The organism is Phocaeicola plebeius (assembly GCF_003437535.1).
Classification (GTDB): Bacteria; Bacteroidota; Bacteroidia; order Bacteroidales; family Bacteroidaceae; genus Phocaeicola; species Phocaeicola plebeius_A.
The window spans coordinates 57672-115342 of sequence record NZ_QSQT01000003.1; the positions used below are offsets into that span (position 1 = coordinate 57672).

The 57671-nt window shown below is 42.8% G+C and carries 42 protein-coding genes and 2 tRNA genes (2 of these 44 cut by a window edge); 36 read left to right on the forward strand and 8 right to left on the reverse strand.

Annotation, left to right across the window (positions count from 1 at the left end; all coding sequences use genetic code 11):
* The 3 genes from dnaA to DXD04_RS02565 all read right to left on the reverse strand — a co-directional run.
* Positions 1-1086: the 5' portion of a chromosomal replication initiator protein DnaA gene (dnaA, locus tag DXD04_RS02555; protein WP_117670590.1), read on the reverse strand. Its footprint begins 330 nt before the window's first position; the window shows 1086 of its 1416 coding nt (coding positions 1-1086); the start codon lies at positions 1084-1086; its stop codon lies beyond the left edge, outside the window.
* A gap of 431 nt (positions 1087-1517) precedes the next feature.
* Positions 1518-2405 carry an MlaD family protein gene (locus tag DXD04_RS02560; protein WP_022053587.1) on the reverse strand — a complete coding sequence of 296 codons (888 nt, stop codon included), beginning with the start codon at positions 2403-2405 and terminating at the stop codon, positions 1518-1520.
* A 19-nt stretch (positions 2406-2424) separates the two neighbouring features.
* Positions 2425-3618, reverse strand: a complete 1194-nt coding sequence (locus DXD04_RS02565; RefSeq protein WP_117670592.1) for an N-acetylmuramoyl-L-alanine amidase family protein — start codon at positions 3616-3618, stop codon at positions 2425-2427.
* Between the two features lie 166 nt (positions 3619-3784).
* On the opposite strand from DXD04_RS02565, the gene folD reads away from it, so the two are divergent.
* The 3 genes from folD (at position 3785) to DXD04_RS02580 (ending at position 4931) form a co-directional block, all read left to right on the forward strand.
* Positions 3785-4663, forward strand: a complete 879-nt coding sequence (gene folD / locus DXD04_RS02570) for a bifunctional methylenetetrahydrofolate dehydrogenase/methenyltetrahydrofolate cyclohydrolase FolD (RefSeq protein ID WP_117670594.1) — start codon at positions 3785-3787, stop codon at positions 4661-4663.
* Between the two features lie 87 nt (positions 4664-4750).
* A tRNA-His gene (locus tag DXD04_RS02575) sits at positions 4751-4824 on the forward strand.
* Positions 4825-4857: 33 nt separating this feature from the next.
* Positions 4858-4931, forward strand: a tRNA-His gene (locus DXD04_RS02580).
* 231 nt (positions 4932-5162) lie between these two features.
* On the opposite strand, the gene gdhA is transcribed toward DXD04_RS02580, so the two are convergent.
* Positions 5163-6500, reverse strand: coding sequence for an NADP-specific glutamate dehydrogenase (gene gdhA / locus DXD04_RS02585; protein WP_117670596.1), 1338 nt, complete (start codon positions 6498-6500; stop codon positions 5163-5165).
* Positions 6501-6706: 206 nt separating this feature from the next.
* Here gdhA and DXD04_RS02590 point away from each other — a divergent pair, with 206 nt between their 5' ends.
* From DXD04_RS02590 to DXD04_RS02730, 29 genes are all read left to right on the forward strand, one after another.
* Positions 6707-9673: a PEP/pyruvate-binding domain-containing protein gene (locus DXD04_RS02590; protein WP_117670597.1), complete on the forward strand. Its 2967-nt coding sequence runs from the start codon at positions 6707-6709 to the stop codon at positions 9671-9673.
* Between the two features lie 85 nt (positions 9674-9758).
* Positions 9759-10973 carry a site-specific integrase gene (locus DXD04_RS02595; RefSeq protein WP_117670598.1) on the forward strand — a complete coding sequence of 405 codons (1215 nt, stop codon included), beginning with the start codon at positions 9759-9761 and terminating at the stop codon, positions 10971-10973.
* A 228-nt stretch (positions 10974-11201) separates the two neighbouring features.
* Positions 11202-11765, forward strand: coding sequence for a UpxY family transcription antiterminator (locus DXD04_RS02600; RefSeq protein ID WP_259299499.1), 564 nt, complete (start codon positions 11202-11204; stop codon positions 11763-11765).
* Positions 11766-11854: 89 nt separating this feature from the next.
* Positions 11855-13021, forward strand: a complete 1167-nt coding sequence (locus DXD04_RS02605) for an ATP-binding protein (RefSeq protein ID WP_117670599.1) — start codon at positions 11855-11857, stop codon at positions 13019-13021.
* A 13-nt stretch (positions 13022-13034) separates the two neighbouring features.
* On the forward strand, positions 13035-14591 hold the full coding sequence (locus tag DXD04_RS02610; RefSeq protein WP_117670601.1) for a lipopolysaccharide biosynthesis protein: 1557 nt from the start codon (positions 13035-13037) through the stop codon (positions 14589-14591).
* Between the two features lie 19 nt (positions 14592-14610).
* Positions 14611-15585 (forward strand): glycosyltransferase family 2 protein, encoded by a 975-nt coding sequence (locus DXD04_RS02615; protein WP_117670603.1) that lies wholly within the window; start codon positions 14611-14613, stop codon positions 15583-15585.
* A gap of 9 nt (positions 15586-15594) precedes the next feature.
* Positions 15595-16572 carry a polysaccharide pyruvyl transferase family protein gene (locus tag DXD04_RS02620; RefSeq protein ID WP_117670605.1) on the forward strand — a complete coding sequence of 326 codons (978 nt, stop codon included), beginning with the start codon at positions 15595-15597 and terminating at the stop codon, positions 16570-16572.
* A gap of 127 nt (positions 16573-16699) precedes the next feature.
* Positions 16700-17701, forward strand: a complete 1002-nt coding sequence (locus tag DXD04_RS02625; RefSeq protein ID WP_117670607.1) for a glycosyltransferase family 2 protein — start codon at positions 16700-16702, stop codon at positions 17699-17701.
* 1 nt (position 17702) lies between these two features.
* The gene (locus DXD04_RS02630) at positions 17703-18668 is read left to right on the forward strand and encodes a glycosyltransferase (protein ID WP_117670610.1); all 966 of its coding nucleotides are present in this window, start codon (positions 17703-17705) and stop codon (positions 18666-18668) included.
* Entirely contained in the window at positions 18665-19603 is a 939-nt protein-coding gene (locus DXD04_RS02635; RefSeq protein WP_117670612.1) for a glycosyltransferase family 8 protein, read from the forward strand. Before DXD04_RS02630 ends, DXD04_RS02635 begins: the two co-directional genes overlap by 4 nt.
* A 14-nt stretch (positions 19604-19617) precedes the next feature.
* A complete protein-coding gene (locus tag DXD04_RS02640) occupies positions 19618-20490 on the forward strand; it encodes an alpha-1,2-fucosyltransferase (RefSeq protein ID WP_117670614.1) in 873 nt (290 codons plus the stop codon).
* 6 nt (positions 20491-20496) lie between these two features.
* Entirely contained in the window at positions 20497-21477 is a 981-nt protein-coding gene (locus DXD04_RS02645; protein ID WP_117670615.1) for a glycosyltransferase family 2 protein, read from the forward strand.
* Positions 21478-21491: 14 nt separating this feature from the next.
* The gene (locus tag DXD04_RS02650) at positions 21492-22808 is read left to right on the forward strand and encodes a hypothetical protein (protein WP_117670617.1); all 1317 of its coding nucleotides are present in this window, start codon (positions 21492-21494) and stop codon (positions 22806-22808) included.
* The gene (locus tag DXD04_RS17040) at positions 22792-23400 is read left to right on the forward strand and encodes an acyltransferase (RefSeq protein WP_117670619.1); all 609 of its coding nucleotides are present in this window, start codon (positions 22792-22794) and stop codon (positions 23398-23400) included. Before DXD04_RS02650 ends, DXD04_RS17040 begins: the two co-directional genes overlap by 17 nt.
* Positions 23401-23416: 16 nt before the next feature.
* On the forward strand, positions 23417-24556 hold the full coding sequence (locus DXD04_RS02660; RefSeq protein WP_117670621.1) for a glycosyltransferase family 4 protein: 1140 nt from the start codon (positions 23417-23419) through the stop codon (positions 24554-24556).
* The gene (locus DXD04_RS02665; RefSeq protein WP_117670624.1) at positions 24553-25788 is read left to right on the forward strand and encodes a glycosyltransferase; all 1236 of its coding nucleotides are present in this window, start codon (positions 24553-24555) and stop codon (positions 25786-25788) included. The genes DXD04_RS02660 and DXD04_RS02665 overlap by 4 nt, the downstream gene beginning before the upstream one ends.
* A 199-nt stretch (positions 25789-25987) precedes the next feature.
* Positions 25988-27109 carry a glycosyltransferase family 4 protein gene (locus DXD04_RS02670; protein WP_117670626.1) on the forward strand — a complete coding sequence of 374 codons (1122 nt, stop codon included), beginning with the start codon at positions 25988-25990 and terminating at the stop codon, positions 27107-27109.
* A gap of 38 nt (positions 27110-27147) precedes the next feature.
* On the forward strand, positions 27148-27786 hold the full coding sequence (locus DXD04_RS02675) for a sugar transferase (protein WP_117670759.1): 639 nt from the start codon (positions 27148-27150) through the stop codon (positions 27784-27786).
* A gap of 10 nt (positions 27787-27796) precedes the next feature.
* Positions 27797-28072 carry a PqqD family protein gene (locus DXD04_RS02680; RefSeq protein ID WP_117670628.1) on the forward strand — a complete coding sequence of 92 codons (276 nt, stop codon included), beginning with the start codon at positions 27797-27799 and terminating at the stop codon, positions 28070-28072.
* A 24-nt stretch (positions 28073-28096) separates the two neighbouring features.
* A complete protein-coding gene (locus DXD04_RS02685; RefSeq protein ID WP_117670630.1) occupies positions 28097-29179 on the forward strand; it encodes a nucleotidyltransferase domain-containing protein in 1083 nt (360 codons plus the stop codon).
* Complete coding sequence (locus tag DXD04_RS02690) at positions 29176-30072, forward strand: phosphoenolpyruvate carboxykinase (RefSeq protein ID WP_117670632.1); 897 nt, start codon at positions 29176-29178, stop codon at positions 30070-30072. The genes DXD04_RS02685 and DXD04_RS02690 overlap by 4 nt, the downstream gene beginning before the upstream one ends.
* Positions 30073-30108: 36 nt before the next feature.
* Positions 30109-30903 (forward strand): polysaccharide biosynthesis/export family protein, encoded by a 795-nt coding sequence (locus tag DXD04_RS02695; protein WP_117670634.1) that lies wholly within the window; start codon positions 30109-30111, stop codon positions 30901-30903.
* A 31-nt stretch (positions 30904-30934) separates the two neighbouring features.
* Positions 30935-33286: a GumC family protein gene (locus DXD04_RS02700; protein ID WP_117670636.1), complete on the forward strand. Its 2352-nt coding sequence runs from the start codon at positions 30935-30937 to the stop codon at positions 33284-33286.
* A gap of 94 nt (positions 33287-33380) precedes the next feature.
* Positions 33381-33560, forward strand: a complete 180-nt coding sequence (locus DXD04_RS02705) for a hypothetical protein (RefSeq protein ID WP_117670638.1) — start codon at positions 33381-33383, stop codon at positions 33558-33560.
* A 25-nt stretch (positions 33561-33585) separates the two neighbouring features.
* Positions 33586-36075 carry a PI-PLC domain-containing protein gene (locus tag DXD04_RS02710; protein WP_117670640.1) on the forward strand — a complete coding sequence of 830 codons (2490 nt, stop codon included), beginning with the start codon at positions 33586-33588 and terminating at the stop codon, positions 36073-36075.
* Positions 36076-36087: 12 nt separating this feature from the next.
* Positions 36088-38724: a CotH kinase family protein gene (locus DXD04_RS02715; RefSeq protein WP_185149761.1), complete on the forward strand. Its 2637-nt coding sequence runs from the start codon at positions 36088-36090 to the stop codon at positions 38722-38724.
* Positions 38725-38753: 29 nt separating this feature from the next.
* The gene (locus tag DXD04_RS02720; RefSeq protein WP_117670644.1) at positions 38754-39947 is read left to right on the forward strand and encodes an OmpA family protein; all 1194 of its coding nucleotides are present in this window, start codon (positions 38754-38756) and stop codon (positions 39945-39947) included.
* Between the two features lie 126 nt (positions 39948-40073).
* The gene (locus DXD04_RS02725; RefSeq protein ID WP_259299503.1) at positions 40074-40490 is read left to right on the forward strand and encodes a S24/S26 family peptidase; all 417 of its coding nucleotides are present in this window, start codon (positions 40074-40076) and stop codon (positions 40488-40490) included.
* Positions 40491-40503: 13 nt separating this feature from the next.
* Positions 40504-42141: an ABC transporter ATP-binding protein gene (locus tag DXD04_RS02730; RefSeq protein ID WP_117670648.1), complete on the forward strand. Its 1638-nt coding sequence runs from the start codon at positions 40504-40506 to the stop codon at positions 42139-42141.
* Between the two features lie 102 nt (positions 42142-42243).
* Here the strand turns inward: DXD04_RS02730 and DXD04_RS02735 are convergent, their stop codons facing one another.
* The 4 genes from DXD04_RS02735 to DXD04_RS02750 all read right to left on the reverse strand — a co-directional run bounded on the left by DXD04_RS02735 (position 42244) and on the right by DXD04_RS02750 (position 51226).
* Complete coding sequence (locus DXD04_RS02735) at positions 42244-44718, reverse strand: glycoside hydrolase family 31 protein (protein ID WP_117670650.1); 2475 nt, start codon at positions 44716-44718, stop codon at positions 42244-42246.
* A gap of 137 nt (positions 44719-44855) precedes the next feature.
* Positions 44856-47699 (reverse strand): AraC family transcriptional regulator, encoded by a 2844-nt coding sequence (locus tag DXD04_RS02740; protein WP_117670652.1) that lies wholly within the window; start codon positions 47697-47699, stop codon positions 44856-44858.
* A gap of 205 nt (positions 47700-47904) precedes the next feature.
* Positions 47905-48750, reverse strand: coding sequence for a helix-turn-helix domain-containing protein (locus DXD04_RS02745; RefSeq protein ID WP_117670654.1), 846 nt, complete (start codon positions 48748-48750; stop codon positions 47905-47907).
* Positions 48751-48766: 16 nt separating this feature from the next.
* Positions 48767-51226, reverse strand: coding sequence for a TonB-dependent receptor (locus DXD04_RS02750; RefSeq protein WP_259299500.1), 2460 nt, complete (start codon positions 51224-51226; stop codon positions 48767-48769).
* Between the two features lie 443 nt (positions 51227-51669).
* On the opposite strand from DXD04_RS02750, the gene DXD04_RS02755 reads away from it, so the two are divergent.
* The 4 genes in view from DXD04_RS02755 to DXD04_RS02770 are tightly spaced (at most 16 nt apart) and all read left to right on the forward strand, a layout consistent with a single transcriptional unit that may run on beyond the window.
* Positions 51670-54093, forward strand: a complete 2424-nt coding sequence (locus DXD04_RS02755; RefSeq protein ID WP_181977444.1) for a DUF4493 domain-containing protein — start codon at positions 51670-51672, stop codon at positions 54091-54093.
* Positions 54094-54109: 16 nt separating this feature from the next.
* Complete coding sequence (locus tag DXD04_RS02760; protein WP_181977445.1) at positions 54110-55309, forward strand: DUF4493 domain-containing protein; 1200 nt, start codon at positions 54110-54112, stop codon at positions 55307-55309.
* A 16-nt stretch (positions 55310-55325) separates the two neighbouring features.
* The gene (locus DXD04_RS02765) at positions 55326-57542 is read left to right on the forward strand and encodes a DUF4493 domain-containing protein (protein WP_181977446.1); all 2217 of its coding nucleotides are present in this window, start codon (positions 55326-55328) and stop codon (positions 57540-57542) included.
* On the forward strand, positions 57543-57671 hold the beginning of the coding sequence (locus tag DXD04_RS02770; RefSeq protein ID WP_178270031.1) for a hypothetical protein. It continues 597 nt past the right edge of the window; the window shows 129 of its 726 coding nt (coding positions 1-129); it begins with the start codon at positions 57543-57545; its stop codon lies off the right edge, out of view.

A 57671-nucleotide genomic window follows, 5' to 3' on the forward strand; every position in this document is an offset into this window, starting at 1 on the left:
TTGAGCCAAATCCAAGTCGATTTCCCGTTTGAACAAAATAGACTGTGCCAATAATGAGTTGACGATACCTTCCAGTTCACGTACGCTTTCGTTCACGCTTTCTGCGATGTAGCCGATGACAGATTCCGGAATGGTCAGTCCGTCGCGTTTTATCTTATTACGCAAGATGTTTTTCCGCAATTCAATATCCGGTTTTTCCAATTCCGCTACCAGTCCCCATTTGAAACGGGTCAGCAATCGTTCCTCCATTCCTTGAAGCATCACAGGGGCACGGTCTGAAGTCAGAATCAGCTGTTTTCCGTTCTGGTGAAGATGGTTGAAAATATGGAAGAATGTATTCTGCGTTTTGGTTACTCCGGCAAACTCCTGAATATCATCAATGATGAGCACGTCGATAGTTTGGTAGAAGCTGATGAAATCATTGAAGTGGTTTGTACGTACTGAGTCTGTATACTGCACCTGGAAAAGGTGAGCAGATACATACAATACGCGTTTTTCCGGATATAATTCCTTGATACGGGTTCCGATGGCATTGATAAGATGAGTCTTACCCACACCTGATGGACCGTAGATGAATAACGGGTTGAAGGTACGTGCTGGATTCTGTGCTACAGTTTCCGCTACCGTTCTCGAAAATTCATTGCTATTTCCTTTGATGAAATTCTCAAAGTTATAGTTCGGGTTCAAATGCGGATCCAAATCCTGTGGAGCCGGAGCTTGCAGAGGATTGGGTGCTTTATTCCCATTGTAAACAGGAGCCTGTTCTGGCAATGCAGAAGAACGTTTGGTTCCTTCTATATTAACAGTGATATGGTTTGTCTTATCTGTCAGGATAGAATACATCAACTCCGTGCCTTCACCTATTTCTTTATAGATGGCGGCGCGCAGCAGTCCCACATATTTTTCTTCCAGATATTCATAGAAGAAAGGGCTGGGGACGCCGATTGTCAATGCCTTTTCCGTAGCTTCATATTTTAAAGGTACGATAGGCTCAAACCATGTTTTAAAAGCCGTAGCATTTACATTGTCTTTAATGAAAGAGAGGCAACGATTCCACAATGCAACGGCTTGGTTATGTTCAATCATACGTGCGTTGTTATTAATAAAGCGAAACTTCTACGCTTGCAAATTTCGTAATCAAATTTCAGAAAAACAAATGGCTTTTTCCTTGCTTTTTATTTTAATAAATTAAGGGGTTGATAAATAGGAGGTTACAAAGTTGTTAAATTATTGATAAAATGAATTTGACTTGCTTTTTAGTAATCTCTTATTTTTCAGTTATTTAACTTTGCCTATATGTAAGGCTACATACTACTCTATTTTGTCGTTTCCCTTTGAAAATCATAAGGTTGCATTCTTATAAGAAAATGTATCTTTAGAGCTTTGCTATTTAGAATATTTCTATATAGTAACCTGTTCGTAATATTTTATGCTTAGAAATGGTGCTCTGTTTAAGGAGACAAAAAAGAAGGCATAAACTGGATATGCCTTCTTTTATCTGTTTGATTTATATGTGTTTATTTATCTTTCTTTCCGAAGAGTGAGAAGTGTACATAACGTTTCGGATGCTCTTGCAGGTCTTTAAGAAGTGAGGCTGCATTGGCAGATGTAGCGTTAAGGTTCTTATACAGTGCATCATCATTCAACAGCAATCCGATAGAGTTATCCTTGCTGCCTAACTTTTCGGTCAGCAGGTGTACATTCTGAAGGGTGGAGTCTACTTTTTGGAAAGTAGCTGCATAGTCAATTCCTTTCAAGTTTTCACTGATACCTTTCAGGTTTTCAGTGATAGCGGTTACGTTGCTTGTCAGTTGAGGGATGTCTTTGCTCATCAGTCCATGAAGCTGTACGCTGGTCGCATTAAGTGATGCTGTCAGCTTTTCTGCGTTGTGTAGCGTTTGTTTTAATGACGGGTCAGCTAACAACTGGTTTAGTGAACTCAGGATAGAGTCCAGCTTCGGCATCATCTGTTCTACCTTCGGGAGCAAGTCTTTCTCTGCTTTTCCCAGGATACCGGTATTGGCAGTTCCTTCAATGGTATCTCCCGGGTTCAGGAAGGTGGTTGACTCATATTGCAGCATCATGTTCATCTTAACGGTTCCCAGCATTTCTGTCACCAATTCAGCTTTACTTCCTGTGGGGATACGCAAGTCCTGATCTACTTCAATGCCCACAATGACATGTCCGGGATGCTGATGGTCGTATTGCAAGTCGCGTACGATACCTATTTTATAACCATTGGCAAATACAGGGCTTGATTGAGCCAGTCCATTCACATCGGTAAAGTCTACGTAATAGTAACTTTCCGGTTTGAACATGCTGATTCCTTTCAGGTAGTTGATGCCGAAAAAAAGAATCAGTAATGCTCCGATTCCTGCTAATCCGATTTTTACTTCTTTCTTCATATATATTCTTTCTCTTTTGTTATCTGTTTTGTTTGAATTCTCGTATTGCTTGGTTGATGTTCATTTTTACCCCGTCTTTAAAGGCAATAATAAACGCATCCTTAAATTTACTGTCTACTTTACTTCTTTTCAAGCGGAGTATCTTGTTGTAGTTTGTATCTGAACCGTATGTGTATTTTATGATACCTTTTTCTTTATAACTGTCTACAGGAGAAAGTCCTTTGAACTGTTTGCTCTTGGGTGAAAGCTTACGGTCGGAAGTTAATATCTGTATTTTGAATACAGGCTTTCCCGCAGGGCTCACTTCATTGCTTCGCGAAGCAGCTTGTTTTGCGGGTGTGGTAGTCACTTCTGATGCTTCTACTTCTGGCGTATCTGGAGTTTCCATTGGAGGAGCAGCATTTTCAACAGCCATCAGTCGGGTGCTTCCCGCAACTTTTTCTCCTTTATAATTCAGAAATGCCCGATAGATACTTTGTGCCAGTGTAGAACTACCTTGCTCAGACAATAGGAATGATTCTTCTGTGGGATTAGTGATATATCCAAGTTCTATCAGCACACTGGGCATCGATGTGGCGCGTAGTACCAGAAATCCGGCCTGATGTACTCCTTTGTTGGTACGGTTGGCATTCCGGAAACACCGTTGCACTGCTGTTGCGAAATTGACACTTTGTGCCATGTTCTTGTCTTGCAGAAATTCGAATATGATGTAACTTTCTGCTGAGTTCGGGTTGAATCCGGCATAACGCTGTTTATAGTCATCTTCGATGAGAATTACCGCATTTTCTTTCTTGGCTACTTCCAGATTCTCTTCTGTTCGGTGAAGACCAAGGGTATAGGTTTCAGTACCGCTAACCTTGCTGCTTCTTGAAGCTATTGAATTGGTGTGGATAGAAATAAAGAGGTCAGCTTTGGCGTCATTCGCAATTTCAGCCCTTCTATGCAGCGGAATAAACACATCTTTTTCGCGTGTGTATACAACCTTTGTGTCCGGACAGTTTTGTTTGATGAGCCGTCCCAGTTTTAGAGCTACACTCAAGTTGATGTTTTTTTCCTTGCCTCTTCTGCCTACTGCTCCAGGGTCGTGTCCCCCGTGTCCGGCGTCAATTACGACGGTGAATTTTGTTTCCGCAGCGTATGTCTGTGGAAACAAGCTGAAGGTCAGTAACAAGCTTGTTGCAAAAAACAGTATGTGGAATATTCTCTTCTGCATAATTAAAATAACGGGGCAAAGTTAATATTTTTTTGTCGACTTGTTTTCTGTTGCTTCAAGAATTCTTCTATAGCTGTAATAATTGCTATAAAAACCGAAAAATAAGCAGGTCTTTGTTTTAAAATTTCTACATTTGTGTAATTCGTAAAACAGAAAGGAGTAATTTATGACATTAATTGATGGAAAAGCTGTTTCAGAACAGGTGAAACAGGAAATTGCTGCCGAAGTGGCTGAGATTGTAGCCAAGGGAGGGAAGCGTCCTCATTTAGCTGCCATTTTAGTCGGACATGACGGAGGTAGTGAAACTTACGTAGCTGCAAAGGTCAAGGCTTGTGAAGTATGCGGATTCAAATCAACTTTGATTCGCTACGAGTCAGATGTGACAGAAGAAGAACTTCTGGCAAAGGTACAGGAACTGAATGCTGATCCCGATGTGGACGGTTTTATCGTACAGCTTCCGTTGCCTGCTCATATCTCCGAGCAAAAAGTTATTGAAACGATAGACTATCGTAAAGACGTCGACGGTTTCCATCCTATCAATGTTGGACGTTTGTCGATTGGTCTTCCTTGTTATATCTCTGCAACGCCTAATGGTATTATGGAGCTGCTGCGTCGTTATCAGATTGAGACAAAAGGTAAGAAGTGCGTTATTTTAGGGCGAAGCAACATTGTTGGAAAACCAATGGCTATGCTGATGATGCAGAAAGCGTGTCCGGGGGATGCCACAGTAACCGTATGTCACAGCCGGAGCAAGGATTTGGTGAAGGAATGTCAGGAAGCCGATATTCTGATAGCTGCCATGGGACAACCTAACTTTGTGACAGCCGACATGGTGAAGGAAGGAGCTGTTGTGATTGATGTAGGTACCACACGTGTGCCCGATGCCACTAAAAAATCCGGTTTTAAATTGACGGGTGATGTGAAGTTTGACGAAGTAGCTCCGAAGTGCTCTTACATTACGCCGGTACCGGGTGGGGTAGGTCCTATGACCATTGTTTCATTGATGAAAAATACGCTGTTGGCTGGGAAAAAAGCAATATATTGAGAAAATAGAAGATTTTTTTGAAGAAAAGTTTGCAGATTCAGAAAAATCCTCTACCTTTGCATCGCTTTTGAGAAGGAAGCCAACATGGTGACTATAGTTCAGTTGGTTAGAGCGTCAGATTGTGGTTCTGAATGTCGTGGGTTCGAGTCCCACTAGTCACCCTTTCTTTAAAAGCGATTTTTCATACCAACATGGTGACTATAGTTCAGTTGGTTAGAGCGTCAGATTGTGGTTCTGAATGTCGTGGGTTCGAGTCCCACTAGTCACCCGTTTAAGAATTGAAAGTCCTGCAGTTTTGCGGGACTTTTTTATTTCTCTATGGTTTTGTTTGTATACAAAAAATGCGCTATCAGACCTTCACAGGCGGATAGCGCAAGCTACAATACAAAATACAAATACAACTAAACGAGATTTTGTGCTAAAAATTAAAGCATTCAAAGATATGAATAAAAATTATCTTTTGTTCATGTTTGCTTTAAATTTTAATTATCCTTAATATTCAGACTATTCCCTGAGCCATCATGGCGTGAGCCACTTTCATAAATCCGGCAATGTTTGCACCCTTCACATAATTGATGTATCCATCGCTTTCCTTACCGTATTTCACGCATTGTTCATGAATGTTGTGCATAATCAGATGAAGCTTTTCATCTACTTCCTGAGCAGTCCAGCTCAAATGCATGGCGTTCTGACTCATTTCAAGACCGGAAGTAGCTACACCACCTGCATTGACAGCCTTTCCAGGAGCATACATCATCTTATGTTCGATAAATGCGTCAATAGCCTCCGGTGTACATCCCATGTTGGAAATTTCTCCTACGCAGAGCACTTGGTTCTTGATCAGGTTCTGTGCATCCTCGCCGTTCAATTCGTTCTGGGTAGCACATGGCAGTGCGATGTCTACTTTTACTTCCCACGGACGACGTCCCGGTACGAAAGTAGAGCCAGGGAATTTTTCAGCGTATGGAGCCACGATATCGTTACCCGATGCACGCAGTTCGAGCATATAGTCAATCTTTTCTCCGCTGATACCTTCCGGGTCATAAATATAACCGTCCGGTCCGGAGATGGTAACTACCTTTGCTCCCAATTGAGTAGCTTTGGTGGCAGCTCCCCATGCCACATTACCGAATCCGGAGATGGCTACTGTCTTTCCTTTTATTTCGATGCCCTTTTCGTCGAGCATGTGTTTTACGAAATACAAGCCGCCGAAGCCCGTAGCTTCCGGACGAATCAGTGAACCTCCGAATTCAAGTCCCTTGCCGGTAAATGTACCTGTAAATTCGCGGGTCAGTTTCTTGTACATGCCGAACATGTAACCTACTTCACGTCCGCCTACACCAATATCACCAGCCGGAACATCCATATCCGGTCCTAAATGACGCCACAATTCCAGCATGAAAGCCTGGCAGAAGCGCATGATTTCTGCATTGCTCTTGCCGCGTGGAGAGAAATCAGAACCACCTTTACCGCCACCCATCGGCAGGGTAGTCAAAGCATTCTTGAATGTCTGTTCAAATCCTAGGAATTTCAAGATAGACAAGTTCACGGAAGCGTGGAAGCGGATACCTCCCTTGTACGGGCCAATGGCATTGTTGAACTGTACGCGGTAGCCTAAGTTTGTCTGCACTTCGCCTTTGTCGTCTACCCATGTCACACGGAATGTGAAAATACGGTCCGGATCTACCAGCCGTTCAATGATTTTTGCCTTTTCAAATTCGGGGTGTTGATTGTAAATATCTTCGATAGAAAGCAATACTTCCCTGACTGCCTGAAGGTACTCAGATTCACCTGGATGCTTGGCTTCCAGTGATGACATGATTTTGTTAATGTCCATAATCAAATAATTTAAGGTCTGACAAAATGAAATATTTTGTATATGCAAAGATAGGAAAATACCTGTATAGTCAAAGAGTTTTACCCGAAAATTTGAGCGTTGGATTGAATTTTGTTAGTTTTTTATCAACTCTCAAGAAAGATTTGCAAAAATCGTGTGAAATTCCGAATTTTGTTTCTGTAATATAAGCTTTAAAAGAAGATACCATGCTCACCAAACTAAGAATTAAACTCCGTCAGCTGTATTTCAAGGATACGCAGTTTGCCAATCTGATGACAAAGCGTATATTCAACGTATTGTTGGTGGCCAACCCTTACGATGCGTTCATGCTGGAAGATGACGGTCGCATTGACGAAAAGATTTTCAATGAATATATGAACCTGAGTTTGCGCTATCCTCCTCGTTTCACGCAGGTCTCTACGGCAGAAGAAACCTGGGAACAGTTGCGCAACACCATGTTCGACCTGGTTATCTGTATGCCGGGCTCTGACAATAGCGATACCTTCGACATTGCCCGCGATATTAAAAAGGAATATCCGCATCTTCCGCTGGTGGTATTGACACCTTTCTCGCATGGCATCAAGGAACGAATGGAGCATGAAGACCTGAGCATCTTCGAGTATGTGTTCTGCTGGCTGGGAAACACCGATTTGCTGGTGTCCATCATCAAGCTGATAGAAGACAAGATGAACCTGGAGCATGATATTAAGGAAGTCGGCGTACAGATGATCATGTTGGTGGAAGATTCCATCCGCTTCTATTCCTCCGTATTGCCCAACCTCTATAAGTTCGTTCTCCGCCAGAGCCAGGAGTTTGCTACGGAAGCTTTGAACGAGCACCAGCGTACCCTTCGTATGCGTGGACGCCCTAAAATCGTATTGGCCCGTTCCTATGAGGAAGCCACGGAACTATATAATAAGTATCAGAATAACGTGCTCGGTATTATTTCCGATGCTCGTTTCCCTCACGATGGTGTCAACGACCCGCAGGCTGGTGTAACCCTGCTGCGTGAAGTCCGCAAACGCGATCCTTTTATTCCTCTTATTCTTCAGTCGGCTGAGGAAAGCAATCGCTGCTATGCTCCGGAGCTGGATGCCGTATTCATTGATAAGAACTCCAAGAAGATGAATATCGACCTTCGTGAGGCGGTGTCAGACAACTTTGGCTTTGGTGACTTTATTTTCCGTGACCCTCATACCATGAAAGAAGTGGCCCGTATTCATAACCTGAAGGAGCTGCAGAATGTGATATTTGCCATCCCTGCCGAGTCTTTCCTTTATCATATCAGCCGCAATCATATTTCGCGCTGGCTGTATTCACGTGCCATCTTCCCGGTCGCTGAATTCTTGAAGCAGATTACGTGGGAATCTCTTCAGGATATTGATGCACACCGACAGATTATTTTCGAAGCCATCGTAAAATACCGCAAGATGAAGAATCAGGGAGTGGTAGCCGTGTTCCAGCGCGACCGCTTCGACCGTTATTCCAATTTTGCCCGTATCGGTGATGGTTCGTTGGGAGGAAAGGGACGCGGTCTGGCTTTCATTGACAACATGGTAAAACGCCATACAGAGTTCGATGAGTTTGATAATGCGTCGGTCATGATTCCGAAAACCGTAGTCCTCTGTACCGATATATTCGACGAGTTCATGGACTCCAACCAGTTGTACCAGATAGCCCTGAGCGATGCGGCCGACGACGTGATTCTTCGTGCCTTCCTTCGTGCCAAGTTGCCCGACCGGCTGGTAGAGGATTTCTTTGCTTTCTTCGATGCGGTGAAGGCACCGATTGCCATCCGTTCCTCCAGTCTGTTGGAAGACTCCCATTACCAACCCTTTGCCGGAATCTATTCCACTTACATGATTCCCTATCTGGACGATAAGTACGAAATGCTCCGTATGTTAGGCGATGCCATCAAGGGAGTGTATGCTTCCGTATATTATAAGGATAGTAAAGCCTACATGCAGGCTACCAGCAACGTGATTGACCAGGAGAAAATGGCCGTCATCCTGCAGGAAGTGGTCGGCACCCAGTATGGCGACCGCTATTATCCGGCCATTTCCGGAGTAGCCCGTTCCATTAACTATTATCCGATTAATGATGAACTGGCCGAAGAAGGAACTGTCAGTCTGGCTTTGGGATTAGGAAAATACATTGTAGACGGTGGATTGACTTTGCGCGTATGTCCGTACCATCCTACACAAGTACTTCAGACCAGCGAAATGGAAATTGCCTTGCGTGAAACACAGACCCGTTTCTATGCCCTCGACTTAAAGAACTTAGGACAGAACTTCTCGCTCGATGACGGGTTCAACCTGTTGAAACTCCATGTGAAAGACGCTGAAGCCGACGGAGCTTTGAACTTCATCGCTTCTACCTACGATCCGTACGACATGGTGATACGCGATGGTATTTATCCCGGCGGCCGCAAGCTGATAACCTTTGCCAACATCCTTCAGCACGATGTCTTCCCGCTGGCCCGCATCTTGCAGTTGGCACAGAAATACGGTCAGGGCGAAATGCGCCGTCCGGTAGAAATCGAGTTTGCCGTCAATTTTGATGCCCGTACAAAGAGTGGAATCTTCTATCTGTTGCAGATACGTCCGATGGTTGATGTAAAAGCCGGACTGGATGAAGACCTGAGCGTGATTCCCGATGAACGCTTGTTGCTCAAGAGTGAAAACTCATTGGGACATGGTGTGATGGACGATATACAGGATGTGATTTATGTCAAGACAGAAGGCTATTCTGCATCCAATAACCAGTTGATATCTTACGACATTGAGAAACTCAACCGTCGTTTCCTCGATGAAGGGAAGCATTACATATTGGTCGGCCCCGGACGCTGGGGAAGCAGTGATACGTGGTTGGGCATTCCGGTGAAATGGCCCAACATTTCGGCTGCCCGTATCATCGTGGAAGCCGGACTGACTAATTATCGGGTAGACCCCAGTCAGGGAACTCACTTCTTCCAAAATCTGACTTCTTTCGGGGTGGGATACTTTACCATCAATGCCTATATGAACGATGGTATCTACAACCAGGCCTTGCTCGACAGCATGCCGGCGGTAGAAGAAACCAAATACCTGCGCTGGGTACGGTTTGAGAAACCTTTATCCGTCAAGATGGACGGAAAGAAAAAGCTCGGTGTGGTAGAGCTGCCGGAAGACTGACCGGTTTTAATCGAGAACTTATTTATTCACAGGGGCAAGCCTTGACTTGGAAAAGTCGGGACTTGCCCTAATTATTTTTAGCAAAATGAAAAATGTTTCTATCAAATTGAAATTTAGGAGATCTGTGAATCCAGAAAAAGAAGGTTCATTGATTTACCAATTGATTTACGAACGTAAGGTTTGTAGAATCACAAGTAAGTATAAAATTTTCAATCATGAATGGGATGAAGCTACAGGGCAAATACTTTTCTCCTCTTTAGATTCATCTCGTGACAGTCAGTTGGGCATGATTCGGTTCAATGTAGACTGGGAGTTACATCAACTTTGTAAAATTGTAGATACACTGGCTCTTTCAGGTCAGGAATGGACATTTTCTGATTTGACATCACATTTTAATTCGTTTATTGATAAGGATTCCAGTGTGTTTCATTTTATTCAGATGCAGATACAGCGTAAAAAACAGTTGGGTAAAGTCCGTTCCAGTGAAACCTATCAGGCTACCCTCAATAGTTTCATGTCTTTCCGTTGCGGAGTTGATTTGACTTTCGACATGATTGACTCCGAATTGATGGAACTCTATGAAGCTGAATTGCAGAACCGTGGACTGACCCGTAATACCAGTTCGTTCTATTTGCGCATACTGCGCACCAACTACAAGCTGGCTGTAGAAAAAGGGTTGACCCAGGATTGTCATCCTTTTAAGCGAGTGTATTGTGGTATAGATAAGACGGTAAAGAGAAGTTTGTCTTTTGCGAAAATCAAGCAGATCAAAGAACTGGATTTATCTTTGACCCCATCCTTGGATTTTGCCCGCGACATGTTTCTTTTCAGTTTCTGTACCCGAGGCATGTCATTTGTAGACATGGCTTATCTCAAAAAGAAAGATTTAAAGAATGGTTATCTTACTTATAGGCGGAAAAAAACCGGTCAGTTGCTGACCGTTGAATGGACTCGGCAGATGCAGGATATTATAGATAAGTACCCGATAAATCCTACCCAATACCTGCTTCCTTTAATTCTGCGTGAAGATGGTAGTGAGCGGCGCCAGTATCAGAATCAGATGATGAAGATAAACAGGCATTTAAAAGATATAGCTTCTTTGATTAAATTACCTGTTTCTTTGTCTTTGTATTATAGCCGTCATAGCTGGGCAACTATTGCGCGTGGGAAAGATATTCCATTATCCGTCATCAGTGAGGCATTGGGGCATGATTCTGAAATCACTACCCAAATTTACCTGGATTCCATAAAATCGGTGGAAGTTGATAAAGCGAATCGAAAAATCTTGAAAGATTTGTAAGTCTTTAAGAAAAAGAATATCTCCTAAGATGAGATAAGTTGCGTTTAGGAATATCCAATTGTACTTATTAACAAAGTATTATATTGGAGAGATGTGAAGGGGAAATAGTAAAACTTTTGAGTATTAACTCTATAACTGCTTGCTTTTTAGTTACTTATGATGGCCGGCAGGATTAGAGAATATGCCTTTTGTCGAACTATGGACAGCTTGCATAATAATCACCCAAACATGCAGGAAACGATGCAATCTGTAAAAGAAACAACAGAATTGCGTCAATGGTTCGTGATGCGTGATTTGAAAAGGGGAAATGCTAAACAGCCTGCCTATAAATTGCTCGGTGAATTAAAAATCAGATTTTTTACTCCGATGGTGTGGAAATTGAGAATTCGTCAGGGCAAACGTGTTCGCCAGCAGGTTCCTTTTATGCCCGATTTGTTATTCGTTTATGATTCCCGTAAAGTGCTCGATCCTCTTGTAGAACAAATCGCTACGTTGCAGTACCGTTTTATAAAAGGTGGCAACCGCCAGCCTATGACTGTAAGAAATGCAGATATGGAGCGTTTCATTAGGGCTGTCGACGCGATGAATAATCCTTGTTTTTATACTCCAGAAGAAATAAATCCGGATATGTTAGGAAAAAAGGTACGTATCGTGGGAGGCCTTTTGGATGGTTATGAGGGATGCTTGCAAAAAATGCAAGGCTCACGCATAAAACGTTTGTTTGTGGAACTTCCCAACCTTTTGACAGCGGCAGTGGAGGTTCAGCCTGAATTTATCCAAGTGTTAAGATGAAAAATTTTGCTCAATGAGAGAGCAAAATTGAGTGTGAAATTGCTCTTTTATTGAGCAAAAACGTTATCTTTGTAGAAAAAGAGAACACTATGGACAGATTACAAGATAGATTCAGTAAGCTACTTCAGGAAGTAAGTACCGATTTTCATCGCTACATGTATCATCAGATTAATTGGAATAATCGCATGATAGGATTGACCGGTCCGAGAGGAGTAGGAAAGACCATGCTTATTCTTCAGTACTTAAAGGAGAATTTGCCGCGCGAAAATTCCCTGTATGTAACAGCCGAAGACTTTTATTTCGTTGAACATCGTTTGTTGGATTTGGCGGACCTTTTTGTAAAACAGGGAGGAAAGCATCTGTTTATTGATGAAATACACCGCTACAAAGATTGGTCGAAAGAACTGAAACTGATGTACGATTATCATCCGGAATTGCAGATAGTATTTACCGGTTCTTCAGTACTCGATATTCATAAAGGAGTAGCAGATTTAAGTCGTCGTGCTTCCATGTATCACATGCAAGGACTTTCTTTCCGTGAATACCTGAATATGTTTCATGGTTATGACTTTCCTGCTTACTCATTGGATGACATATTGCAACTGAAAGTAACGATACCGGCAGGCTTTCGTCCGTTTCAGTATTTCTCTGACTATTTAAAACAAGGATATTATCCGTTTCCTAAAAACGATTATGAAAACCTGTTATTGCAGATAGTCAATGTATCCATAGAATCAGATATACCTCAATATGCAGGGATGAACGTATCCACAGCCCGTAAGTTGAAGCAACTTTTAGCAGTTATCGCAAAGAGTGTACCGTTTAAGCCCAATATCAGTAGCTTGGCCTCTGTATTGAATGTGAGCCGGAACAGTGTAGCGGATTATTGTCTTTATATCGAAGAAGCAGGTATGATAGCACAACTTCGTGATGATACTGGTGGCATTCGTGGGTTGGGCAAAGTCAATAAAATTTATCTAGACAATACAAATTTGATTTATGCGCTTGGCAGAGAAGGGGTAGAAATCGGTAATGTACGCGAAACATTCTTTTTCAATCAATTGCGAGTAAATCAGGATGTCATTACTTCCTCGGTGTCCGACTTCAAGATAGACGGATATACTTTTGAAGTAGGCGGGCGAAAGAAGGGACAGAAGCAGATAGAAGGCATAGATAATGCTTTTGTCGTAAAAGATGATATAGAATATGGGCATGGTAATGTCATCCCTCTTTGGACTTTTGGGTTCAATTATTGATTCTTATTAGCTGATGGATTCTCAACAAGAAAATACAAAACGTATTGCCAAAAACACGCTGATGCTGTATGTGCGGATGCTGTTTGGTATGCTGGTATCATTGTATACTTCTCGTATAGTGTTGCAGGCTTTGGGCGTGGAAGATTACGGTATATACAATGTGGTAGGAGGTTTTGTGTCAATGTTTTCTATGGTTTCTTCTTCTTTGTCGTCAGCTGTAAGCCGTTTTTTGACTTTCGAGTTAGGGCGGAGTGATATGGAGCAGTTGAAGAAAGTGTTTTCTACTTCCCTTTGCATCCATTTGGTGTTGGCCGCTATTATATTATTGCTTGCCGAAAGTATAGGTGTTTGGTTTTTGAATACTCACATGACTATACCGGCAGAGCGTATTTATGCCGCTAACTGGGTATTTCAGGCTTCTTTGGTTGCTTTTATGTTCGGTCTGTTTAGTGTGCCTTACCATGCTTCCATCGTAGCTCATGAGCGGATGACTGCTTTTGCCTACATCGGTATATTGGATATTATTCTGCGTTTATGCATTGTATTGTTTATTGCATATGCACCTTTCCGATTTGATCGTCTTATTGTATATTCCTTATTGTTAGTAGCAGTAGGTATTTCTATGCAGGCTATCTATTGGAACTATTGCCGCCGTCATTTCGAGGAATGTTGTTTTAGATTGAATTTTTATAAAGATTGTTGGAAGGCCATGAGTTCATTCGCAGGATGGAATTTTATTGGTTGTACGGCAGGACTTTTGAAGGATCAAGGAGTGAATGTGTTGTTGAATTTGTTTATTGGGCCTATAGTGAACGCAGCGCGAGGAATTGCCAATACCGTAAATAATGTATTATTTTCTTTTGCCGGTAATTTTATGACTGCTTTGAAGCCGCAAATTACCAAATCGTATGCAGCCGGAAATTATGATTATATGTTTTCATTAGTAGAACGTGGTTCTCGTTACTCTTATTATATTTTGTTACTATTTACATTGCCTATGTTGTTTGAAACTGAGTTTATTCTTACTTTGTGGTTGAAAGACTATCCGGAACATACCGTTAATTTTGTTCGATTAGCATTGTTAATTACTATGTGTGATATACTTTCAAATACATTGATAAATCTACAATTAGCAACCGGAAAGATTCGTAACTATCAGCTGGCGGTAGGTGGTACGTTAATGATGAATTTTCCTCTTTCCTATATTTGCTTAAAAATGAATTTTCCTCCGGAATCAGTGTTGTTCGTAGCATTAGTAGTAGCGGTATGTTGTCTGTTATTACGCTTGTTGTTTCTTCGTAAGATGGTAGGGCTTTCTATGCGTCGCTATTTATATAATGTATGTGGCAATGTTGTAGTAGTTACAGTAGTAGCTTTACTTGTTCCCGCTGTTGTCTATATGCAAATGCCAAACAATGTGGCGCGTTTCTTTACTATATGTTTGCTTTCTGTGATATGTACAATGGTTTCCATTTATTTAATTGGATGTACTGCACATGAACGGAGTTTTATTCGGGAAAAGGCGATATCTGTCCACACAAAACTGTACAAAAAAATTGATATAAACTAAATTTCAACATCTACTTATTATGTGTAAAGTATCAGTAATAGTACCTATATATAATGTAGAAAAATATATAGAAAAGTGTGTTCGTTCTCTTTTTGAGCAAACATTTGATGATATAGAATATATTTTTGTAGATGACGCAACTCCGGATAATAGTATTGAAATTTTATCAGAATTGTTATCTGTTTACCCTAATAGAGCTATAAATTGTAAAATAATACATCATAAGGAGAATAAAGGTCTTACTGGAGCCAGAAATACAGGGATATCGGTAGCCAGTGGAATGTATATAATTCATTTTGACGGTGACGATTGGGCTGAAAAGACAATGATAGAGGATATGTATAGTATGGCAGAAAGTCAAGGTGCTGATATAGTTCTTTGTGATTTTCGTATGATATATACAGATAAGATTGTTAATTATTATACTGTAGATTGGTCTGATGATAAAGTTAGTTCACTTCAAAATTACATTTGTTATCCTTGGAATGTAATATGGAATATGCTTGTAAAACATGATATTTATATGCAACATAAATTAAAATCATTGGAAGCAAATGCTGCTTATTGTGAAGATTTTAATTTGGCTGTAAAATTATTGCTCCATGCTAATAAGATTATTCATTTGAGCAAAATATTATATAATTATAATAGATTAAATATATCATCTATTATGCATAATTTGAATGAAAAAACAATGAATGATGAACAAGTTATGTATTTGGATGTAATTGATTATTTTAAAAAAGAAGGAGTGTATCAATATTATAAGAAACAGCTGTGTTGGAGGATCTTAAAAAGTAAGCAGGAATGGGTATTAAGCACCTCTACATATAATAAGTTTCTTGATTTGTATCCTGAAAGCCATAATTATATTTTGTCGTGTCCATTTTTGAATATAAAATTGAAAATTATGATGTGGTGTTTAGTTCATCATGTAGGTGTTATTTCTAAGTTTATGTTGTTATTGAGATATTTAAAAAATAGAAATCTATAATTTAAATTTATGAATGCGACGCAAAAGAAAAAACAATTAATGGATACAATTACAAAAGTATTGACTCCTCTCATTGATAACGATTATGTATATTTAGATTTACCATATTATAATAATTTGGGAGATGTTTTAATATGGGAAGGAACTAAGTGTTTTTTGCAAACTTTACCATATAAATGTTTGTATGCAAGTGATATATATTTTTATATACCACGAAAATTACATAAAGATGTGATAATTTTGTTTCAGGGTGGAGGAAATTTAGGGGATTTGTATAGAGAGCATTCTTGTTTTAGGAGAAAAATAATAGAGTCTTATCCTGAAAATAAAGTGATTATTCTTCCTCAAAGTATATACTACGACGATAGTAGTTTGATGAAAGAGGATATTGCATTTTATGCAAAACATTTAAATGTCATAATATGTGCAAGGGACAAATATTCATATCAATTTTTGAAAGATCGCTTTCAAAATGAAATTAAGCTTGTTCCAGATATGGCATTTTTTATTGATTTAAAAAAATATAAAATACCTCAATCTGAAGATAGAGTGTTATATTTAAGAAGGAAAGATAAAGAATTAAGTAATAAAAATTGTTCTGAGATTTCTCCGGTTGCTGAATTACATGATTGGCCAACTATTGAATGCAAAGAGAAAAAATATGAATATATAGATAAGCTTTTTTATCCTATAAAATTTTTGTGTTGGTTATTTGGTATGAAATATAGGAAATTAGCAGAAGATTATAAAAGGGATAAGTTTTATAGGCCTTCTTATGTTCAGACAGGTATTAATTTTATCAGTAAATATTCTATAGTGTATACAACCCGACTTCATGCGTTGATTTTATCTGTGCTTTTAAATAAAAAAATATTTTTGATTGATAATTCAACGGGTAAGCTTTGTAACTTTTATGATACATGGTTGTCAGATTTTGATAATATCATTGTGAAAAATAGACAAAATTTGATAACCCCTTCAAGATGATGTATTACTAAACTCACAAAATACACTTGCTTATGCTGTGTTAAAATATTTAATGAATGGTGTGATGGAGAAATGAGATATATTAATGTCTAATGTATGTGATTAAATATTTCTTTACGGAAACTTTATGTCTTTTATTTCTATTATTATTCCGGTATATAATGTGGAAGCATATTTAGAAGAATGTGTGGAAAGTGTATTGGCACAAACTTTTAAAGATGTGGAGATATTGTTAATCGATGATGGAAGTACAGATACGTCAGGATATTTGTGTGAGGATATAGCTTTAACAGATAGTCGGATAAAAGTATTTCATAAGCTCAATGGAGGTTTATCTTCTGCCCGTAACTATGGTATGGATAGAGCTTCGGGTAAATATATCATATTCCTTGATTCGGATGATTATTGGGAGAAGAGTGATGCTCTATTTTTATTGGTTGAAAAAGTGGAGAAGGAAAATTTAGATGTAGTACGTGGAGAGTATGTAGATGTAGATGGGGTAGGAAATAGATTGAAGACTCCTGATTTATCGGCAGAAAAACTGAAAGATAAAGTATTTGGTTCGTATGAAATGGTGAAAGATGTGATTAATGGTAGATTTTTTTCTTGGTTGTTCCTATTTAGAAGATCAGCTATTGAAAACCTACGTTTTGATGAAAGCCGGAAGTTTCAAGAAGATATAGATTTTGCAATTAGAGTATTTAGCAAGAATCAGAGATGTGGTTATCTTCCTGTTCAGTTTTATGCCTATAGACAACGTGAAAATTCCATCATGTCTACTCCACGTATCAGTAATCTTGAAAATTCGTTTTCTCTTTGTGATGTATTCCATGAATATGCATATAAGGTAGAAGACAAAAGACTGACTCCTTATTATTTGTATAGAGGGATTATGATGTATTATTGGACGCTGGAAACAGTTGCAAGTGATTTGTATATTTCTCAATATAAAGTAATTGAAAAAGAGTTATCTTTAAAACAATTGAGATGTAAAGTCCATAAATGGATAGAGAAAGTTCCAGAGGCTCATTTTCCGATTCATTTATATGTTTCACCTCATATCGGAGTACTTTTGTTCAGATTGCGTTGGTGGGGAGGACGGGTTTTACGCACACTAAAAATGAAGTGAAATGAATTATACAGCTGTTATCCGTACATTAGGGAAAGCCGGAGAGAAATACCAGACTTTATTGGAGTCTTTGGATAGGCAGACTATTCAACCGTCGAAGATTTTAGTATATATAGCCGAAGGTTATGCTATTCCTAAAGAGACAATCGGAAAAGAACAATATATCTATGTAAGGAAAGGAATGGTAGCCCAGCGGGCTTTACCATATCAGGAAGTAGATACAGAATATATCTTATTCTTGGACGATGATGTGTATTTGCCGGAGACTGCTGTGGCACAATTGTATCAGTATTTGATAGACAATAAGGCAGATGTAATTTCCCCGGATGTATTTCCGAATGCGGAACGTTCTATATGGGGGAAATGGATGATGAGGCTTTCTGGGAGGATGATAGACAGAAAGGATGATGGAAAGTGGGGGTATAAAGTAATGCGTAATTCCGGTTATTCGTATAATGGAAATCCTAAGCACGGAGTATATTTATCACAGACCAATGCCGGACCTTGTTTCTTCTGCAAAAAGGAGGATTTCCTGAAGATTCATTTTGAGGAGGAACTTTGGATGGATCAGATGAAATATGCTTTGGGAGATGATCAGGTGATGTTTTATAAAATGTATTGTATGGGATTGAAGCAGTTGACCTGGTTTCATAGTGGAATAAAGCATTTGGATGCAGGAACAGCGATGGTGAGTGAAGAAAAAGAAAAAATGCTGATTTATTCTGATTTTCGCTTTAAGACTATTTTTTGGCATCGTTTTATCTATTTATCGGATGAGGAATGGTTAAGCCGTTCGTGGAGTATGTTGTGTATAGGTTATACTTTAGGATTTGCCTTATTCGTTTCCTTGGTAAAGGGGCGGCTTGATATATTCAAGTTGAAGCTGAAAGCGATGAAAGATGCAGTAAGTTTTATAAAAAGTGAGGAATATCATATTTTATCGTTGATTAAAAAGAATGTAAGATGAAAACAGTTCCTATAGCTTTTGCTTTTGACAATAATTTAGTCTTTCCTGCCTGTGTCTGTCTGTCCTCTTTACTGATGAATGCAAAAGATGATACTTTTTATGATATTTTTATTTTGCATTCTTCGAAGGTCGATTTGAATAAAGAACAATTGGCTGAGTTACTGAAACAATTCAGTCGTTGTCGGATTCAGTATCGTGTGGTAGATGATACATTCGATCAGTCGTTTGAAATAAGGGGAATCACAGCAGCTACTTATTACCGTTTACTGATACCAGAGTTGATACCAGAGTACGACAAGGTGATTTATGCGGATGTGGATATTATATTCCGAATGGATTTATCGGAATTGTACGAAACGGAGATAGGAAATAATTATATTGCTGCTACTCGTGAGTTGGGTATGAACTTGACGGAAGACGGACAGAAGTATATACATTCGATGCCGGAGTTGAATGTGGGCAGTTATATTCAGGCTGGCTTTATCGTAATGAATAATAAGGCTATCCTAAAAGATAATGTGCATGTACAGTTCAAAGAATGGAGTAATAAGAAACTGAAATTTCAAGATCAAGATATACTGAATGTGGTTTGTAGAGGCAGAATCTATTATTTATCATTGGAATATAATATGACAGATTATTCCTATATGTTTGCGATGAGAAAACGTTCTGTCATCAAGGAACTGTTTTCCGATGCAGAGATAGAGTATGCTTTGAAGCAGGGCAATATTCATTATAATGGACATAAGCCATGGAAGAAGTACAGTGTCAATTTCGACATTTGGTGGGAGTATTACCGGAAGTCTCCTTTCTTTGATCAGAAATTCTATTTTGAGTTCTTCTATACACGTTTGAATGAACTGGATCAGCTTTCGCTTTGGAAGCGGATAAAGATTCTGATTCGTTATTTTGTGTATGGAAAAAGAGAGATTTAAAGGTCGTTAATACAATGGAGATAATAGTTAATATGGCCTGTGGCCTTGCCAACCGGATGTTTCAGTACAGTTACTATCTGTTTCTGAAGAAGCAGGGATATGAGGTAGCTGTTGATTTTTATCGTTCGGCTAAGCTGGCACACGAAAAGGTGGAATGGAATGCGGTCTTTCCTCACGCTGAAATCAGGCAGGCTTCCCGTTTGAAAGTCTTTCTGTGGGGAGGAGGAGCCGATATTTGCTCTAAGGTACGTCGCAAGTATTTCCCCTCGTCTACGAAGGTAAGGACGACTACAGGGGCTTTTGATGCTTCCTTACCAGATAATACGGCTAAAAATCAATATATCATCGGAGTTTTTTTGAATGCAGCTGTAGTAGAGGCTGTAGGAGATGAAGTAAAAGCCTGTTTCTCTTTTCTGCCTTTTGCGGATGAAAAGAATCTTCGCATCGAAAAGGAAATAGAAGCATGCGAATCGGTGGCTATCCATGTGCGGAAAGGAAAAGATTACCAGAGCCGCATCTGGTATCAGCATACTTGTCCGATGGAATATTACCGGAAAGCCATTGCTCGGATGAAAGAGAAGGTGCGGCATCCTAAATTCTATGTCTTCACTGATAATGCGGAGTGGGTAAAGGAGAATTTTCAAGGAATAGAATATACGTTAGTAGAGGGTAATCCTGCCGATGGATATGGCAGTCATTTTGATATGCAACTGATGAGCTTGTGCAAGCATAATATTATCTCGAACAGTACGTATAGCTGGTGGAGTGCCTTTCTGAACTGCAATCCGGAGAAGGTGGTGATTGCTCCGGAAGTGTGGTTTAATCCGGATTCCTGCAATGAATTTAAGTCGGACAAAGCTCTGTGTAAGGGGTGGATTGCATTATAAAGAAAGATGAGCTATAAGGTTTCGGTCATTATCCCTATTTATGGGGTGGAGAAGTTTATCGGACGGTGTGCGAAAACACTGATGCAACAGACATTGAAGGAGGTGGAGTATATCTTTGTCAATGATGCGACTCCTGACTGTAGTATGAAAGTGCTTCAGGAGGTGCTCGCTCGTTATCCGGAGAGACAGAATAGTGTGGTAGTTGCAGTACATGAAACGAATAAAGGACTGCCGGCTGCCCGGAATACCGGATTACAGATGGCGCAGGGGGAGTATATTTTTCATTGCGACAGTGATGACTTTGTAGAACCTGATATGCTGGAAACCTTGTACACGGAAGCTGTTATGCATCGGGCTGATATTGTATGGTGCGACTGGTTTTTGTCTTTCGAAAAGAACGAACGTTATATGAAACAGCCTTCTTTTGATACTGCGCTGGAAGCGTTGAAAACCATGTTGAGCGGAGGAATGAAGTATAATGTATGGAATAAATTGGTAAGGCGTAGTCTTTATGCTGATTATCAGGTATCCTTTCCTGCCGGATATGGGATGGGAGAGGACATGACGATGCTGCTGCTGTTTGCCCATGCCGGACGAGTGGCTTATGTGCCCAAGGCTTTTTATCATTATGTCAAACTGAATACAGGGGCGATGAGTAATGTGTATTCTGACAGGCATAAGGAGGAACTGAAATACAATGTAAATAGAACGGCAGAGTGCTTGACTAAAATATATGGAAACACATTGGAAAAAGAGATTGCATTTCTGAAGTTGGAAGCTAAGTTTCCTTTTCTTCTGATGGGAGATACACGATTGTATCGTCTGTGGAAAGAATGGTATCCCGAAGCCAACCGGTATATTTTACAGAATCGTGGAATTTCGGCACGTAGCCGATGGTTGCAGTGGTGTGCCTGGAAGAATCTGTTTGGGTTGGTGTGGATATACAATCAGTTGTTTCATTGGGCATATAAGATATTGTATAGATAAAGAAGATAAAATATATGTATAAATATTTTATTCATATTATATCGGTTATTCTTACCTCTTTTTATTTTTTTCCGTTTGAGACGGTGGCTCTGCCGGGAGTGAATACAAAGATGGTGTTGGCTGGCGTGAGTCTGCTGATTTTAGGAAAGCGGTTGGCACAACGGAGGGATGCCGATATTAATAAGGATTTTTTCATGTTGTCGCTGTGGGCGATGGGGGTATCATTGGTCAGTCTGGTAACAATGACGGTCAATAATACGCGGGATGGTTCATTCTTGACTTATTTTATCTCGATGTGGGTATGGATGGGAGGTGCCTATACCGTGATACGATGGCTGCATGTGGCGTATGGATATGTCAATGTACGACTGGTATGTAATCTGTTGATAGCCGTCTGCGTAGTGCAATGTCTGATAGCGTGGACAAAGGATGTATATTCACCTTTACAGACATGGATAGATAGTTTTGTAGGAGGAGAGGCCTTTATGGGAAATACCAAAGATACCCGTTTGTCTGGTATCGGAGCTGCCTTGGATGTGGCAGGATTGCGTTTTTCGGCAGTAGCGGTCATGATTGGATTTATTTTGTCGAAAACAGAAGAATTGTCGCATAAACAGGTGGTAGGCTATCTTGTTTCTTTCTTGATTCTTGCGGTGATTGGGAATATGATTTCCCGTACTACTACAATGGGGATAGGACTTGCAATGGCTTACTGGGTGTATTCTACCGGACTTCTTACGCTAAAACTGAAGAGGGAAAACAAGAAACTGTGGCTTTGGTTAGGAGGAATTATGTGTGTAGTAATACCGGTATTTGTTTCTCTGTATTATACAAATGATACGTTTTATAAGAACATCCGTTTTGGTTTCGAAGGCTTTTTCAGTTTATGGGAAACAGGTAAATGGCAAACCAGTTCGAATGATATTTTGTTGGAGCACATGATTGTATTTCCGGACAATTGGAGGACTTGGCTGATTGGAGATGGATATGCAGCAAATCCATTAGATCCTGCATTTTTTGATCCTTATTATACTGGTCCTGTATATCATGGATATTATATGGGTACGGATATCGGATATTTACGTTATATTTTTTATTTTGGCTTGACCGGTACTGTGCTGTTTATGGCGTTTATGTGGAAAGCAGCATGGATTTGCGTCAGTCGATTTAAAGATTACAAGGTGTTGTTTCTACTGATTTTGTTGGTAAACTACCTCGGATGGTTTAAAGTATCGACTGATGTTTTTATGGTATTTGCCATCTTTCTTATGTTAAGTAAGGAAGACGACAAGCAGACTGATTCTATTCTTGAAAATGAGCAGAACTGTTAGACAAATAGTCCGTTTTATAAAAAGAGCAAGAAATCGTTTCAGTTCTTATTACAATCTGTTACGGATCAAGATGTATGGAGTGGAATGTGGACGGCATTGTGTAGTGCACGGTAAACTATATGTACATCTTTTTCCTTCGGCTAAAGTAAAGATAGGTGATAATCTTTATTTTTCTTCTGGATGGGGAATAAACGCATTATGTGCGAATAAAAGAGGAATGATTTATGCTACGCATGATGCTTGTATAAGCATTGGAGATAATGTAGGTATGAGCAGTACTGTATTATGGTCACATAAAAAAATAACAATAGGTAATCATGTGAAGATTGGGGGAAATTGTATTCTAATAGATACAGATGCTCATAATATGGATTTTCTTTTACGTCGTAGCCCATCTACAGATTGGGGAGTATCTGCACCTGTTACAATAGAGGATGATGTTTTTATTGGCATGAATTGTGTGATATTAAAAGGAGTTACGATTGGTGCACGCAGTATTATTGCTGCAGGTTCTGTCGTAACTAAAAGTATACCTGCTGATTGTGTGGCAGGAGGAAATCCTGCTAAGGTTATAAAGCGGCTTTCCAAATAACCTCTGATAAAAATCTATGAAAATCATCTATTGCACCCACTCCACATGTAATCCCGGAGGGATGGAACGAGTGCTCCTGAACAAGGTTACTTACCTTTCACAACTTCCTGGATGGAAGGTTGCTGTGGTAACAACCGACCAGCACCAGCGTCCTCCTTTTTATCCGTTTCCGGAGAAGGTACGCATGACAGATTTGGGAATCAATTACTCGGAGGATAATGGAAAAGGAGCATGGAAAAAGATAACCGGCTATCTCCGTAAAAGAAAGGAGCATAAACGAAAACTGACGGCATTGCTCCTGAAAGAGAAACCGAACATTGTGGTGTCGCTTTACCCTTCTGAATCTTCATTTATCCCGGATATAAAGGATGGAAGCAAGAAAGTGCTGGAGCTGCATTATTGCAAGTTTTTCCGCTTGCAGTATGGACGGAGAGGATTGTTAGGTTGGATTGATAAACTGCGTACACGGCAGGATGAACAGATCGTACGTCGTTTTGACAAGTTTGTGGTGTTGACTAATGAAGACAGGGGGTATTGGGGAAATTTGCCGAACATTGAAGTAATTCCCAATGCTGCTATGCATGTAAGTGATGCTTATTCGGATGTGATGAACAAGCGGGTGATTGCGGTGGGACGGCTGGATTACCAGAAAGGGTTTGACCGTCTGATTCAGGCCTGGCAGCTGGTACAGCATACTGGAAAGTTTACTGACTGGAAACTGGATATTTTTGGGCAGGGAGAATGGCAGGAGATGCTGCAGCAAATGATTGACAAGGCGGGGCTGCAAGATTCGCTCCAGATTCATCAGCCTACCAAACAGATAGGAGAAGAGTACGTGAAGAGTGATCTGCTGGTGATGAGTTCTAATTATGAGGGATTCCCGATGGTCATGATTGAGGCGATGGCCTGCGGACTTCCCGTGGTATCGTTTGACTATAAATGTGGTCCAAAAGATATCATTCAGCCCGGGATAAACGGTTTGTTGGTTCCGAATGGAGATATTCAGGCGTTGGCTGATGCGATGATGAAAGTGATGGAGGATGAAGCTTATCGGAAAATGTTGTCGCTGAATGCCCGAAAAGTGGTGGACACTTATTCTGAACAGGCGGTCATGGCACAATGGATTCGCTTGTTTACTTCAATAACTGCAAAATGAAAACATTGCTTCAGATAAATCCGGTGCTGCGTGTCTCTACTTCTACGGGGCGCATCATGCAGGAAATTGGAGAACTGGCTATGCAGAACGGCTGGCAGAGTTACATTGCTTACAGCCGTGGACGTGATGGCATAAAGCCTTGTAGTTCAAAGCTGGTGCCGGTAGGTAGCAAATGGAGTGTGGCATGGCATGGGCTGGAAACGCGCTTGTTTGACCGTCATGGACTGGCTTCTTCATTGGCTACCCGGCAATTTATCCGACAGATTGAACGGATTCAGCCGGATGTGATTCATATACACAATATTCATGGCTATTTCCTGAATTACCGGATTTTGTTTGAGTATTTGTCAAAATGCAATATTCCGGTAGTGTGGACCGTACACGACTGCTGGCTTTATACGGGACATTGTTATTATTATTCTTATGTGAACTGCAACCGTTGGCAGGATGGATGTGCACAGTGTCCTCAGCGCAGGGAGTTCCCGGCAAGCTTGTGGGTAGACCGTAGTCGGCAGAACTATCTTGATAAGAAGGAGGCTTTTACTTCCATGCCTCAAGACAAACTAGTGATTGTACCGGTATCCAACTGGATAAAGTCGGAGATGCAGAAGTCTTTTTTCTGCGGATATAATTTCCGGGTGATTCATAATGGTATCAATACGGAGGTGTTTCGTGTGTATGATGCACAGGAAGTAAGGGAGAAATATGGGCTGGGCGATAAGCATGTGTTGCTGGGGGTAGCCAGTATCTGGAGCCGGGAAAAAGGGCTGGATGATTTCATTCAGATGGCTGCTCTTCTGAAGAAAGAAGAACTGATTGTGCTGGTAGGTATTAAACCGGAGGAAAGAAAGAGACTGCCTGAAAATATTATTGGTATAGCCCGGACGGAAAATATACAGCAGTTGGCCGGACTGTACTCCATAGCCGACGCGTTTATTAACCCTACTTGGCAGGATAATTATCCTACGGTCAATATGGAGGCGATAGCTTGCGGTACTCCGGTAGTTACTTACCGGACAGGAGGAAGTGTAGAAGCTGTGACGGATGAGACTGGCTTCATTGTGGAGCAGGGTAATTATAAGGAGTTGCTGGAAGCAGCACGAATGATACGACAGCGGGGTAAGTCTTATTATCAAAGCCGGTGTCGGGAATATGCATTGATGCATTTTAAAAAAGAAGATCGTTATTCTGACTATATCCGTTTGTACGACGAACTTACGAAACGTGGTTAATCGCGTAAATTATTTGCTATGAATCTTTCTGAAGGCTTCGAGAGTGAGGCTGCTAAATATTGGGCTGTGCTGATTGAAGGCGCATATCTATTATTCTAAATTAACTCGAAAACATACTCGGATACCCTGAAATGGTGAAAGTGGATGCTGGCCTATAAATGTGTAGGTAGTAGCATTTTCTGGGAATAAATTGAAGTCTATGAATGTGGAAAATCTGAAAGTATTGCAACTAGGAAAATTCTATCCCATACGTGGAGGAGTTGAGAAAGTTGCATTTGATTTAATGAAAGGACTGTCCGAAAGGGGAATCGAATGTCACATGCTGTGTGCAGCAGAGGAAGGGGAGGACCGGATTATCTTGCTGAATGAGCATGCACAGCTGATTTGCACCCATACTTGGGTTAAAGCTTGTGCAACGATGATTTCGCCTTCCATGATTTTCACTTTGCGTAAAATTTGTGGAAAGTATGATATAATTCATGTACATCATCCTGACCCTATGGCTTGTTTGGCCTTGTTCCTTTCTGGATATAAAGGAAAAGTAGTGCTTCATTGGCACAGTGACATTCAAAAGCAAAAGATGTTGCTGAAGCTGTATTATCCTTTGCAGCAATGGCTGTTGAAGCGTGCTGATGTGATTGTGGGGACTTCTCCCGTCTATTTGGCAGAATCGCCTTTTTTACAACACGTGCAGCATAAGACGGTCTGTCTGCCTATCGGAGTAGAACCGATGCAACCTGTACCGGAAGCGGTGAAGGCCCTCAGAAGTGAGTATCCGGGCAAGAAAATCGTGTTTTCACTTGGTCGTCTGGTAGCCTATAAAGGGTACCGTTTTTTAGTGGAGGCAGCCCAATATTTGAAGGATGATTTTGTGGTGCTGATTGGGGGATCCGGGGCTTTGAAGGAAGAGCTGCAGAAGGAAATTGTTTCCTTGAATTTGCAGGAAAAGGTGAAACTATTAGGGAGAGTCAGCGACGAGGAACTGCCTGCCTACTACGGAGCCTGCGATGTATTTTGCATGAGCAGTGTGCAGAAAACAGAAGCGTTTGGTATTGTGCAGATAGAAGCAATGTCGTGCGGAAAGCCTGTGGTAGCTACCAGAATACCTCAGTCAGGAGTGTCCTGGGTGAATGAAGAAGGCGTATCGGGGATGAATGCGGAACCGGGGAATGCGCAAGATTTAGCCCGGGCAATTGAAGCGGTAACGGAAAATGAGGAGGTATATCGGAAATTTTCGGAAGGTGCGACTAAACGTTATCGTGACATGTTTACGAAGGAATGTATGATTGATAAATGTTTAACCATATACTTGGAGTTATGAAAAATGTAAACAAAGAAGATGTCATGTCCAAAGCCATGATGGCTTATGTGGCAAATGACCATTATTATTATCCGAGTGCGGGGATGTCGGTTACGGCTTGCAGAGTGAAACGTGTGGCTGATGTAATTGTAAGCTTGTTAGCCTTGATTATTTTTTCTCCGGTGTTTTTACTTATTTCCTGGTTAATCAAGCATGAGGATGGGGGACCAGTGATTTTTAGTCAGGAACGTATCGGGTATGGTGGAAAGCCTTTCATTTTGTATAAGTTTCGATCGATGTCGGTCGATTCGGAATCGGATGGAAAACCGGCTCTTTGCCAGAAAAATGACAGCAGACTGACCCGAATCGGACGTTTCCTTCGGGAGCATCACCTGGATGAATTGCCGCAACTATGGAATGTGCTGAAAGGAGAAATGAGTTTTGTAGGCCCACGTCCGGAACGGAAATATTTCGTGGATAAGATTAAGGCCATCAATCCGGATTATGAGTTATTGTATCGTTTGCGTCCGGGACTGTTTTCTAAAGCGACTCTTTACAACGGCTACACTGATACGATGGAAAAAATGCTGGAACGTCTTAGAATGGATTTGGAATATATGCGTACCCGCTCTTTATGGATGGATATTAAAATCGTATGGCTTACGGCCATGTCCATTTTTATGGGTAAAAAATTCTAATAGCTTTGATATGAATAAGATAGAGATACGTAAAGGAATTCAACTGCGTAAGATTGGCAATCGCTACATGATTGTGGATGCCTGCGCAGGTAATGTAAATATGAGTAAAGTGTATAGCTTGAATCAGACGGCAGCATGGATATGGCAGTGTGTAGCTGATGGGTGTACCACCTTGGATGAACTGACAGAACGCTTGTGTCAGGAATATAAAGTCGATGCAGAGGTGGCCCGCCGTGATTTGGAGAAACAGTTGGCAGACTGGCAGGCTTTTGGATTGATTGGTTAGGAAAGGTTTTACTGTGAAAAAGATATGAAGAAGGTACAGAAAGCATTACTTGTGTTGTTGAGAGCAGGGTTATGGGAGAGCAGGATAGAAGATTTGTCTTGTTTTCCAATGTCTGCAGGGGAGTGGAAGAACTTGTACCTTTTGTCAAGGCAGCAGACTGTTACCGGAATTGTTTTTCAGGGAATACAGCATTTGCCTGAACATTTTTTACCGGCAGAAGAATTACTGGTTCGCTGGATGGCAGAAACAGATGCTATTGAGCGTAAAAATATGCAGATGAACAAGGCGTTGGAATTATTGGTGCAATGGTTTACCGAAAGCGGAGTTCAGCCTGTATTACAGAAGGGGCAAGGAATTGCCTCGTTATATGAGAACCCTTTGTTACGCGAATGTGGGGATATTGATTTTTATTTCGATAGCCGGCAGATGTTTGAAAAAGCTTTTTCTCTTATCCGTCAGTGTGGCTTGCGGGAAAAGGTACAAGCCGATCAGAGTGTGACCTACGCATGGAAGGGAGTAGAAGTGGAGCATCATACGTGCTTGCTGGATTTGCATAATCCTTTTTTACAACGTTATGCAAAAGAGCTGGAACAGCAATATGGATATAATCACATGAGATTGGAAGGAGGACTGGATGTAAGGATTCCTTCTCCTGTATTGAATCTCCTGCTTCAGAGCCTACATATTTTAAAACATGCTTTGGGATGGGGAATCGGATTGCGTCAGTTGTGCGATATGGCCCGCAGTTGCTATAAGTTGCATGATGAGGTGGAATCTGAAGAAATGAAAAAGATTACATTACAATTGGGAATGGACAGATGGCAGCAGTTGCTACATGCATTTTTGGTGGAACATCTGGGACTTCCAGTGGCGTATCTTCCTTATCAGGAGGTCGCTTCAGATTCATCCCCTTTACTTGATATTATCTGGAGGGGCGGAAATTTTGGCTTGTATGTTCCCGGACATCAGCGGAAGTCACAATCGCTTTTGGCCGGCAAATGGCAGACGGCATGTGCTTTTCAGCGTAATATTCGTTTTGCATTTCGTTATGCGCCCAAAGAAGGTTTTTGGGTATTTTCCAGTTTGTTGAAAGGACAATTGAAATGAGAATAGAACATCAGTTTTCTATCGCAGGATTTGAGGTGAGTGTCAGTTTTCCGGATGGATGGGATGCTGATACCTTATTACCCTCTTTCCGCCCCTTCTATGGTAAGAAGGAGGGGCAGGAAAAAGCTTTGCTGAAGTGTACGGTGTGTACTTCGGTGGAAAATAAGGCTGCGATGCCTTCGGGTGAATTAATCGAGAATACGCTCAGCGATATGGGCTACGTTAGTTTGTATAAAGAAGCAGAAGGGTATTGTGTCACACTTTCTGCAGAACAGGGAGGAACATTGCATGTCATGCAGACTGACAGACGTTTTTCAACTGTCAGGGTGTATTTGCACGAAGAAGACAAACGGGCAGGTCATGCATTGTCTTCCTTGCTTCGCATTGCCTATTCGCAGGCAGTTCTTTACTGGGATGCTGTATCCATTCATGCTTCAGCGGTGTATTGTGAGAACAAGGCTTTTTTATTTATGGGAAAGAGCGGAACAGGAAAAAGCACGCATTCTTCGCTGTGGATGAAATATATACAAGGAACGGAGTTGCTGAACGATGATAACCCGACATTACGTATCGTGGATGGAAAGGTGTATGCTTATGGCACGCCGTGGAGTGGCAAGACTCCTTGCTATAAGCCGCTCTCTTATCCGGTAGGTGGAATGGTGCGTTTGAAGCAGGCTCCTGTAAATCGTTTTTTTCGCCAGAAAGAGGTGGAGGCTTTCATTACACTTTTTCCGGGATGCTGTGTCATTCATCAGGATGCGGAATTACGTGCTTGCCTTTATGACACGTTGATTCGGATGGTAGAACAAGTTCCTGTGGGGGTATTGGAATGCAGACCCGATGGGGAGGCAGCCCTGTTATGTCGGAACATGTTACTTCGAACAGACAAATAGAAATAAATTACTAATAACTTAACTATACCTAAACGTATGAAAAAACCAGTCTATTTATGGGCAAGCTTGCTTGCCGTGTTGCTGTTGACTTCCTGTGCGTCGCGCAAGAATTTCGTGTATTTGCAGGATATGGAAATGGGACTGAAATATCCCATTGAAACCAAGCATGAGGCAGTGGTGCATCGGGATGACCGTCTGAGTATTACTGTCAGCTGCAAAAATCCGGAGCTGGCCATTCCGTTCAATATTTACGATGGCACATTCCGTGTAGGAACGGATGGAAGTGTGACTGCAGATGCTTCGAGCAAGGTGAACGAGAAAGGCTATCGTGTGGATGTAAACGGTGAGATTGATTTCCCTATTTTGGGCAAGTTGCACATTGAAGGAATGAAAGTAAGCGAAGTGCGCGACTTAATCAAGCAGAAAATTGAAGCGGGAGAATATATGAAAGACCCGCTGGTTTCCATTGAGTTCTTAAATTTTAAATATACGGTGCTGGGAGCTGTGGGAAGTAATGGAACCTATACCGTAGACGGGGATCGCGTGACATTGCTGGAAGCCATAGCCAAGGCGGGAGATTTGACTTCCAAGGCCAAAGTAGACCGGGTAGCTGTAATTCGTGAAATAGAGGGCGAACGTCAGATTTTTATGCACGACCTGCGTACCAAGGACATATTTGATTCTCCCTGTTTCTACCTTCAGCAGAATGACATTGTATATGTAGAGCCTAAGTACAAGAAAAAGGATGTGGAAGACCGGGGATGGCAGGTTGCTACAACTTTGTTGTCTGTCGTAACGGCCGTATGCTCAATCTTGTGGGCAATCAAGTAAGGATGATTCTAATTAATAGTTACAAAACGATATGCAGACGAACAATTCTTCTAACAAGAATGACCAAGGGCTGAATATAGTGGATTTATTCATGTATTTGGCTTCTCAATGGAAGTGGTTCTTACTTTCCATTTTGATTTGCGGTGGGATTGCGTGGTATAATTATGCCCGTGCTCCGCTGGTGTACTTTCGTTCGGCTACGGTCATTATCAAAGATCCGTCGAACAAAGCCAGTACTTCCGGTCTGGACCGCTTCGATAATTTTATTAACAAGGTGAATGTGGCCAATGAAATATTGCAGTTCCGTTCCAAGAAGCTGATGCGCGAGGTGGTGCAGCGTGTACATGCCGATGTGAGCTATCAGATAAAGGACGGTTTGCGCAGCAATGAGTTGTACAACGAATCGCCCGTATTGGTCAGCCTTCCGGATGCATTGCCCGAACAAAGCTTCTCTTTTACGATGACCTTGAAAGATGCAAAGACGGTAACCCTCTCTGATTTCTCGGGAATTGAAGCGAAACCATCGTATGAGGTGGCGTTGAATGATACGGTGGCAATCATCGAAGGGATGAATGTGGTGGTAACTGCAACCAATTACTTGCGTGATTCCTGGCTGAATACGCCTATACGGGTACAGAAACTTCCGGTAGAATCGATGGTGAATTATTATAAGAATGCCTTGGGCATTCAGCAGGAAGAAGAGGAAGCTTCCATCCTTACTCTGGCTTTGAAAGACAGTTCACCAGCCCGTGCGGAAGATGTGCTGAATACATTGATTACGGTATACAATGAAGAGGCCATCAAAGAAAAGAATCAGGTGGCAGTGAATACCGCTAACTTTATCAATGAGCGTCTTATCATCATTGAACGTGAGTTGGGAAATGTGGAATCCAATCTGGAATCGTTCAAGCAGCGGAATCAGATTGTGGACATTGCTTCCTCGGCAGGTATGTATATGACTGAATCGCAGAAATACAATGCCGATGCCATGGAACTGGAAACTCAGCTTCGTCTGGCTAATTTTATTAAGGACTACCTGACAGACCCTAGTAAGGAAACCGACCTGATACCTTCTAACACGGGAATCAGCGATATGAACATTGAAAATCAGATTAGTCTTTATAATGCGGCAAAATTGAAGCGTGACCACTTGATTGATGACAGTAGTGTGAACAACCCTGTGGTGCAGGAGCTCAACAATTCGCTTCGTGCCATGAAGCAAAGTATTATTCGTGCTGTGGACAATATGATTGTCAGCCTGAATGTGAAACGCAATGACGCACAGAACCGTGAAATGCGTGCCCAGGACCGTGTGACGGCTATTCCGACAAAAGAACGGCAGATGCTGTCTATCGAACGTCAGCAGAAAATCAAGGAAGCCCTTTATCTGTTCCTGCTGAACAAACGTGAGGAGAATGCCCTTTCACAGGCCATGGCCGATAACAATGCCCGCGTGATAGACGGAGCGGAAGGAAGCAATGCCCCGATTTCTCCCAACCGAAACCGTATCCTGTTGTTGGGATTGCTGGTGGGAATCGCTTTGCCGGGAGCGGTTTGTCTGGCTATTCTCTTTATGGATACACGGGTTCACGGACGGAAGGATATAGAAGGAGTTACTTCCGTGCCTTATTTAGGAGAAATTCCATTGGATAAAGAAGCCATGAAAGACCACCGGAAGAAGGTAATGGCAGTGAAAGAGCAGGGTGATGACATTGTGTCGGAAGCCTTCCGTATTTTACGTACTAACATGGCTTTCCTTTCCAAAAAAGACAAGCCTGCGCAGGTAATTACCTTTACTTCGTTCAATATCGGAGCGGGAAAGACCTTTATTGCACGCAACTTGTCCATGAGTCTGGCTTATATGAAAAAACGGGTAGTCATGGTCGATTTGGATATTCGTAAGGGTACATTAAGCCGTCATTTCGGGCATTATCATGTAGGTGTTACCAATTATCTGTCGGACAATACGGTGAAGGTGGATGATATCATACAGCATCAGGAAGGGTTTGACCTGATTCCGGCAGGAATTCTGGCACCCAATCCGGCTGAATTGTTAATGGACAATCGTTTGGATGAATTGATGAATGAACTGCGTACCCGTTATGATTACATCATTGCCGACAATGTGCCGGTGGGTTTGATTGCCGATGCTACGATTGCAAACCGTATAGCCGACCTGACCATTTTTGTGGTACGTGCAGGCAAGCTCGACCGTCGTCAGTTACCAGATATAGAGAAACTTTATCAGGAAAAGAAACTGAAGAACATGGCACTGGTATTGAACGGTGCCAATCCGGAACGTCATGGCTATGGTTATAGTTACGGGTATGGTTACGGTTATGGTTATAGAACTAAGAAAAAGAAAACGTTTTTTTTAAAATAAATGCGTATGAAAAAACAAAATGAGAGTTTAGTAAGGGTCTTATTTAGGGAGACCAAAGTTAATTTTTTAAATCTAAAAAGAAAGTGAGGATTTTATGAAGAATCAAGAACAAAAAGAGTATGAAGCTCCGCAAACCACCTGTCTGGAGGTAGAGCTGGAGCAGGGGTTTATGAAGGCCTCGGTGTTTGAAGAAAAAGAGAATACGGAAAGCTTGACAATTGAAGATCATAATGTGGACGAGACGTTTGATTTTTCTGCTGATAGCTGGGACTAATATGTGTAACAAAAAATAAGACAATATGAAATATCTTAAATATATAACGAATGGAGCATTATTTGCTCTGTTGTTAGCTGGCTGTTCTGATGATTTGGATAATAAACCGGTAGTATTACCTGTAAGCGGTGACGAAATTGAGTTTGGAGCTGCTCCTGGTGGTTTCACTGATGTAAACCCTGAAAGTAGGACTATCTATGATGTTCCCGCTGGTTCTACTTTTGATAACTATCAATTATTAAATATCAAATGGCAATATGGTATTGACCAGGTGCGTGTGTATTGTCCTGAAGGAGCTGAGGGATTCAGAACTGCCGACTATACGGTAGAAGCAACTGATGCTTCTTCCGGTTCTTCTACGGGATTTCTTGTGAAGAACGGTGAAACCGGTGTGCGTTGGGGAGATACAGGAAAACCTCATAATTTCTATGCTTTCTATTCATTGGGTAAGATTGATGAAGGACTTCAGACCGGTACTACAGTAAAGGCTACTATTCCAACCGGACAGGAGGGAGGTAAATTGTTGACTTATAATAATGATGGAAACGAAGATCCTAATGGTAAATTTAAGATTATCACTCCGGATATGAGCTTCTGTATGATGGCTGGAAAAGGAACGTGGACCCCTGGAACCGATAAGAACGTCGCTTTGACATTTACTCCGATTGTGACAGTGCTTGATGTGCTTATTAATGGGCCGAAAGAAGATGATGTGGAATTTATGAATATCGTTTCTGTTTCTGTAAGAAGCAAATCTGGTAAGAATATCGTGGGTACATTCTCGTATGATTTGGCTGACGACAGTTATAATTTTGATGCAACGGACCAGAGTCATACTGCAGCTTCCATAGCTACGGTTCAGACCATAGTAGATAATAATCCGGTGAGACTCGAACAAGGACAGCAACTGAATGTGAAATTCTTCCTGTTGCCGAGAGAAATTAGCAATGGAGATTTAGTGGTTTCTGTACTGACAGAAGGTGGAGTAGTATATAGTAAAACTATATCAGGAACCAGTACTTCTGGGGGTGATGGCGTATTAGGAGCCGGTCTTATTACCCGTATCAAGACTCCGAAATTGGGTGGACAGGAAGCTAATAACTGGATGAGCCAGATTCCAGATAACGCACTCTTCACACAGTTGTCTCTACCTGGCAGCAAGAACTCATTTGCCTATAGAGTGGATGCCGGTTACGATCCGCAAACTGGTCTTTCCAAATTTTATCAAGCTTTGCCACCTTTGGGAATTAATGCTACTGTAGAAACTACCACGCAGTTTGATGAGGGTATCCGTGTCTTTGATGTACATCTGAATATTGACCGTCGTACTCCGGTTGTATATGCCGGTGGTGCAAATGTCAGTCCGCAAATCACATTGGAAACAGTGTTGAATACATTGAGAGATAAAGTGAATCCAAACAATGAAACTGCAAGTGAATGTGCTGTTGTCTTTCTTAATTATGTGAATGATGGTTATACTGTTTCTGAATGGTTGCCTATGGTAATGGATGCGTTGGATAGTTGGAATAGCTCTAATGGAGGGATACTGACTACTCTTGATCAGAACACTACCATGGGGGATGTGCGAGGTAATGTAGCCGTTATTATAAATCTTCAGACAAGTGATAGACCAGAGGGAAGTGCCCCTGTGAATTATATAAATAATTTTTCAACCAGTGTACAGAATACCAGTATTGTGTCTGCACCGTATAGTAGTGGTGCAACTGTACGTATTCAGAATCTGCAGCAGTGTAATAATCCGGAGATAACTTCTGGTGAAACTCCTTATGTATATAAGGGCAAAGGCATTGGTCTCGTGCCTTATTTTATTACCCGTGAGAGTAAGTTGGATGGGGCAAGCTTCGATTTGATTGAGACGAAGAGGAGTCTGATGAAAGAACTGAATAGTGAGATTGCTCAAGGAGGACAAAATCTTTATATCAATGACTTGTCTGGATTCTGTGTTACTAAAAATCAATCAAGTACCGGATATTTGACATATACAGAATATAAATGTAATGAACATGGTTGGGGTTTGACATGGTATGAGTGGGATGAGACTGGTAAATCGGGAACAATATATGATTATAATAATTTCCCACTGGATGAATCGGTTTATACTAACACTGCAACAGGCGCTGGTACAAGTTGGACTGTTGAGAGTCGTCCTGGCGCTTCTTCTGACTATGAAGGTAAATTATGGTTAAACGGAACAGGTTATGATTTAGGTAACGGCGGTAATACCTGCCTGTTTGCCGAACTGTTCAATGGTGAAGCTGTTGCAGAATATTCTTCTCTAATTGGTGACTTGCGTCAGCCTTTGGGAATCGTATTGATGAACTTTGCGGGTGTAGCAACAGTTGATGCTAGTAATAGAAGTTATGCTGTACAGGGTATACGTCTTCCGGGATTGATTATGATGAATAACTTCATGTTCCCTCTAAAAACTGGTACAACAACCACAAGGTCATCTTCTGATACCTCATATTCCAAAGAAGGAAACGTATGGGATTAATCCATGAGAAGAATGAATGAGATAAAGAAATTTTTACTTCCGGCAGCCGCAATGTTTATCTTCAGCGGCTGCACGGAAGAATTTCTATCCGATACAGAGGTGATGGGTAATACTACCATTGTAGGGCGCATGGCAGAGAAATCTCAGACGCGTACCTGCATTGGTTCTGACGGAACTTCGGATGTGAGTATTTATTGGTCTCCGGCTGATAGCATTGGTGTATATGGAGAAAGATCCAAGAATGTACTGTTCGTAAACCGTAATACAGTAGCTTCGGCAGAGGGACAATTTGTCGGTTATCTTTCTTCCAGTGCTCCGCTGTATGCCTATTATCCGTATAGTAAGGAAAATGCAGGAGCAGACTATACTTCGCTGAAAGGAAACCTACCTTTGGTTCAGTATTTTGATATGTCAACCGGCAGTTTGCAGGGAGACTACAAAGTAGGCGTTCCGCAGAATTCACAGTCTGAAGACGGTGCGTATGTCTTTGATTTCGAACATCTGTTCTCATTGCTGGAATTTGAAATCAATGCTACGGGTACAGCTTTGGAGGGTGATCGTCTGGAACGTATTACACTGACTTTGCCCGATGGTCGTCAGGCAGGTGGTGAATTTACGTTTGACGCTTCTACGAAGAACGTCGTATGGGGCACTGCTCCGGCAAATGCCAATGTCATGGATATGGTATGGACTGACAAACCGGCTTTGACGAACGGTAGCCAATACAAGGGTTATATCACATGTGCTCCCGTTATCCGTTCTGGTGATGAAATCAAGGTGACCATTCTTTCAGAGAAATATGAAGCAACCTTTACCCGTACAGCAAAGATTGATTTTGCAGCTAATGCCTGCTATACTTTGCCATTGACGCTTGCGAATTACACTGAGATTACGGACGGTACCGGACTTACTCCGCGTGCCGGAATAAGCTCGTTTAAGTTTGAGGTAGCAAACAATGCCGGCAAGATATTGGGTACCAAACTCGTGGCATGCGAGCTGACTAACGGCGTGACAACTACAACTTCTCCCGTGACAGAAGAGGTTCTGAATATTGGCGAGGACAACACTATCAGCGGATGCATCCCGTATCTGTATGACTTTAACCTTGTGCCGACTTTTGATGTGGCAGAAGGGGTTAAGGTGACTGTAAACGGAGTGGAACAGAAGAGTGGTGTGACAGCGCAGAACTTCAGCAAACCGGTGACTTATACTGTGACTTCCGGTACAGAGAGCCGTGACTATACTGTTACGGTTACTAATACAGGATTGCCTGTAGTCATAGTGAACCAGTCGGCATCAATAGCTGGCGGTACTTGGAAGACATGGGCCGAAACCGGATTGCAGATTCGTAGCAAGGACAGCGACTGGCCTGAAGACGACTATATCTCGGTATATAATGCCGATGGTACGGTGAATGTGGACAACAAGGCTTGCGGACTCCGCTTGCGTGGAAACTCCAGTCAGAGTTATCCGAAAAAACCGTTTGCCATCAAGATGGTGAAAAAGGCTGCCATGTTGGATATGCCTGAACATAAACGCTGGGTATTGTTAGCTAACTGGATGGATCGAACAATGCTACGTAACCGCGTGGTGTTTGAGATGGCTCATCAGCTGGAAGAGAATAATGGCGGACAGCTGGCATGGAATCCGCATGGAAGAAATGTGGAACTGATTTATAACGGTATCCATGTGGGTAATTATCTGCTGGCCGAACAAATCAAGATAGACGGTGACAGACTGAATATCAACGATGCTTACGAAGACGTAATAGAGGATAATCCGGCTGCGGTTCCTGCGGATTGCGGTTACCTTCTGGAGTTTGATGACTATTATGACGAGAATTGCCGTTTCTTGACTTCCAATCTGCATCTGCCTTGTATGCTCAAGGATGATGTGCCTTGGGAAGATGGTTCCGCTTTCCGCTCTTATGTAGAAGATAAGGTAAACGGAGTGGACAAGGCTCTGAAACCGGGCTTGTTTGAAGGTGATGCCGATTATCCGGCTGCTGCCGCAATTCTGGATATTCCGTCTCTTATAGACTGGTGGTTTGTTCATGAACTGGCTATGAATGGAGAGTACCGTCATCCGAAAAGTGTATATATGTATATCGACGGAAAGGATGGCAAGCTTTGTGCCGGTCCGGTATGGGATTTTGACTATCAGACCTTCCCGAATCCTGACGGTATTAATTCAATAAGCCGTGAGTTTGGTGGAAGTTATGCATCGTTAAGCTATGACGCATCTTCTATGAGCAAATGGCTTTGCAGCAACTATTCGTTTGATGAACGTTGGACGGGAGTTACAGAGCCGGCTCATGACGACAAACCATATATGTGGTATCCATTACTGTTGCAGCATGAAGAATTCAAGGCGGCAGTAAAAGCACAATGGCTTGTTTCCTATCCGAAATTGCAGCAGGTGGTGGCATCCATCCGTGCATTTGCCGAGGAAAACCGTGTGTCTGATTCATACAACTATGCCATGTGGCCGCTGCTTGACGGCAGACGAACTGCAGAGTTGTCGCCATATGTTATCGATTTCAGTGGAGATGAGAAAATGACATGGAATGAAGCTATAGATTCTATGGTGAAGTTCTATCAGAATCGTCTGGAAACGATGAACGCATTGATTACCAATGGTAGTTTTTAATTGGATATTATAATGAAATTTTGGAAGTTATGATGAAAAAAACAATCTTTGCAGCCTTGGCTTTGGCGGCTGCAGGTCCTGCTCTGGCTCAGTCGGAGCAGACCATACAAAACGGTGATTTTACAGAAACCGTGGAGTACAGTAATGACAAGTACAAAGTGGAAACCAATCACTTCTGGGATAACTGGTTTCTCAGTGTGGGGGCCGGACCGCAGGTGATGTTTGGTGACCACGACAAGCAGATAGGTTTTGGCAAACGTATCTCGCCTGCACTGGACATTGCTGTAGGTAAATGGTTTACTCCAGGAATCGGAGTTCGTTTGATGTACAACGGCCTTTCTCTGAAAGGTGCAACTCGCTGGGGAGAAGCTCACTCTACTGGCGAACAAGTATCCGGCTGGGGAAGCGGTATGTATTATTCAAAGTTCAAATATTACAATTTGCGTGCCGATGTATTGTTCAATCTGTCTAACCTGTTCTGCGGTTACAAGGAAAACCGTATCTGGAACAGCAGTTTCTATGGTGGTGTGGGCTACATGCGCACATGGGAAGCTCCTACCGCTGGTGATGTAACGATGAGTGCGGGTTGGTTGAACTCCTTCCGTTTGTGTGACGCGTTCGATGCTTTCATCGATTTACGTGCTTCCATGGTGGACGATGCCATTGACGGAGAAATTGGTGGAGCTAAGTTTGACGGTCTGCTGAGTGCCTCTGTCGGTTTGACTTACAAGTTCAAACGTCGCGGATGGGACAAGAGCAAGACTGTGGTTCGTACTAATGTAGGCGAAATCAATGCTTTGCGTGACCAGTTGAACCGTGCAAACGATGAAAACGCACGCTTGCGGAATGCCATCGACGAAAGCAACCGTAATCCGAAACAGGAAGTGAAGAAGACTGCTGCTTCTAACTTGATCATCTTCCGTATCGGAAGAGCTGACCTGTCGAAGGAAGCTCGTGCGAACCTGGGTCTGTTGGCTGAGGCTATCAAGGCTTCTGATCCGAATGCAGTATACACCATTACAGGTTACGCAGATGCCGGAACGGGTAGCAAGAAGACGAATGAACGTCTGAGCAAGAAACGTGCGGAAGCAGTTTATGACTGTCTGGTAAATGAATACGGTGTATCTGAATCACAGCTCAAGATAGACTATAAGGGTGGTGTAGACAATATGTTCTATGACGATCCTCGTCTGAGCCGTGCCGTAATTACACGCGCTAACTAATTTTTATGTATCCCCTTTCCGGTGTGGTAGAGCCTGGAAAGGGGATTTTTTTGTGTTGATTGCTATAGAATGGGGGCTGATAAATTACTGCTTAATAATGAGGCTTTTTTTATAGAAGTAAGCCAGATGCTTCAGAGTGGGAATTCGGTAACGCTGCGGGCTAAAGGAAACAGTATGTTACCGTTTATTATGGAGGAGCGTGATACTGTGGTGCTGCAAAAGGTGGAAGCATTCGCCGTGGGAAGTGTGGTGCTGGCTTGTTTGCCGGGCAACCGTTATGTGTTGCATCGGGTGTATAGAATAAAGGGAGAACATATTATGTTGATGGGGGACGGAAACCTCCATGCCATGGAATGCTGCCGCAGGGAAGACGTGGCAGGGGTAGTGGTGAAGATTATACGCGACGGCCGTGTGATAGACATCACTTCTTCCTCGCAACTGTTTATGGCGGCACTTTGGCGTAAGCTGCTTCCTGTACGCCGTTACCTGTTATTTGTGTGCAGATGGTGGATGCGAAGGGACAGGAGAATGAAAAAAAGATAGTATTTTTGTCTGTATGAGGATAGGAAAGTGTATAAAGTGGCTTTGGAATATTTCCTGTGGCTTCCGGATACCGATAATGGTGTATGCTTTGACCGGGATGTTGCAGGTGGGGGCTTCTTTGTTTTTTGTGTTTGTCTGTAAGCACTTGATAGATATTGCCACAGGTGTGTCGGGAGATAATCTTGCCATATATATCGGATGGTTGGTGGGTTGTCTGGTACTGCAGCTGGTATTGTCTGCTGCCCGTAGCTGTCTGACCAGTCGCATGGAGATTGCGTTACGGAATGAATTGCACCGCAAGCTTTTTGTGCATTTGATGGAGAGCTGCTGGTCGGGAAGGGAGCAGCTGCATACCGGAGATATGCTGAATCGTCTGGAGGAGGATGTGCAGACCATAACCGATGCATTGTGCCGGATGCTGCCTGCGGTGTTTATCACGTGTTTCCAGTTGCTGGGTGCTTTGTATTTCCTTTCTTATCTGGATATGCGTCTGACCATTGTGCTGGTTTTTATCATGCCTGTCGCATTGTTGTTCAGTAAAGGATATATACGAAAAATGCGCCGTCTGTCGCGCGAGATACGTACGACGGACAGTGAGATACAAAGTCATTTGCAGGAGAATTTGCAGCATCGTATCCTGCTTCGTACCTTGGAATATACCAGCCAGTCTGTGCATAAGCTGGATGCGGTGCAATCTGTACTGCAGGATAAGGTGAAGCAGCGTACTGATTTTTCGGTGTTTTCCCGCTCGATGGTGCAGGTCGGTTTCATGACTGGCTATGCCGTTGCCTTTTTATGGGGCGTATTCGGTTTGCGTGAGGGTACGGTAACATTCGGAATGATGGCGGCATTCTTGCAGCTGGTATCGCAGATACAACGTCCGATGGTGGACTTGAGCCGGCAGATTCCGGCTGCTATCCGGGTACTTACTTCGGCGGAACGTTTGATAGAACTGACTGACTTGCCTTTGGAGGAACGGGGAGAGTCAGTTCGTCTGGAGGGAAACCTGGGTATCCGTATGCACGGAGTGAGCTATACTTATCCGGAGGGGAGCAAGGCTGTGCTGTCTGATTTTACGTATGATTTCAAGCCGGGTAGTCTGACGGCTATTGTGGGAGAAACAGGAGTCGGGAAAAGTACGCTAATCAGGCTGATTCTGGCTTTGTTGCGCCCTGATAGAGGAGATATTGTATTTTATAACGGGCAGCAGGAGGTGGTAGCTTCACCGCTTACACGCTGCAATCTTTCCTACGTGCCTCAGGGGAATACGCTGGTAAGCGGTACCATTCGGGATAATTTGCGGATGGGAAATCCTCATGCCACGGAGGAGGAGCTGAAAGAGGCACTTTATCTGGCGGTGGCGGATTTTGTATTTGATTTGCCGGAAGGGATGGATACGTTATGCGGAGAGCGTGGTTCGGGGCTTAGCGAAGGGCAGGCGCAGCGTATTGCCATTGCACGGGGCTTGCTACGTCCGGGAAGTATCTTGCTGTTGGATGAGCCGACTTCTTCATTGGATAGCGAGACGGAAAAGCTGCTTCTGGCACGTCTGTCGGACCAGTTGCACGGTAAAACACTTCTTTTGATCAGCCATCGGGAAACGATTGCACAGCTTTGTACTTCTGTGGTCTGGATGAAAAAGCAGGAATAATTCTTATCAAGAATGAAGGCACTAAATGAAACGCCCTTATTTCCAGTTGCGCACTGGAGATAAGGGCGTTTCATTTAGGGTGCTATTGGCTGATGGTTTTGCTTACAGTTTCACTACCAGCTTCTTACCTGAATAAGCTACTTTCTTGTCAGCTTTAACCATGATGGTTTCTGCTGATTGCTTGCCAGGCTGCATCAGCGTGATGCGGAAGTTGCGGCGTTTCAGCATCTTCGGGAATTCACCATTGCGGTCGCTGATGGTCAGTGTGCGTGAGGCGTCGTCCCAGCTGAACTTGATGGTGGAGAACATACCCTTTTCGTAGTTATAGTTATCAAACTCGTCTTCGTAGAGCACGAATTCGCCATTGGCTCCCGGGTAAACACAGATGTCCAGGTTATCCCATTTCTTTTCAGTAGCGTACTGTACTTTCGGACCAAGCGGAAGGATACTTCCTGCTTTGATGTAAAGTGGCAGGATGTCAACCGGACATTCGCGCTGGATTTCCTGATCGCCTGCTACCGTTTCGTTAGTCCAGAAGTCAATCCATTGAGTACCTTTAGGCAGGTAGACTTTTACCGGAGCAGAAGCTTTCGCTACGTCGGGCACGGTAGTAACTCCCTTGTTGCCTTCTATTTTCTTGGTGTAAAGCGGTTCTGTTACCGGGCATACCAGAATGTTTTTACCGAACATGTATTCATCGTCCAGCAGGATAGCCTTACGGTCGTTGGCAAAGTCCATTACCAACGGACGCATCATGGTACCGTCTTCCTGTACTACGGCTCCATCTAAACTATATATATAAGGTAAGAGACGGTAGCGAAGTTCGATAATACGTTTCTGTGCATCGTAAGCCCAGTCACCTTCCTTGCCGAAGAGGTCAATTTCATTCATCATCGGTGAAGAACAGTGGTTACGCATCAATGGCATGAAGCAGCCCCACTGGAACCAGCGTACATGCAGTTCCTGATAAGCTACGTTAGTGCAGTCATTGTTGTATTCCCATCCGAAGAAACCTCCTAAGTCCGTGTTCCAGAACGGGATACCGCAAAGCGTGTAGTTCAGTCCGGCTGGAATCTGCTGACGGAGTACATCCCAGCTTGATACCACGTCGCCGCTCCAGCTCAGGGCACCGTAGTGCTGCTGACCCAGATAACCGGAACGTGTCATCTGGAACACACGTTTATCGTCCGATACGGCACGCTGGTGTTCATAGATACCCCGGTTGTGGTTCAGCGGGAACGCATTGTGTACGGAGCGGAAAGAACCATCGGCTGTCATCAGGTCGAAGTCGCTTTCTTTCGGGTTCAGATGGTCGGGTTCTGTAGAGTCGGTCCACCAGGCATCGATGTTCATTTTATGCAGGTGGCTGAGGTAACGCCAGTACAGGTCGCGGGCATCTTTGTTGAACGGGTCGTAAGGATGTGCACCCGATTTCGGAGGCCATGTCTCAAATTTCAGCAAGGCTCCCATCTTGTCCAGTTCCTTGAACTGGTCGGTCCATGGTCCGAAGCTGGCCCATACGGAAATCATCAGGTGTGCATTGTTCTTATGTACGTATTCCACCATTTCTTCCGGGCTTTTGAAGCGAGGTTTCGGATAGCGTGCATTCTTGTCTTCTCCATTCGGAAGGTAGCGAAGTGCTTCCTTGTCGTCCATCTTGTTGATGTAGCGTGGATTCACGAATTTCATGGCATTCCAGTTGGAGTCACATCCCCAGTACTGCCAGTCCTGTACGATACCATCCAGCGGAATCTGAAGTTTGCGGTATTTGTCGAGTACGCCGCACAGTTCGTCCGGACTCTTGTAGCGTTCGCGGCACTGCCAGTAGCCCATGGTCCAGAGCGGGAACATGGTAGCCTTTCCGGTCAGGTCACGGATGCAGGCGATTACACCATCCTGTGTGCCGTCTTCGTATAAGAAATAATAATCGGAGCAAAGTCCTACCTGTGAAGAGAAGGAAGTTGCATACGGCGTATCGCTGAAGTCAGAGATACCTGGATTATCCCAGTACACGCCATATCCTTTTTCAGATGTGAAATAGGGGATACAGATATTGGTATTGCCGTTTGACAGGTGAATTTGCTGGTTGCGGTGGTTCATGGCTCCGCTCTGGCGTTGTCCTAATCCGTAGATAGCTTCTTCCGGTTCAAGGCTGAATGCCTGGCTGACGGTAAATGTGTCACGGTTTACGTCCTTGCGCGGAATGAAATTGGTACCTTCCACTTTTTCCTTTAACAGTGTTTCTCCTTTCTGGTCGGTGTAAGTCACCTTTCCGGTAACCACGTCGAGTGTCACTGTCATTTTTCCGGAGGTCATGCATACCGTGTTTCCATTCTGTTTGTAGGAGATTTCTACCTTTTCCGGAGTCTTGATGACCGGATAACTTTTCTTTTCGGGCATTTCAGCCGAAGGATACTTTACGATGCGCACAATAGAAGGAGAGTAGAAAATCACTTCCCCGTTCAATGTGGGCTGTGCAGTCTGGAACTTTCCTCCCTGAGCGGTTTTTTCAAAAGTCTGACCGAAGGAAGACAAACAAGTGGCCAGTACAGCAAGAAATAAAATCTCTTTTTTCATGTTGAACAAGTTTGTTTTTCGTTAAATCTGAATACAAAGGTTGATGGTTCAAATGTAAAGAGATTCTTTGTAGAGCAGGAGAACAGAATGCGCCAAAGAACGGTATGAAATGCTTCAGAGAGGGGGCTGATTCATTTTTACCCCTCTTTTGATTCAGATGTATCCCCTTTTTCCTGCTGTTTCTGAAACTCGCTGGGGGTCATTCCGTATTCTTCCTTGAAGCAGGAAGTAAAATATTTCCGGTTGTAATAGCCTAATGCCAGGGCCACTTCGTTCACGGTGGTATGAGGATCTTTTAACATGCGGCAGGCATGTTGCATCTTCACGCGACGGATGTACTCTAATGGAGTAAGCCCCGTAATGGCCTTGAGCTTGCGGGTCAATGTGGAGCGTGACATGTTGACTTTTTCTGCCAGATGCTGCACGTCGAATTCAGCTTCACTCAAATTATCTTCTACCGCTTTCAGGATATTTCCTAACAGAATCTCATCCAGTTTGGCAAATTCCATTTCTGAAATACGGACTTCAGTTTGCGGAACAGGCTTTTCATCCAGGTAGGAACGCATTTTCATCAATTCCGCGCTGTCGGCATACAGTTCTTCATTTTTCAGCTTCATCCGGCGGAGGTAGAAACGAAGTCCGACAAAGATTCCGGCTATCACTACCAATATATAGAAGGCGATGGCCCATCCCGTCTGGTAGAAGGCAGGCAGACGCTCAATGTGAAGTCTAGTGACTTTCTCACTCCATATTCCATACCCGTCGGTCGCTTTCACCTCGAATACGTAGTTTCCGTGAGGCAGGTGATTGTAGCTGACGGTATGTTGTCCTACGGTGGTGTAGTTCCATTCTTTATCCAGTCCGGCCAGACGATAAGCATAACGTATTTTGCGGGCATTCAGGTAGTCAAGAGATGAAAAATGAATGTCCAGATCATATTCGTCCGGCTGGAGTGTCAGAGAATTTCCGTTCGCTATGGGTTTGCCCATGACGTACAATCCGGTGATAAACGTCGGAATATCCTTGCTGGGCTGGTCAAGGCGGTCGGATGGAGTTACTGCACAGATGCCCGGAATGCCACCGAAATAAATCCGTCCGTCGTGTCCCTTACAGATGGCTGTAGGGATGAACCGGCGGAGCAACATGGAATTGTCGGTGGTAAGGTAGGTGGAAAACGAGTGGTTTTTCGGATTATACTCAATCAGTTTCTGGTTGGTATCTATCCACAAATGGCCGTATACGTCAAACTCCAGCTGGTTGACAATATTTCCGTTCAACTCGCACAGGCGGGTATGATCCGTCAGTTTTTTTGTCTGCATATTCAAGGCATAGACTCCTCCTTCCTGCGTGCCCATCCAGATGAGGCTGTCTTCCTGCACACTCAGGCAGGTGATAGAGAGAGGAGAAAGAATCTTTCGGCATTCTCCCTTGGGAGACAACTGATAAAGCCCTTTATTCAGTGTTCCAATCCATAGATTTCCCCGCTTGTCTTCCTTGATGGCACTTACCAGTCCTAATGTATCGCAGACCGTATGCCATTGGTTGTTGTGCAGAGAAAAAGCAAACACTCCGTTGTTGGTACCTGCCCAAAGTGTGCCGTTACGGTCCTCGTAAGTCTGGGTAAAATGTCTTTGGGCCTTTTCCGGAAGGCTCAGGGTACGGAAGTGCTTCATTTGCATACCTTCCCGTCCGAGTTCATAGATAAGGTTGCGCCCTTCAGGTATCACCCATACATTTCCTTCCCTCCGGGCCTCGCTCATTTGCTTGATGGAGCCGAGCGAAAGCGTTTTTAGCGCGGAGAAGTCGTGGTAGAGACTGACTATATGGTTGGACAGGTCGTACAGCCCGAGTCCCGTCCGTTCCTGTGATATCCACATCTTGCCTTCTCCTGCATCGCAGAGGGCCATGATGGCCGGCTGAAAGCGAACCCGCTGTGGCAGAGCTGGCAGAGCAAACTCTTCCGGAGCGTTTTCCGTAAAATGGATAATGAAGCTTTTCCCGTCAAAAGAGGCGACCCAGAGGTTTCCGTCTTTGTCCTGGTAAATTTCATTCAGCATGCTTCCATATTCAGCCGGCAGACGAAAATCCGTCTGGCGCAAGCAGCGTCGGGCTTCATCGTAGCGCATGGCTATCAGAGAACTTCGGGTAGTCATCCAGAGAATTCCTTCGCGGTTATCCTGCTCCAGGTATAAGATGTCTCCTTCTGCTTCTCCCATAGGATTTACGGGAAGCGGCGAATAGGTATAGATGGAATCTTTGGGTGCGGAAGGGTCGAAGAGCAACAGACCGTCGGAACTGGTGCCTACCCAGAAATAATTATGAGTGCGGTCCTGAACGATGCAGGTCAGGTTTCGTCCTGAAGGCGGATTGGCATAACGGGTAAAAGTGTCTGTCTTTTTATCGTAGCGATAGATACCTTCCCTTCCTACGGTAATCAGAATCTGTTTCTGCCGGCTTTCGCAGAAACCGGCCATCCATGAGGATTTTCCTTCATGGTCGTATAGCAGGTAGGTTTTCTGTAATTTCCCCTCAGTGTTGTATCTCAGCAGTTTATGCCCCGTAGCTATCCACATAGCCCCGTCGGATGTCTTTCGTATGCTGTAGATAAAACTTGTCTGTAGCCGTTCAGCGTCCAACGGTGTAACCTGTCTGCTGGTTTTGTCCAGCATGTAGGCTCCATGGTCGGTTCCAAACCAGATTCTTCCCCTTTCATCTTCGGCAATGGACTGGATGGTGTTGTCATTCAGCAGTCCCGGGGTATTGATGTCGGAACGGATGACATTAATCTGGTATCCGTCGTCGCAGCAAAGACCGTTCACTGTGCCATACCACATCAGTCCTTCGCTGTCCTGAAAAATGCGGTGTATGGCACTGACCGGAAGCTGGGGCAGGGAAGGCACGGGAGTAATCCGGATATTCGAAGCGGCTTGTATGGTAATTTCTATCAGACTGAAAATGAGTAAAAAACAAAATCTTTTCATGGGTTTTTTCAGGACGCTAAAAAACGCAAGTGCGTTTGCTCTAAAACGCAAGTACGTTTTGATTGAAACGCAAGTGCGTTTTACCTAAAACACAAGTGCGTTTTAATTCAAACGCTTTGGCGTTTTCCTTTAAACGCAAGTGCGTTTTTTCAGGTATTTTGAACGAAAATCTCTTATAATTTATAATCGTTTGTTTATTAATACTTTATCCGTTGTTTCGATATTCAAGCGGGCTCATTCCTACATAGCGTTTGAAGTATTTTCCGAAGAACGATACATTGGCAAAATTCAGTGAGTCGGAAATGTTCTGGATGGAAAGCTGGGAAGACTTCAATTGCGATTTGGCATCCATGATGACCATGGACGAAATAATGTCTACACAGGTCTTTCCCGTAATCTGTTTCACGGTAGTGCAAAGATGTGCATGCGTAATCTGTAGCTTTTCAGCATACCAGGCTACGTTTCGTGTCTGGTTGTAATGCTGCATGACTAGCTGGGCAAAGTTACGGCAAATCAGTTCACTTTTTGATAACGAATGTACTTCGTCGGTCTTGTTCCGATAGAGGATAGATATACCTTTATGTATGTCGGCATACAGATTGGTCGCAATTTCCGGTCTTATTTTCTCCGGAAGGAATTCATACATCTTGATAAGCAGCTGCATGTACTCCTCCATCATTTTGGCGCCTTCCGGCTTTAGATTGATAACGGGACGCCCCAGTGTGATGTACATCGTATCCAGAAAAGAATGCGACTGAAGATTGTGTTCCATAAACTGAGAAGAGAATCCTCCGAAGTAGATGTTCAGGTCTCCCTTGATGTCGTTTATCTGAAAGATACTTCCTGGGGTAAGTACGATAAAGTCGTTGGGCTCTACTGTTATCTTGTTGAGATTGACCGAGGCTTCCACTTCTCCGGAAGTACAAAGTACGAAAATCTCGCATTTCAGGCGCACCGGATAGTTTCTGTACAGCCCTAACAGCTCTTTGCTGATGCCGGTACCTACCAGCCACTCTTCGGGCAGGTCTATTTTAGGTAATTCTTTTTCCATTTTATTTTGTTTTTATTTATTGCATGCTTCCACCACTCTTGTTGTCTCCGCCTGCCTTTACGTCATCGTTTGTAATGCTACGCTGTGTCTTTTTCACCTGGGTCTTCAACTCACCGAACCGCCAGCTGATGCTGATGCCGTATCTGCGTGAGGGATAACTGTTTTTCGACCATGAGCGGAACGTGTCTGTCCACACCTCATTGCTATAGGAGTTGTATTTCTGGAAGATATTGCTGGCAAAAAGCGAAATATTCAGCCGTTTGTCTTTCAGGAAAGAACGGTTCAGGTTGACACCGTAATAGTAGAAGGAAGAACCTTTTCCTTGCAGGGATATGTAAGGAGTGCTTCCTCCACCGTAAAAGCTGAGACGCAGTTCCCAGGGGATAGTCTGCTGTATGTTGGCAAACACCTCACCGGCAAATCCGCTGTTGCGTGAGTTCAGCTCCTTACTCTGGAAGTCGGAATAGCTTCCGCTGGTATTGAGTGAGAGGCGGGTGGTGCTGCCCGGGTTCCAGTTCATCCATAAGGCCAGGCGTGTACGCTGACTCTTGCCTACATTGCCGTAGGTGTTCTCCTGTACCCCATTGTTCATGAAGGAGTAGCGCTCAATACCGTTGTTGGTAAACGTATAAGTAAGGTTGGCATTCAGGCTGAACTTGGCACTGAAGGTATTGAAGGTTATTCCAAGAATGTGTGCCTTTTCCGTGTCCAGGTCCGGATTACCGTAGCTGATGGAAGTCGGGTTGCTGGTATCGCGGAAAGGATTCAGGTACCATATTCCCGGACGGTTGATACGCATGTTGTAGTTGGCACGCAGGGTAGCGCTTGTACCTAACATATAAGACAGATTCAGGGTAGGAACCACGTCATCGAATCCGGCTTTGAAATTGCGTTCGGGCATATAGTCATATTCCACGTCCATGAACGTATGTTCGTAGCGCACACCGGCTTTTGCTCCGAATTTCTTCCATTTCAGCTGATAATCAGCGTATGCTGCCAAAATATGCTGTCCCTGCTGGTATTTGCTTGAAAGGTCCTGGCTGGCTTCCATTTCGCCTTGGCCATTTTCCAGGAAATACTGACTATCACTGTAATTTTCACGGAAAATGTATTTCATACCGGCGTCTATGTAGTGCTTTTCATTCAGCGGATTGACATAATCAACTTGTGCCGTATGCTCTGCCGTATGCGCATCGTTGTCGAAATACTGGTGAAGCAGGTTGAAGGGTACATCTTTCATTTCGTCATAGTCGGTATCGGCTTCATTGTTGTTCGGCGAGTTGTTGAACTTGTAGGACAACGTGAGGTATTCTCCTTTCTTCTTGAAAGAATGCTGGTAGTCAGCATTGATACCGATGTTTCCAAACTGACTGATTGACCGGTTGAGAGTCTGGTAGCTATAGCGCTCCTTCCAGTCATTGTCGCTCATGATGGTACGCGAATCGCCGTGTGTGTCAAATTTCCCTCCAAAAACATTGGCTGAAAACGTAATCAGGTTCAGGGTGTCTATCTCATAACTTCCTTCAATGTTGCCGAACTGGAAATTCCCTGTACTCTTGGAAGAACCTTGTGTCAGCAGATGGCGGTAGTCGGTAGACGTGAAATCTTCACGCTCGCTGTCAGAAAGGCTGCGAGGCTGGTTCTGATGGTTGTATGAGTAGTTTCCGGTGAGGGTAAGCTTTCCTACCTGCACTGTTCCGTAGCCATATCCCGACACTCCCATGTTATTGACATTGGCTCCGAGCGTAACATTGTATCCCTGCATTTTGGCATCGGTCGTAATGATGTTCAGGATACCTCCGATACCTTCTGCGTCGTATTTGGCTCCCGGTTCCGTTATCACTTCGATGGACTTGACGGAGTTGGCTGGCAGACTGCGGAGCACTTCCTTCGGGTTGTTGCTCATCAGCGTATTGGGCTTCCCGTTTACATGTACCTTGAAATTGCTGGAGCCGTTGACTTGTATGTTATCCTCTCCATCGACGGTGACGAGCGGTACCTTTCGCAGCATTTCGAGGGTGGTATTGGTTTTGGAGTCAGGATCGTCTTCTATGCTATAAGAAATTTTGTCAATTTCTGCTTTTACAAGGGGTTTCTGGGCTACTACTTCCACGCCTTTCAGCATTTGGGCATCATCGCAGGTATAAAGTGTGCCCAGGTCGGCCACCCGCTGGTTATTGGTGATGCTAAAACGGCGGACCACTGTACGTTTTCCTACCGAAGTGATTTGCAGGGTATAATTCCCGGTTTGCGGTAATTTCTCCTGAAATTTTCCTTTCGCATCGGTCACATTCATTCTGACCGGTTTCTCCGGTGATTTGTCGAGCGAAATGCGTATGGTGGCATAAGGCTCGCTTTCATGCGTCAGTGAGTCGACGAGTGTACCTTTTACGGAAAATTGTGCGTGAACATTACAAATGCTTAGAATCAGAAATGTAAAGATGCCTGTAAATTGTGCAAGAATTTTGTGTTTCATAAATAAATAAGGTGCGTGGTTGCGGTTTTTGGTTTCTTGTTTGTTTCAAGTTGCCCAAAGATAGGGAAAAAATAAACTGCTTCTGTAGGTAGTAAATTAAAAATATGAAAAGGTGTGATAAAAGAAGTAATGGTATATTTTAAAAATAGACCATTGATGGGCCGTAAAAGTGCTACTTTTTAGTTAATTATCAAGGCTATTTGGACATTTTCTTTTTGCTGGCTTTAAAAATCAGCCAAAAATAAAATAAATAGACCTTGTGAGGGTTTGGGAATTGGTGTTACTTTGCACGCGGAAAAATAGTGTTCCGTATAAGTTTAAAGAAACTGATATATTTGATGTTTGCTGCAATGAATCTAAAAAAGAGAGTAATACTCATTTACAGCTTATTATCCTTGATTTTTGTGTCGTGTTCGAAAGAGGATGCGACAAGGAGCGGTGAAATGGGTACTTTTACAATGAGTCTGAATGCTACTAGTGAAGTGATAGGTCTGAATGACAAATCACGTGCAGATCAAGAAACAGGGAAAGAGGAAGCATTGGTCCTGCCTGACGTAAATGATTTTTCAGTTAGTATTTCTTCTTTGGGAGAACAAGTGTGTGGATGGAGTTCTTACAAAGACATGAGTGAGGAAGAAATGCCTGAATTACGCGTAGGTACTTATCAAGTAAAAGCTTGGTACGGAGATGTGTCAAAGGAAGGATTTGAATTACCTTATTTTGAAGGAAATCAGGAGTTTGTTATAAAGAAAAATGAAACGACTCCAGTAGAGGTGACTTGTTATTTGGGCAATGCTCAAGTGAAAGTTAATTATACCGATGAGTTTAAAAACTATTTCTCTGATTACTCTGCCGTAATGGCTACTTCATTAGGTAATGAGGTGGAATATGTAAAAGATGAGACTCGGGCTGCTTATTTCTCTCCGGGAGAGTTGATTGCAAAAGTAAAAGTGAAAAAGTCTGGCCAGTCAACAGAGGCGGTTTATCAGGCTAAAGTGTTTACTGCAGAGTCTCGCCATATCTATACGCTGACGTTGGATGTGGATGCGGGTTCGGCTACTATGACGGTTTCTTTTTCTGAGGATGTCGCAGGAGAAGAAGTCCGATTCGACGTGTCGGATACAGCTTTGAATGCACCGGCACCTTATTTTAAAGCTAATGGTTTTACAGATAATAATGTTCTTCTTGAGCCGATTGAAGGTGCAGAACAGAAAGAACAGGTCACAGCTTATGTGAATGCGGTGGCAGGTATTCAGTCTTGCCGTTTGACTACTTCTTCAGATTTTCTTTTAGGAAAAGGATGGCCTCGCGATGTCGATTTGGCTGACTCTGGAGAATATGCTTCTATTTTAACAGAGATGGGCTTGAAAACGAAAGGTTTGGAAGGAAATCGTGCCCAAATGGCTCAGGTAGATTTTACCACATTGATTGCAAATTTACCGGCTGGTGGAAAGCATGATTTCAAGCTGGAGGCTACGGATATATATGGTAAAGTTTCTGAACCTCCGTTGGTATTGACTGTGACTCCCCAAGGATGTGAGTTCTCTGTGGCTGCGTCTACGGTAGAGGCTCCTTTTTACGGGAATACCTGTCAGGTAAATGTGTCATTTAAAGATGGAAATCCGGCAAACGTACATTTTCAACTGGCAGATGGAAAACAAGATTTGGAATTTGTGCGTGCAGAAGAATTGCCATCGGAAGAAGGTCGGAAAGTCTATACGGTTTATTTGAAGGCACCTGAAACAGTGAAGTTTATAAATCCATTTAAAGTCTCTGCATCTTACTTAAGTTATATAAAAGAAACAGGAGAACTTCCTGTGAGTATGGGTATTTTAGTGGATAACCCAGGGGACGTGTGGGCTAAGAAAGCTGTGTTTCATGTATATAATGAAACTGCTTTGGCTGATATAAAACTACAGAAACAGCAGGGCGGTTCCTGGATGGATGTGACAACTGAGGTTAATGGCAGCTATGGCCTGACGGCGAAGGGGCTGGAGTCGGGGTCCTCAGTGAAGTTACGTGCCGTAAAAGGGAAGGAGTATTCTAATTCTGTGGACATCGTGACGGAAGAGGAGTTGCAAATACCTAATTCTGACTTTGAACAGTGGTCAGTGCAAGAAGTATGGTATCAAACAATCTTTATGTCTGGTGGAGAACATATTTATTCATATTATCTGTCTGGTGGTTCTTCGGAGGATAAATGGTGGAGTACTTTTAATGATATGACGACTCAGCAACAGAGTGGCGTCGCTTCTTGGTATTATTGTGCTTATCCTGGCACAATGCCTACTAATGCAAGTGAAATGCATACGGCTACCTGGCATTGGAATAATCATGGAGGAACCTCCCTGTCAACAGGTGCCTATGAGGGAAATGTAGCTGCTGAAATAGCGACTGTGGGATATGGAGCGAACAACTGGTCTGCAATAAGTCATAATACGAAGTACAGACAGGCCGGGTATTTGTATCTTGGTACATTTAACCGGGATACACAGGAAAAGAATATGACCCATACTTTTACTTCTCGTCCTGATGCGATACAGTTCTATTATAAGTTTTATTCTTATAATGGAGAGACAACTAAAGTGTATGCGAAATTGTATGATGTAAACCGGAATCTGATAGGACAGGGAGAACTTAGAATTACGCAATCCATAGATACATACACTCAAGGACGAGTTGGTATCTCTTATGAGCAAAAAGCAAAAGCGTCTTATATTGAACTGGTATTTATGTCGACAGATGCAACTTCACCGGGAACGAAGGATATTCAAGGAAGTAAAGGGGCGTTTAATGCTGGTTACGGTGACTCACGTCATGTAGGTAGTATTCTGACAGTGGACAATGTAAAATTAATTTATGAATAAAATAAACCTAACTTATATGAAGAAACAGATTTATTTCTTATTAAGCTTGTTCGCAGTTGTTTTATTGACAACAGCTTGTCATAGTGAAAAGGTGGATTATGAAATAAAGCAGGAGGGGCAGTTGAATTTGTCTTCTTTGCAGTTGACTCCTAATACGGACCCGTTGGTTACAGAATCACGTGTAGCGGCAGAATTAAATGATTATATTGTGGAAGTGTATACTGAAGCGGGAGAACTTGTGAGTTCATGGAAGTACGCTGAGATGCCGGAAGTGTATACACTGAAAATAGGGAAATATAAGATTGTGGCACATGCTCCTGTTACGGAAGGCGCGGCTTTTGATACACCTTATTGTGAAGGAGAATCAAAAGTGTTTGAAATTACGCAAGATAACTTGACGGATGTGGGAGAAGTAGCATGTACACTGCATAATGTGAAGGTTACCATCGATTATGCTGATAATCTAAAATCTTTATTGGGCGATGATGTGAAGGTCACAGTTAAAATAGGCTCGGAGTCACTGGAATATGGAAAGGATGAAACTCGTTCGGGGTTCTTTCATTGTACAGAAACGAATACGGTTGATGTGATTTTTTCTGGTACAGTGGATGGAGTTGCGGAGAATGTAACCAAATCGTATACAGGTGTAGCGTTGGGCACAGAGCTGATAGTTACATATAATTTGATTGATGCGGTGTTTGTGGATCCTGGTACAGGAGGAAGTGCTTCTGTAAACGGTTTAAAACTGGATGCGACTTGCACATCGGTAACTATAGAGGGATCGGTTCGTCCTGAAGAAGATGAAATTTTAGATTTTGGAATTCCTTCCATTGTGGGAGAAGGGTTTGATTTGAGTCAGCCTGTCACGGATTTGTCTCAGGAAGTGGTAGTAGACTTACTGGCTCCAGAAGGGGCAGCACATGTATTTGTGGAAATAACTTCTGATAATGCGGAATTTAGTGGAGTAATTGCAGAAATGTTTCCTCAGAATCCTTTTGATTTGGCTGAACCTGGTGAGGCTGAAGAAAACTTAAATAATTTGGGCTTGCCTATAAAAGATGCTGTTATCGGTCAGCAAAAGGTGATTTTTGATGTGACGCAGTTTGTGGGCTTGTTGGGTGGATTCCCTGGAGTGCATCAGTTCAAATTGACAGTAGAAGATGTGAATGGGGAGAAGGCGGAAGCTACTCTGACCATAGACAGTAGTAATGCATAGTAAAATTTGGAAGGTGATGAAAAGAATTTTCTTAATAATTGGAATCATATCTTCGCTTTGTGCCTGCCGCCAGGAAAATCGCTATCTGAGTGAAGGAGAGGGAGCGTTGAACTTGCAGGTTACTGTGGGGGAGGCCGTAGAGGTGGTGTCCAGAGCATCTCTTGGAAATGAAGAAATAGAAGCCTTGAAGAATGATTGTAAAGTTCGTATTTATGAAGGCAACAAGTTGATAAGAAAATATTCTTCCTGGAGTTCTGTTCCAGAGAAAATAGATTTATCAGCTGGGACCGACTATCGGGTACGGGTCGTTGCCGGCGATTCAGTCTCGGCGTCGTTCGATAAAAAATTTTATGAAGGGATAGAGACTTTTTCTGTGCTTGACGGACAGACGACTTCTGTAAAGGTGAATTGTAATATTGTCAATACGTTGGTAAAGGTGAATTTTAGTGAGGATATGAAGGCGTATTTGGCTTCAGGTACAGTAACAGTGTCGGTTGATGCGACCGATGGTGCCTTAGATTATAGTTGGAGTGAGAAGGAACAGGATTCGTATGTAGGATATTATATGCTGCCTTCTGGAAAAGAATATTTGACTTGTGTCTTTAGTGCTACAACAAAGACTGGAAAAAAAATTACTCAGACGGATAAGATAGAGTCGGCCAAGGCTTCTACTTTATATACGTTAAATTATGAACTCAGTTCTGAGGAACCTGAACGTCCGACAGATGAAGGGGGAGTCTTCTTTTCGTTGAAAGTGGATGAAACTCCGCTTTATAAACAGGAGGAAGAGATTGGGATTTATCGTCGCCCGGTAATTCGGGTGATGTCGGGAGACGAGGAAATTAGCACAGATTCTCCTTGGTTTCTTAGTTTGAACTCTTCTGTTTCACCTAAGGTGATTATGACTGGTTCTTCTGCCTTGAAGACTGCTTCTGTAGCGGGAACATTATTGGAAAAGTTGGGATTTTCTGGTGCGATTGATTTGTTCTCATCAGAATCTGTTGGAGCTTTGCAACAGAAAGGGATTACATTGACATTTCCGGAAGAGGCTCAGGGAAGACAGATTGTCATGGATTGGGGGAGTTCTTGGAATAAGTTGCTGAAAGAAGAAACCGTGTATTCATTGGGATATGTACTGACAGATGAACAGGGAAAGCAATGTGAACTTGACTGGCAGATTGTGGTTTCGGATATGAATGCACAAGCCGTTGAAATTCCTCGTTTTGAAACTTGGGCAGACCGAACCGTCTTTTATGGAGAGGTGATTGAAGGACATACTTCGGAGGCAGGAACTGTATATAGCTTCCAGTATCGTAAGAAGGGAGAAGAAGCTTGGAGTCAGAATATTCCGGCTGTTCTTTCTGGACAGACAATCAAGTCGGATGTGTTGAAAGGACTTACTCCGGGAACTACTTATGAATATCGTATTTTGGAGGATACAAAAATTTCAAATATTGTTTGTGAGGTAACTACAGAGGAAGCCTCTGTATTGCCGAACAGTGGTTTTGAAAATTGGTCGGGAGATGTTCCTAAATTAATATATGGATCGGGTGAAACTATGTTTTGGGATTCAGGAAATCATGGTTCTCAGAAGGTTAGCCGTAATGTGACGACACCTGATGCTACGGTGAGACACAGTGGTAATTACTCTGCTAAATTATCGTCTATTTATGCAAGTATGTTGGGAATAGGACAGTTTGCAGCAGGTAATATATTTATCGGACAATATCTTGATACTCAGATGGATGGGCTTACCGGACACGGTGTCTTGGGATTAGGGCGTCCGTTTGCTTCTCGTCCTTTAGCTTTACGAGGATATATACGCTACATAAGTGGCAATGTAGATAAAGGAGGAGACAAAATAGCGAATGGTACTCAGGATAAAGGTATCATTTATGTAGCTTTGACAGATGGCGAAGGAGAAGAGTTCAACGGAACTCGCTGGTCGTTTGTGATAAAGACAAAAGAAAGTAAGTTCTTTGATAAAAATGGAGCTAATGTAGTGGCTTATGGAGATAAGATATGGGAGGCTTCTACAGAAGGTGAGGGTATGCATGAATTCATTATACCTTTTGAATATAAGAGTATGGAAAGAATTCCAAACCGGATTATGCTGGTTGCTGCCGCTAGTCAATTTGGAGACTATTTCCAAGGAAGCACCGGTAGCGTGATGTGGCTTGACGACCTGGAGTTGATATATGAAGAAAGTAAATTACCTGAAAATTTGAGATAAGTGAAGAAATTTATATTCCTTTTAAGTCTCTTGTGCTTGACCTTGTCGGTTCAGGCACAAGAGGGAAAGAAAAAGATAGCCGATAACGTATTTGTGCCTAAAGGACAATGGATTGTGGGTAGTTCTGTA

Bases quoted from the DNA above. Each gene is read 5' to 3' on its own strand.
- DXD04_RS02560 (WP_022053587.1), bottom strand. From the start codon at position 2,405: ATGAAGAAAGAAGTAAAAATCGGATTAGCAGGAATCGGAGCATTACTG.
- DXD04_RS02565 (WP_117670592.1), bottom strand. From the start codon at position 3,618: ATGCAGAAGAGAATATTCCACATACTGTTTTTTGCAACAAGCTTGTTA.
- folD (WP_117670594.1), top strand. From the start codon at position 3,785: ATGACATTAATTGATGGAAAAGCTGTTTCAGAACAGGTGAAACAGGAA.
- gdhA (WP_117670596.1), bottom strand. From the start codon at position 6,500: ATGGACATTAACAAAATCATGTCATCACTGGAAGCCAAGCATCCAGGT.
- DXD04_RS02590 (WP_117670597.1), top strand. From the start codon at position 6,707: ATGCTCACCAAACTAAGAATTAAACTCCGTCAGCTGTATTTCAAGGAT.
- DXD04_RS02595 (WP_117670598.1), top strand. From the start codon at position 9,759: ATGAAAAATGTTTCTATCAAATTGAAATTTAGGAGATCTGTGAATCCA.
- DXD04_RS02600 (WP_259299499.1), top strand. From the start codon at position 11,202: ATGCAGGAAACGATGCAATCTGTAAAAGAAACAACAGAATTGCGTCAA.
- DXD04_RS02605 (WP_117670599.1), top strand. From the start codon at position 11,855: ATGGACAGATTACAAGATAGATTCAGTAAGCTACTTCAGGAAGTAAGT.
- DXD04_RS02610 (WP_117670601.1), top strand. From the start codon at position 13,035: ATGGATTCTCAACAAGAAAATACAAAACGTATTGCCAAAAACACGCTG.
- DXD04_RS02615 (WP_117670603.1), top strand. From the start codon at position 14,611: ATGTGTAAAGTATCAGTAATAGTACCTATATATAATGTAGAAAAATAT.
- DXD04_RS02620 (WP_117670605.1), top strand. From the start codon at position 15,595: ATGAATGCGACGCAAAAGAAAAAACAATTAATGGATACAATTACAAAA.
- DXD04_RS02625 (WP_117670607.1), top strand. From the start codon at position 16,700: ATGTCTTTTATTTCTATTATTATTCCGGTATATAATGTGGAAGCATAT.
- DXD04_RS02630 (WP_117670610.1), top strand. From the start codon at position 17,703: ATGAATTATACAGCTGTTATCCGTACATTAGGGAAAGCCGGAGAGAAA.
- DXD04_RS02635 (WP_117670612.1), top strand. From the start codon at position 18,665: ATGAAAACAGTTCCTATAGCTTTTGCTTTTGACAATAATTTAGTCTTT.
- DXD04_RS02640 (WP_117670614.1), top strand. From the start codon at position 19,618: ATGGAGATAATAGTTAATATGGCCTGTGGCCTTGCCAACCGGATGTTT.
- DXD04_RS02645 (WP_117670615.1), top strand. From the start codon at position 20,497: ATGAGCTATAAGGTTTCGGTCATTATCCCTATTTATGGGGTGGAGAAG.
- DXD04_RS02650 (WP_117670617.1), top strand. From the start codon at position 21,492: ATGTATAAATATTTTATTCATATTATATCGGTTATTCTTACCTCTTTT.
- DXD04_RS17040 (WP_117670619.1), top strand. From the start codon at position 22,792: ATGAGCAGAACTGTTAGACAAATAGTCCGTTTTATAAAAAGAGCAAGA.
- DXD04_RS02660 (WP_117670621.1), top strand. From the start codon at position 23,417: ATGAAAATCATCTATTGCACCCACTCCACATGTAATCCCGGAGGGATG.
- DXD04_RS02665 (WP_117670624.1), top strand. From the start codon at position 24,553: ATGAAAACATTGCTTCAGATAAATCCGGTGCTGCGTGTCTCTACTTCT.
- DXD04_RS02670 (WP_117670626.1), top strand. From the start codon at position 25,988: ATGAATGTGGAAAATCTGAAAGTATTGCAACTAGGAAAATTCTATCCC.
- DXD04_RS02675 (WP_117670759.1), top strand. From the start codon at position 27,148: ATGGCTTATGTGGCAAATGACCATTATTATTATCCGAGTGCGGGGATG.
- DXD04_RS02680 (WP_117670628.1), top strand. From the start codon at position 27,797: ATGAATAAGATAGAGATACGTAAAGGAATTCAACTGCGTAAGATTGGC.
- DXD04_RS02685 (WP_117670630.1), top strand. From the start codon at position 28,097: ATGAAGAAGGTACAGAAAGCATTACTTGTGTTGTTGAGAGCAGGGTTA.
- DXD04_RS02690 (WP_117670632.1), top strand. From the start codon at position 29,176: ATGAGAATAGAACATCAGTTTTCTATCGCAGGATTTGAGGTGAGTGTC.
- DXD04_RS02695 (WP_117670634.1), top strand. From the start codon at position 30,109: ATGAAAAAACCAGTCTATTTATGGGCAAGCTTGCTTGCCGTGTTGCTG.
- DXD04_RS02700 (WP_117670636.1), top strand. From the start codon at position 30,935: ATGCAGACGAACAATTCTTCTAACAAGAATGACCAAGGGCTGAATATA.
- DXD04_RS02705 (WP_117670638.1), top strand. From the start codon at position 33,381: ATGAAGAATCAAGAACAAAAAGAGTATGAAGCTCCGCAAACCACCTGT.
- DXD04_RS02710 (WP_117670640.1), top strand. From the start codon at position 33,586: ATGAAATATCTTAAATATATAACGAATGGAGCATTATTTGCTCTGTTG.
- DXD04_RS02715 (WP_185149761.1), top strand. From the start codon at position 36,088: ATGAATGAGATAAAGAAATTTTTACTTCCGGCAGCCGCAATGTTTATC.
- DXD04_RS02720 (WP_117670644.1), top strand. From the start codon at position 38,754: ATGATGAAAAAAACAATCTTTGCAGCCTTGGCTTTGGCGGCTGCAGGT.
- DXD04_RS02725 (WP_259299503.1), top strand. From the start codon at position 40,074: ATGCTTCAGAGTGGGAATTCGGTAACGCTGCGGGCTAAAGGAAACAGT.
- DXD04_RS02730 (WP_117670648.1), top strand. From the start codon at position 40,504: ATGAGGATAGGAAAGTGTATAAAGTGGCTTTGGAATATTTCCTGTGGC.
- DXD04_RS02735 (WP_117670650.1), bottom strand. From the start codon at position 44,718: ATGAAAAAAGAGATTTTATTTCTTGCTGTACTGGCCACTTGTTTGTCT.
- DXD04_RS02740 (WP_117670652.1), bottom strand. From the start codon at position 47,699: ATGAAAAGATTTTGTTTTTTACTCATTTTCAGTCTGATAGAAATTACC.
- DXD04_RS02745 (WP_117670654.1), bottom strand. From the start codon at position 48,750: ATGGAAAAAGAATTACCTAAAATAGACCTGCCCGAAGAGTGGCTGGTA.
- DXD04_RS02750 (WP_259299500.1), bottom strand. From the start codon at position 51,226: ATGAAACACAAAATTCTTGCACAATTTACAGGCATCTTTACATTTCTG.
- DXD04_RS02755 (WP_181977444.1), top strand. From the start codon at position 51,670: ATGGGTACTTTTACAATGAGTCTGAATGCTACTAGTGAAGTGATAGGT.
- DXD04_RS02760 (WP_181977445.1), top strand. From the start codon at position 54,110: ATGAAGAAACAGATTTATTTCTTATTAAGCTTGTTCGCAGTTGTTTTA.
- DXD04_RS02765 (WP_181977446.1), top strand. From the start codon at position 55,326: ATGAAAAGAATTTTCTTAATAATTGGAATCATATCTTCGCTTTGTGCC.